General features: G+C 70.2%; 61 protein-coding genes, 1 pseudogene and 1 riboswitch (1 of these 63 only partly in view). Of the genes and pseudogenes, 30 read left to right on the plus strand and 32 right to left on the minus strand.

Annotation, left to right across the window (positions count from 1 at the left end):
• Positions 1-14 precede the first annotated feature (14 nt).
• Positions 15-175, minus strand: a riboswitch (cobalamin riboswitch).
• 110 nt (positions 176-285) lie between these two features.
• Together GC203_RS07465 and GC203_RS07470 are read right to left on the minus strand one after the other, a co-directional pair.
• Positions 286-1008, minus strand: coding sequence for a hypothetical protein (locus tag GC203_RS07465; protein ID WP_293452929.1), 723 nt, complete (start codon positions 1006-1008; stop codon positions 286-288).
• Positions 1005-1919, minus strand: coding sequence for an aminotransferase class IV (locus GC203_RS07470; protein ID WP_293452931.1), 915 nt, complete (start codon positions 1917-1919; stop codon positions 1005-1007). The genes GC203_RS07465 and GC203_RS07470 overlap by 4 nt, the downstream gene beginning before the upstream one ends.
• A gap of 162 nt (positions 1920-2081) precedes the next feature.
• Here GC203_RS07470 and GC203_RS07475 point away from each other — a divergent pair, with 162 nt between their 5' ends.
• Entirely contained in the window at positions 2082-3308 is a 1227-nt protein-coding gene (locus GC203_RS07475) for a Xaa-Pro peptidase family protein (RefSeq protein ID WP_366501548.1), read from the plus strand.
• A 3-nt stretch (positions 3309-3311) separates the two neighbouring features.
• Here the strand turns inward: GC203_RS07475 and GC203_RS07480 are convergent, their stop codons facing one another.
• Positions 3312-4178, minus strand: coding sequence for a bifunctional regulator KidO (locus GC203_RS07480; protein ID WP_293452933.1), 867 nt, complete (start codon positions 4176-4178; stop codon positions 3312-3314).
• A 154-nt stretch (positions 4179-4332) separates the two neighbouring features.
• On the opposite strand from GC203_RS07480, the pseudogene GC203_RS07485 reads away from it, so the two are divergent.
• Positions 4333-5178: pseudogene (locus GC203_RS07485) on the plus strand (XdhC family protein); the annotation flags it as partial.
• A 23-nt stretch (positions 5179-5201) separates the two neighbouring features.
• Here the strand turns inward: GC203_RS07485 and glp are convergent.
• From glp to moaA, 6 genes are read right to left on the minus strand one after another with little or no spacing between them, the layout of a single operon-like run.
• The gene (gene glp, locus GC203_RS07490; RefSeq protein ID WP_293452934.1) at positions 5202-6392 is read right to left on the minus strand and encodes a gephyrin-like molybdotransferase Glp; all 1191 of its coding nucleotides are present in this window, start codon (positions 6390-6392) and stop codon (positions 5202-5204) included.
• Positions 6389-6859, minus strand: coding sequence for a cyclic pyranopterin monophosphate synthase MoaC (gene moaC / locus GC203_RS07495; protein WP_293452936.1), 471 nt, complete (start codon positions 6857-6859; stop codon positions 6389-6391). The genes glp and moaC overlap by 4 nt, the downstream gene beginning before the upstream one ends.
• Entirely contained in the window at positions 6856-7401 is a 546-nt protein-coding gene (gene moaB, locus GC203_RS07500; RefSeq protein ID WP_293452938.1) for a molybdenum cofactor biosynthesis protein B, read from the minus strand. Before moaB ends, moaC begins: the two co-directional genes overlap by 4 nt.
• Complete coding sequence (locus tag GC203_RS07505) at positions 7398-7853, minus strand: molybdenum cofactor biosynthesis protein MoaE (protein WP_293452940.1); 456 nt, start codon at positions 7851-7853, stop codon at positions 7398-7400. The genes moaB and GC203_RS07505 overlap by 4 nt, the downstream gene beginning before the upstream one ends.
• Positions 7850-8089 (minus strand): MoaD/ThiS family protein, encoded by a 240-nt coding sequence (locus GC203_RS07510; RefSeq protein WP_293452942.1) that lies wholly within the window; start codon positions 8087-8089, stop codon positions 7850-7852. The genes GC203_RS07505 and GC203_RS07510 overlap by 4 nt, the downstream gene beginning before the upstream one ends.
• Before the next feature lie 3 nt (positions 8090-8092).
• Positions 8093-9112 (minus strand): GTP 3',8-cyclase MoaA, encoded by a 1020-nt coding sequence (moaA, locus tag GC203_RS07515; protein ID WP_293452944.1) that lies wholly within the window; start codon positions 9110-9112, stop codon positions 8093-8095.
• 29 nt (positions 9113-9141) lie between these two features.
• On the opposite strand from moaA, the gene GC203_RS07520 reads away from it, so the two are divergent.
• A complete protein-coding gene (locus GC203_RS07520) occupies positions 9142-9729 on the plus strand; it encodes a nucleotidyltransferase family protein (protein WP_293452946.1) in 588 nt (195 codons plus the stop codon).
• A 56-nt stretch (positions 9730-9785) separates the two neighbouring features.
• On the opposite strand, the gene GC203_RS07525 is transcribed toward GC203_RS07520, so the two are convergent.
• The 4 genes from GC203_RS07525 to GC203_RS07540 form a co-directional block, all read right to left on the minus strand.
• Positions 9786-9908, minus strand: coding sequence for a hypothetical protein (locus GC203_RS07525; RefSeq protein WP_293452948.1), 123 nt, complete (start codon positions 9906-9908; stop codon positions 9786-9788).
• A 192-nt stretch (positions 9909-10100) separates the two neighbouring features.
• The gene (locus GC203_RS07530; protein ID WP_293452950.1) at positions 10101-10577 is read right to left on the minus strand and encodes a cupin domain-containing protein; all 477 of its coding nucleotides are present in this window, start codon (positions 10575-10577) and stop codon (positions 10101-10103) included.
• 11 nt (positions 10578-10588) lie between these two features.
• A complete protein-coding gene (locus GC203_RS07535) occupies positions 10589-11170 on the minus strand; it encodes a TetR/AcrR family transcriptional regulator (protein ID WP_293452952.1) in 582 nt (193 codons plus the stop codon).
• A complete protein-coding gene (locus tag GC203_RS07540; RefSeq protein ID WP_293452954.1) occupies positions 11167-11586 on the minus strand; it encodes an ester cyclase in 420 nt (139 codons plus the stop codon). Before GC203_RS07540 ends, GC203_RS07535 begins: the two co-directional genes overlap by 4 nt.
• Before the next feature lie 230 nt (positions 11587-11816).
• Between GC203_RS07540 and GC203_RS07545 the strand changes: the two genes are divergently transcribed.
• On the plus strand, positions 11817-12656 hold the full coding sequence (locus GC203_RS07545) for a PEPxxWA-CTERM sorting domain-containing protein (protein ID WP_293452956.1): 840 nt from the start codon (positions 11817-11819) through the stop codon (positions 12654-12656).
• Here the strand turns inward: GC203_RS07545 and GC203_RS07550 are convergent.
• From GC203_RS07550 to GC203_RS07585, 8 genes are all read right to left on the minus strand, one after another.
• A complete protein-coding gene (locus GC203_RS07550) occupies positions 12653-13318 on the minus strand; it encodes a peptidylprolyl isomerase (RefSeq protein ID WP_293452958.1) in 666 nt (221 codons plus the stop codon). The two genes, GC203_RS07545 and GC203_RS07550, sit on opposite strands and share 4 nt — an antisense overlap.
• Before the next feature lie 32 nt (positions 13319-13350).
• The gene (locus GC203_RS07555; RefSeq protein ID WP_293452960.1) at positions 13351-13830 is read right to left on the minus strand and encodes a nuclear transport factor 2 family protein; all 480 of its coding nucleotides are present in this window, start codon (positions 13828-13830) and stop codon (positions 13351-13353) included.
• Positions 13831-13837: 7 nt separating this feature from the next.
• Positions 13838-14608, minus strand: a complete 771-nt coding sequence (locus GC203_RS07560) for an EcsC family protein (RefSeq protein WP_293453196.1) — start codon at positions 14606-14608, stop codon at positions 13838-13840.
• Complete coding sequence (locus tag GC203_RS07565; RefSeq protein ID WP_293453204.1) at positions 14578-14727, minus strand: hypothetical protein; 150 nt, start codon at positions 14725-14727, stop codon at positions 14578-14580. Before GC203_RS07565 ends, GC203_RS07560 begins: the two co-directional genes overlap by 31 nt.
• Positions 14728-14818: 91 nt before the next feature.
• Positions 14819-15298 (minus strand): SRPBCC family protein, encoded by a 480-nt coding sequence (locus GC203_RS07570; RefSeq protein WP_293452962.1) that lies wholly within the window; start codon positions 15296-15298, stop codon positions 14819-14821.
• A 58-nt stretch (positions 15299-15356) separates the two neighbouring features.
• Positions 15357-16052, minus strand: coding sequence for an MgtC/SapB family protein (locus GC203_RS07575; RefSeq protein WP_293452964.1), 696 nt, complete (start codon positions 16050-16052; stop codon positions 15357-15359).
• 54 nt (positions 16053-16106) lie between these two features.
• Complete coding sequence (locus tag GC203_RS07580) at positions 16107-16889, minus strand: DUF1365 family protein (RefSeq protein WP_293452965.1); 783 nt, start codon at positions 16887-16889, stop codon at positions 16107-16109.
• The gene (locus tag GC203_RS07585) at positions 16886-18232 is read right to left on the minus strand and encodes an FAD-dependent oxidoreductase (protein WP_293452966.1); all 1347 of its coding nucleotides are present in this window, start codon (positions 18230-18232) and stop codon (positions 16886-16888) included. The genes GC203_RS07580 and GC203_RS07585 overlap by 4 nt, the downstream gene beginning before the upstream one ends.
• A 133-nt stretch (positions 18233-18365) precedes the next feature.
• Between GC203_RS07585 and GC203_RS07590 the strand changes: the two genes are divergently transcribed.
• From GC203_RS07590 to GC203_RS07605, 4 genes are all read left to right on the plus strand, one after another.
• Positions 18366-19160: a DUF1295 domain-containing protein gene (locus tag GC203_RS07590; protein ID WP_293452967.1), complete on the plus strand. Its 795-nt coding sequence runs from the start codon at positions 18366-18368 to the stop codon at positions 19158-19160.
• Positions 19157-20182: a cyclopropane-fatty-acyl-phospholipid synthase family protein gene (locus GC203_RS07595; RefSeq protein WP_293452968.1), complete on the plus strand. Its 1026-nt coding sequence runs from the start codon at positions 19157-19159 to the stop codon at positions 20180-20182. The genes GC203_RS07590 and GC203_RS07595 overlap by 4 nt, the downstream gene beginning before the upstream one ends.
• Before the next feature lie 22 nt (positions 20183-20204).
• The gene (locus tag GC203_RS07600; RefSeq protein ID WP_293452970.1) at positions 20205-20606 is read left to right on the plus strand and encodes a DUF2177 family protein; all 402 of its coding nucleotides are present in this window, start codon (positions 20205-20207) and stop codon (positions 20604-20606) included.
• 113 nt (positions 20607-20719) lie between these two features.
• A complete protein-coding gene (locus tag GC203_RS07605) occupies positions 20720-22306 on the plus strand; it encodes an AMP-binding protein (protein WP_293452972.1) in 1587 nt (528 codons plus the stop codon).
• 9 nt (positions 22307-22315) lie between these two features.
• Here the strand turns inward: GC203_RS07605 and GC203_RS07610 are convergent, their stop codons facing one another.
• Positions 22316-23224, minus strand: coding sequence for a LysR family transcriptional regulator (locus tag GC203_RS07610; protein ID WP_293452996.1), 909 nt, complete (start codon positions 23222-23224; stop codon positions 22316-22318).
• A 49-nt stretch (positions 23225-23273) separates the two neighbouring features.
• Here GC203_RS07610 and GC203_RS07615 point away from each other — a divergent pair, with 49 nt between their 5' ends.
• From GC203_RS07615 to GC203_RS07630, 4 genes are all read left to right on the plus strand, one after another.
• Positions 23274-23996, plus strand: coding sequence for a TorF family putative porin (locus GC203_RS07615; RefSeq protein ID WP_293452998.1), 723 nt, complete (start codon positions 23274-23276; stop codon positions 23994-23996).
• Between the two features lie 80 nt (positions 23997-24076).
• Positions 24077-25237, plus strand: a complete 1161-nt coding sequence (locus tag GC203_RS07620) for a DegT/DnrJ/EryC1/StrS aminotransferase family protein (RefSeq protein ID WP_293453000.1) — start codon at positions 24077-24079, stop codon at positions 25235-25237.
• Between the two features lie 113 nt (positions 25238-25350).
• Positions 25351-26013: an immune inhibitor A domain-containing protein gene (locus tag GC203_RS07625; RefSeq protein WP_293453002.1), complete on the plus strand. Its 663-nt coding sequence runs from the start codon at positions 25351-25353 to the stop codon at positions 26011-26013.
• A 107-nt stretch (positions 26014-26120) separates the two neighbouring features.
• Positions 26121-26795, plus strand: a complete 675-nt coding sequence (locus tag GC203_RS07630) for an AAA family ATPase (RefSeq protein WP_293453004.1) — start codon at positions 26121-26123, stop codon at positions 26793-26795.
• Between the two features lie 10 nt (positions 26796-26805).
• Here GC203_RS07630 and GC203_RS07635 read toward each other — a convergent pair whose 3' ends face one another.
• Positions 26806-27378, minus strand: coding sequence for a histidine phosphatase family protein (locus GC203_RS07635; protein WP_293453006.1), 573 nt, complete (start codon positions 27376-27378; stop codon positions 26806-26808).
• 11 nt (positions 27379-27389) lie between these two features.
• Positions 27390-28067, minus strand: coding sequence for a VOC family protein (locus tag GC203_RS07640; RefSeq protein WP_293453008.1), 678 nt, complete (start codon positions 28065-28067; stop codon positions 27390-27392).
• A gap of 89 nt (positions 28068-28156) precedes the next feature.
• On the opposite strand from GC203_RS07640, the gene GC203_RS07645 reads away from it, so the two are divergent.
• From GC203_RS07645 to GC203_RS07710, 14 genes are all read left to right on the plus strand, one after another.
• Complete coding sequence (locus GC203_RS07645; RefSeq protein WP_293453010.1) at positions 28157-29122, plus strand: zinc-binding alcohol dehydrogenase family protein; 966 nt, start codon at positions 28157-28159, stop codon at positions 29120-29122.
• Between the two features lie 234 nt (positions 29123-29356).
• Positions 29357-30196, plus strand: coding sequence for an alpha/beta hydrolase (locus tag GC203_RS07650; RefSeq protein ID WP_293453012.1), 840 nt, complete (start codon positions 29357-29359; stop codon positions 30194-30196).
• Positions 30197-30217: 21 nt separating this feature from the next.
• The gene (locus GC203_RS07655; RefSeq protein ID WP_293453014.1) at positions 30218-31003 is read left to right on the plus strand and encodes an SDR family oxidoreductase; all 786 of its coding nucleotides are present in this window, start codon (positions 30218-30220) and stop codon (positions 31001-31003) included.
• A complete protein-coding gene (locus GC203_RS07660; protein ID WP_293453016.1) occupies positions 31000-31587 on the plus strand; it encodes a histidine phosphatase family protein in 588 nt (195 codons plus the stop codon). The genes GC203_RS07655 and GC203_RS07660 overlap by 4 nt, the downstream gene beginning before the upstream one ends.
• A gap of 34 nt (positions 31588-31621) precedes the next feature.
• Positions 31622-33322 carry a hypothetical protein gene (locus tag GC203_RS07665; RefSeq protein WP_293453018.1) on the plus strand — a complete coding sequence of 567 codons (1701 nt, stop codon included), beginning with the start codon at positions 31622-31624 and terminating at the stop codon, positions 33320-33322.
• 74 nt (positions 33323-33396) lie between these two features.
• The gene (locus GC203_RS07670) at positions 33397-34545 is read left to right on the plus strand and encodes a collagen-binding domain-containing protein (protein WP_293453020.1); all 1149 of its coding nucleotides are present in this window, start codon (positions 33397-33399) and stop codon (positions 34543-34545) included.
• 147 nt (positions 34546-34692) lie between these two features.
• Positions 34693-35694: a choice-of-anchor A family protein gene (locus tag GC203_RS07675; protein WP_293453022.1), complete on the plus strand. Its 1002-nt coding sequence runs from the start codon at positions 34693-34695 to the stop codon at positions 35692-35694.
• A gap of 83 nt (positions 35695-35777) precedes the next feature.
• Positions 35778-36524, plus strand: coding sequence for a YebC/PmpR family DNA-binding transcriptional regulator (locus GC203_RS07680; RefSeq protein ID WP_293453023.1), 747 nt, complete (start codon positions 35778-35780; stop codon positions 36522-36524).
• Complete coding sequence (locus tag GC203_RS07685) at positions 36524-36736, plus strand: hypothetical protein (RefSeq protein WP_293453025.1); 213 nt, start codon at positions 36524-36526, stop codon at positions 36734-36736. The genes GC203_RS07680 and GC203_RS07685 overlap by 1 nt, the downstream gene beginning before the upstream one ends.
• Positions 36737-36819: 83 nt before the next feature.
• Entirely contained in the window at positions 36820-37497 is a 678-nt protein-coding gene (locus GC203_RS07690) for a LemA family protein (protein WP_293453027.1), read from the plus strand.
• Positions 37494-38315 carry a TPM domain-containing protein gene (locus GC203_RS07695; RefSeq protein WP_293453028.1) on the plus strand — a complete coding sequence of 274 codons (822 nt, stop codon included), beginning with the start codon at positions 37494-37496 and terminating at the stop codon, positions 38313-38315. The genes GC203_RS07690 and GC203_RS07695 overlap by 4 nt, the downstream gene beginning before the upstream one ends.
• A 1-nt stretch (position 38316) precedes the next feature.
• Positions 38317-39030: a TPM domain-containing protein gene (locus GC203_RS07700; protein ID WP_293453030.1), complete on the plus strand. Its 714-nt coding sequence runs from the start codon at positions 38317-38319 to the stop codon at positions 39028-39030.
• Between the two features lie 102 nt (positions 39031-39132).
• Complete coding sequence (locus tag GC203_RS07705; protein WP_293453032.1) at positions 39133-39597, plus strand: (2Fe-2S)-binding protein; 465 nt, start codon at positions 39133-39135, stop codon at positions 39595-39597.
• A 3-nt stretch (positions 39598-39600) separates the two neighbouring features.
• A complete protein-coding gene (locus tag GC203_RS07710; RefSeq protein ID WP_293453034.1) occupies positions 39601-41805 on the plus strand; it encodes a xanthine dehydrogenase family protein molybdopterin-binding subunit in 2205 nt (734 codons plus the stop codon).
• Between the two features lie 49 nt (positions 41806-41854).
• Here the strand turns inward: GC203_RS07710 and GC203_RS07715 are convergent, their stop codons facing one another.
• Positions 41855-42667 carry an SDR family oxidoreductase gene (locus GC203_RS07715; protein WP_293453035.1) on the minus strand — a complete coding sequence of 271 codons (813 nt, stop codon included), beginning with the start codon at positions 42665-42667 and terminating at the stop codon, positions 41855-41857.
• Between the two features lie 52 nt (positions 42668-42719).
• On the minus strand, positions 42720-43286 hold the full coding sequence (locus GC203_RS07720; RefSeq protein ID WP_293453036.1) for a TetR/AcrR family transcriptional regulator: 567 nt from the start codon (positions 43284-43286) through the stop codon (positions 42720-42722).
• Positions 43287-43491: 205 nt separating this feature from the next.
• Between GC203_RS07720 and GC203_RS07725 the strand changes: the two genes are divergently transcribed.
• Positions 43492-44985 (plus strand): MFS transporter, encoded by a 1494-nt coding sequence (locus GC203_RS07725; RefSeq protein ID WP_293453037.1) that lies wholly within the window; start codon positions 43492-43494, stop codon positions 44983-44985.
• Positions 44986-44988: 3 nt separating this feature from the next.
• Here the strand turns inward: GC203_RS07725 and GC203_RS07730 are convergent, their stop codons facing one another.
• The 5 genes from GC203_RS07730 to GC203_RS07750 form a co-directional block, all read right to left on the minus strand.
• The gene (locus tag GC203_RS07730) at positions 44989-46350 is read right to left on the minus strand and encodes a VWA domain-containing protein (RefSeq protein ID WP_293453038.1); all 1362 of its coding nucleotides are present in this window, start codon (positions 46348-46350) and stop codon (positions 44989-44991) included.
• Between the two features lie 10 nt (positions 46351-46360).
• A complete protein-coding gene (locus GC203_RS07735; protein WP_293453040.1) occupies positions 46361-47317 on the minus strand; it encodes a MoxR family ATPase in 957 nt (318 codons plus the stop codon).
• A 104-nt stretch (positions 47318-47421) separates the two neighbouring features.
• Positions 47422-47694 (minus strand): Ada metal-binding domain-containing protein, encoded by a 273-nt coding sequence (locus GC203_RS07740; RefSeq protein WP_293453042.1) that lies wholly within the window; start codon positions 47692-47694, stop codon positions 47422-47424.
• Between the two features lie 206 nt (positions 47695-47900).
• Positions 47901-49427, minus strand: a complete 1527-nt coding sequence (locus GC203_RS07745) for an aldehyde dehydrogenase family protein (protein WP_293453044.1) — start codon at positions 49425-49427, stop codon at positions 47901-47903.
• A 12-nt stretch (positions 49428-49439) separates the two neighbouring features.
• The gene (locus GC203_RS07750) at positions 49440-50546 is read right to left on the minus strand and encodes a saccharopine dehydrogenase family protein (protein WP_293453046.1); all 1107 of its coding nucleotides are present in this window, start codon (positions 50544-50546) and stop codon (positions 49440-49442) included.
• Between the two features lie 135 nt (positions 50547-50681).
• Here GC203_RS07750 and GC203_RS07755 point away from each other — a divergent pair, with 135 nt between their 5' ends.
• Entirely contained in the window at positions 50682-51110 is a 429-nt protein-coding gene (locus tag GC203_RS07755; RefSeq protein ID WP_293453048.1) for an Lrp/AsnC family transcriptional regulator, read from the plus strand.
• Entirely contained in the window at positions 51107-51859 is a 753-nt protein-coding gene (locus GC203_RS07760) for a PIG-L family deacetylase (protein ID WP_293453050.1), read from the plus strand. The genes GC203_RS07755 and GC203_RS07760 overlap by 4 nt, the downstream gene beginning before the upstream one ends.
• Here GC203_RS07760 and GC203_RS07765 read toward each other — a convergent pair.
• Entirely contained in the window at positions 51833-53011 is a 1179-nt protein-coding gene (locus GC203_RS07765; RefSeq protein ID WP_293453052.1) for a Gfo/Idh/MocA family oxidoreductase, read from the minus strand. The two genes, GC203_RS07760 and GC203_RS07765, sit on opposite strands and share 27 nt — an antisense overlap.
• A 171-nt stretch (positions 53012-53182) precedes the next feature.
• Between GC203_RS07765 and GC203_RS07770 the strand changes: the two genes are divergently transcribed.
• On the plus strand, positions 53183-53526 hold the beginning of the coding sequence (locus GC203_RS07770; protein WP_293453054.1) for an ATP-binding protein. The gene runs 2152 nt beyond the window's last position; the window shows 344 of its 2496 coding nt (coding positions 1-344); its start codon is at positions 53183-53185; its stop codon lies beyond the right edge, outside the window.

Genomic DNA, 53526 nt, shown 5'->3' on the forward strand with positions numbered 1-53526 from the left:
CGACACGCACCGGTCGGTCTCCTGGCTCGCGGGTCGCCGCACGAAACGCGCCTTCCCAGGCCCGAGGGCCCAGTGGCCGGCGACCCTGAAGGTCGCCACGCATCTCGTGCTCGCCGCTTACAGTTGCAGGGACAGCCGCGGAATTGGGCCCGCAAGGACCCGCACCGCATTCCCGGACACCGGCGCGCATCGGCCCGCCCGACGAGACGCCGGCCGAACCTGGCGTTCAGATAGCCTCACCGGGAGTCGGGGGCAATCTGTCCCTGCGTCAGGGACGGCGCGGGTTCAGGCGGCGAGCCGGTGGGCGGCCAGGGCCTCGTAGTGGGGCCGGGCCGCCTCGGCGATGCGCTTGAGCGCGTCGGGCAGCGGGGGATAGGCGCGGCGCTGGGGCGTCTCGAAGCCGGTGGAGCGCTCGACCGAGTCGTACCAGGCCGGCGCCCAGACGCCGTCGCTGGCGCGCGGGCCCGGCGGCCAGGCCAGCATCTTCTCGGTGAACGGGATGTCGAGGGCCGCGCACAAGGCCTTCAGCATCCCCGCCGGATCGGCCAGCACGTCGGCGCCGCGCACGACGGGCGGCGCGCGGCCCAGCCGGTCGGCCTCGCGCTCGAACAGTTCGCGCTGCCTGACGGCGCCGATGTCGTCCAGCGTGACCTCGCCGCGCTTGGCGACATAGGAGGCCAGCACCTCGGCCGGGTCGCGGATCAGGAAGGCGTTGCGGCGCCCGGCGGCCCAATCGAGTCCGAAGCCCTCCAGCATGTGGTGGGCCATTTGCTTCTCGTAGACGACGGGGGCGTCGAGCTTCGCGAGGTCCGCGACCACCGCCTGCCAGTCGCGCGGCTGGGCGGCGAGCACCTCGTCGCGCATCGGATGGTCCAGCCCGGTCCGGGCGAGATAGGCGGCGTAGAAGGGCTCGTCGACGACCACGCAGTCGCCGCGGTTCTCGAAGCTGCGCATCATGGCCGTGGAGATGTTCCGCGGCCCCGACCACATGGCGATGCGGATGGTCATGCGGCGCCCGCGTCCTCGTCCTTGAGCGCCTCGTAGGCGGCCCGCAGCGTCCGGGTCATCGGGCCGGGCAGGGCTTCCGGCAGGTCATGCCCGTCGATGGAGCGCACCGGCGTCAGCCCGCCGAAGGTGCCGGTGACGAACGCCTCGTCGGCCGCCTGGACGTCGCCCAGTTCGAAGTCGCCCAGGGTGATCGGGATGTCGTGACGGCGGCAGAGCGCGATGACGTTGGCCCGGGTCACGCCGTTGAAGCAGTAGTCGCCGGTGGAGGTCATCACCCGGCCGCCCTTCACCCAGAAGAAGTTGGTGGCGTTGCAGCTCGACACATAGCCGTTCGGGTCCAGCATCAGGGCCTCGTCGCCGCCGCGCTCGATGGCGTCGATCAGGGCGCGGATCAGGGCCAGGCGGCTGTGCGAATTCAGCCGCATGTCGAACATCTCGGCCGGCGTGCAGCGGATGTCGGACGTGGCCAGAGCCAGCCCCCGGGTCACGATCTCGGGCGAGGGCTCCTTGTATTCGGCGGTGATGACGATGGTGGGCTTGCCCAGCCAGTTGCGCGGGTCCTGGTTGACCGCCTTCTTCTCGCCGCGCGTCACCATGAGGCGCAGGTGCGCGCCATGCTCCATGCCGTTGGCCTTCACGGTGCGCTCGATCTCGGCCACGAGCTCGGCCTGCGTCAGGCCGATGTCGAGCTGGATGGCCGCCAGCCCTTCGTAGAGCCGGTCGATGTGCGCCTCCAGGAACAGGAGCCGGCCCTTGTGGAGGCGGAGCCCTTCCCAGACGCCGTCGCCGAGCACGAAGCCGGCGTCGAACACCGACACCTTCGCCTCGCTGCGCGGCACGAGCGCGCCGTTGACGTAGATCTTGAGATCCGCATTGCGCGGATCGGGGGCAAAGTCCTGACTTCCGGCCATGGGCCTTCTTTAGCCGCGCCATCCGGCCCGCGTCATCCTCGCCCTTGTGGCGAGTATCCCTCTTTCGGCCGCCTGTGCGATTTCAGCCCTCCAGCGGAGGCGCGGCTTCGAGAGGGATCCCAGGCGCAAGGCCTGGGATGACGCCTTGCGAGGGACGCGTTCGTGCGCTTCTTCTGCGCCTCTACACGGGAGTTCGAGATGAACGGCATCGGCGGATCGACGGTCGAACGGGAACTCGCCGAGCTGGGGCGCTGGCCCGATCCCGCGCCGCCGATCTCACAGGCGGAGCGGCTCGCGCGGCTCGCCAGGGGCCAGGCGCTGATGACCACCGACGCCCTGATCATTGGGGCGGGCGCGTCGCTGCGCTACTTCGCGGGCGTCGCCTGGAACGCCACCGAGCGGCTGGTGGCGATGATCCTGCCCAAGACGGGCGCGCCGGTGATGATCTGCCCGCGCTTCGAGAAGGGCTCGCTGGAGGCCTCGCTGGCGATCGAGGCGCCGCTGCGCCTGTGGGAGGAGCACGAGAGCCCCTACGCGCTCTGCGCGACGGTGCTGTCGGAGCTGGGCGCCGGTTCGCTGGCGATCGACCCGGCGCTGGCGTTCTTCATGTTCGACGGCCTGCGGCAGGCCGCGCCCAAGGTGGCGATGACCAGCGGCGCGCCGGTGGTCGACGGCTGCCGGATGATCAAGTCGCCGGCCGAGCTGGCCCTGATGTCCCAGGCCAAGGCCATGACGCTGGACGTGCATCGCCGCGCCGCGCGGATCCTGCGGGAGGGGATCACCGCCAGCGAGGTCCGCCGGTTCATCGACCAGGCGCACCGGGCGCTGGGCGCGGACAACGGTTCGTCGTTCTGCGCCGTCCAGTTCGGGGAGGCCTCGGCCTATCCGCATGGCTTGCCCGGCGACCAGTCGCTGAAGGACGGCGACCTCGTGCTGATCGACACCGGCTGCCAGGTCCAGGGCTACAACTCCGACATCACCCGCACCTACGTGTTCGGAACCCCGACGCAGGAGCAGGCCCGGGTTTGGGAGGTGGAAAAGAAGGCCCAGGCCGCGGCCTTCGCCGCTGTGAAGCCGGGCGTGCCGTGCGAGGAGATCGATGCGGTGGCGCGGCGCGTGCTGGAGGCCGAGGGCTTCGGGCCCGACTACGAACTGCCCGGCCTGCCCCACCGCACCGGCCATGGCATCGGGCTTTCGATCCACGAGGCGCCCTACCTCGTGCGCGGAGACAGGACGCCGCTCCAGCCCGGCATGTGCTTCTCGAACGAGCCGATGATCGTCGTGCCCGGCGCCTTCGGCGTGCGCCTGGAGGACCACTTCCACGTGACCGAGGACGGCGCGGCCTGGTTCACCCCGCCGCAGCCCAGCCTGGAGAAGCCGTTCGGCTAGGCGTCAGGCCGCAACCCAGGCCAGGGTTTCGGGGTCGTCGATCGCCATCTCGTCCCAGTCGAGGTCGGGCGGCGGGCTCATGGCCGCAGCGACGACGGCGCTCATCTCGGCGGCCGAGGTCACGCCGACCAGCACGGCCGAGGCCTCGGGCCGCGTGAGCGCGAAGCCCAGCGCCGCCTGCAGCGGATCGGACCTGCCTTCGGCGATCAGGCGCCGCGCGCGGCTGATGCGACCCGCGGCGGCCTTCAGGTGGCTGGGCGCCCGATCGGGCGGCAGGAACAGGGCGCCGTTCAGGAAGATCGAGCGCAGATGCACCTCGACGCCCATCTCGGCGATCGTGGTGAGCGAGCCGTCGAGCAGCAGCCGCTGGTCGAGCAGGGAGGCCGGGGCCTGGACGAGATCGGGCTTGAAGCGCCGCGCCACGCCCACGGGATCGTCGGATGCGTAGACCGGCACGCCGACGCGCCGGCAGAGCCCCTGGTCCTTCAGCGCCTTCAGGCGCTCCCAGAGCTTGGGGCCGAGGGGCGAGAACAGGTCGGTGGCCGACGGCGCGACGATCGAATCGACCCGCTCGACGCCCAGGCGCAGCATCTGGGCGCGCAGCTCGGCCTCCACGGCGTCGGGGCCGCGGTCGGGGCGAATCGCCGTCAGGGTGATTCGGAAAGGGTTCGGCTGGGGCATGGCGCCCCGCAGGTGGGTGTCCGCCGTGGCCGATCCGCGGCCGACTTCGAGGACCGAAAGCCCCGAACGTCCTGCAATAGAAAGGATTTCCCGCGCCTCGGCTTCTCGAGGGCGACCCCGTCCGCCCGGCGGCTGATCGAGACCGAACTGCGCGGTCCCGAGCCCGAGCTTGGTGAGATTGGAGGTCATGCGGTCTGAAAAGCTTGTGGAATCGCGTTCGCCCGCCAATTTGTCGCATGAAAGCTAAGAAGCCGTATCCGAGCGCATCAGCGATGGTTCAGGCGTGATCGAATCTCTTCCCGACTGGCCGATGTTCGGCGTGGCCGAAGACGTGCGCCCCGCCATGCGCCGGGCGCGCGACGCGGGCGAGGCCCATATCCTCGCCACCCTGGTCTCGGTGGGCGGCGGCGGACCGCGTCCCGAAGGGACCCAGATGGTCTTCGCGCCGGGCGTCCTCGCCGGCTATTTCTCGGGCGGTTGCGTGGAAGGCGACGTGGCGGGCCACGCCTGGGCCTGTCTCGAGGATGGCGAGCCGCGCACGCTGGTCTATGGCGAGGGCAGTCCCTGGCCCGACATCCGGCTGCTGTGCGGGGCGCGGATCGAGATCGTTCTGGAGCGGATCACACCTGACGACGCGGCCCTGGCGGAAGTGCTCGCCGCCCAAACCGAACGACGTCCGGTCACCTATGTCAGCGACGGCCGGGCGCGCCTGTGCGCCGCCGATGTGTCGCCCTGGCCCGAGGCGTTGGTGCTGAAGCCCTACGCGCCCACGCCGCGGCTGGTGGTGGTGGGCGGCGATCCCACGGCGCTCGCCATCGCCGAGCTGGGCGTGAAGTCGGGTTTCGAGACGACGCTGGTGCGGCCCAAGGGCCCTGAGGCGCCGCCGCCGATCGCGGGCGTCGCCTATCGCCGCGACGAGCCGGGCGCGGCGCTGGAGGCCGTGGGTCTCGATCCCTGGACCGCCGTGGCCGTGGCGACCCACGACCTGGAGACCGACCGCGCCGCGCTCGCCGTCGCCCTGCCGTCGAAGGCGGGCTACGTCGGCCTCCTGGGCGCCCGCCGCCGCCTGGCCGGACGGGTGGAGGAGATGGCGGCGCTGGGCATGCCCGCGGGCGCGCTGGCGCGGTTGCATGCGCCGATCGGGCTCGACATCGGCGGCAAGGCGCCCTTCGAGGTGGCGGTCTCGGTGATCGGGGAGATCACCGCCCTGCGTCACGCCCGGGGAAGCGGCAGCACCTCGACGACGGCGCCGGCCTCGGCGGCGGATGCGCCGGCCGGCCGGCCAAGAAGCGCGTCGGCGGCGGCGAAGACGCTGACCAGCGAAGAGTCCTGATCGCGATAGGGGCGGACGGTGACGACGCCGTCCTCGACCGAGAGCCCCGCCCGCATCCAGTGCTCCCGCGATCCGTTGGCCGGCAGGGCCGCGGCCAGCCGCGCCGTGGTCGTCCGCGAGGCCGGATCGGCGCCCTGGAACGCGCGGACCAGGGGCCTGAGGAACAGTTCGGCGCAGACCAGGGCCGAGGCCGGATTGCCGGGCAGGCCGAGCAGCCGGCGTCCGTCGCCCAGGACCCCGAAGAAGGTGGGCTTGCCGGGGCGCACGTTCACGCTCGCCACCCTGAGTTCGAGGCCCAGGGCCTCGGCCGCGCCGCGCACCAGGTCGTGGTCGCCCACCGACGCGCCGCCGACGGTCACCACGAGGTCGCCCTCCGCGTCGCGCAGCGCCTGGATCGTGGCGTCCAGATCGTCGCGCACCGGCTTGGCGCGCGAGACCTGGGCGCCCCAGCCGGCGATCAGCGCCGCCAGCGCCCGCGAGCCCGAATCGTAGATCTGGAAGGGTCCGGGAACGGCCGGCGCCTCGACGATCTCCTCGCCGGTGGAGAACAGGGCCACCCGGGGCCGGCGCGCCACGGACAGCTCGGCGCGGCCCGCCGCGGCGGCCAGCGACAGCCGCCAAGGATCCATCGTCACGCCCTTGGCCAGCAGCGCGGCCCCGGCCTGGAAGTCGCCGCCGGCCGGGCGGACATGATGGCCGGTCGGCGTCTCGGGAACACGTACGGTCTCGCCGTCGCGCTGCGCGTCCTCCTGGATCACGACGGCGTCGCAGCCCGCCGGGACCGCCGCACCGGTGAAGATGCGCACCGCCTCGCCCGCGCCGACCTCGCCGTCGTGGCCGTGCCCCGCCGCGCTTTCACCGACGATCCGCAGGACGCCCGGCGTGTCGGCCGCGCGCACCGCCCAGCCGTCCATGGCCGAGGCGGGGAAGGGCGGCTGGTCGCGCACGGCGGTGACGTCCTCGGCCAGCACCCGGCCGATGCTGTCGGCGATCGCGACGGTTTCCGCGGGCAGCGCCGAAACCGCCGCGAGCATGCGCGCGCGGGCTTCCGCGACGGGCAGAAGCTTCATGGCGCGGTCCAGTCGCCGCTCTTGCCGCCGGTCTTGGAGACGAGGCGCACGGCCTCGATGACCATGCCCTTCTCGGCGGCCTTCAGCATGTCGTAGAGCGTCAGGCAGGCGACCGACGCGGCGGTCAGGGCCTCCATCTCCACCCCGGTCTGGCCGGTGGTCTTCACCCGCGCCGTCACCGCAAGTCCGCCCTCGGCCGGCTCGACGCGCACCTCGGCCTTGGCGATCGGCAGCGGGTGGCACATGGGGATCAGCTCGGCGGTCTTCTTGGCGGCCATGACGCCGGCGATCTCGGCCACGGCGCGCACGTCGCCCTTCTTCCCCTCGCCGGACAGCGCCAGCGCCAGGGTTTCCGGGCTCATGCGCACGAAGCCCTCCGCCACCGCCTCGCGGGCGGTCACGGCCTTGTCCGAGACGTCGACCATGCGGGCGCGGCCGGTCTCGTCGATATGGGTGAGCCTGCTCACGCCTCCATCAGCCGGGGCATCAGCTCGACCATGTTGCAGGGGCCGTGGCGGCTGTCGAGCTGGGCGGCGATCACCTTGTCCCAGCCGTCCTTCACCGCGCCGTTCGAGCCCGGCAGGCAGAAGACGAAACAGCCCGTCACGATGCCGGCCAGCGCCCGCGACTGGAGCGTCGAGAGCCCCACCGACTGGTAGCTCACGAGATGGAAGACCACCGAGAAGCCGTCGATCTCCTTGTCGAACAGCGGCCGAATGGCCTCGGGCGTCACGTCGCGGCCGGTGATGCCGGTGCCGCCGGTGGTGACGATCGCCTCCACGCCGTCCTTCACCCAGGCCAGAACCTGGCCCCGGATCTCCTCGACGTCGTCGCGGACGATGGCCTTGGCGGCCAGCTCGTGGCCGGCCCCCGTCACCCGCTCGGCCAAGAGGCGACCGGACGTGTCGCTCTCCTCGTCGCGCGTGTCAGAAATGGTCAGCACGGCGATCCGCACGGGCTTCAGGGTCTTGGCGGCGTCGATCTTGCCGCCGGGCGTGAGGGCGTTCATCCCGTCGTCTCCTTGTCCCAGCGTTCGCGGTCGGCGTGGTCCTGGGCGGTGGGCTCGATCCAGCGTTCGCCGCCCGGACCGTGCTCCTTCTTCCAGAAGGGCGCGCGGCTCTTCAAGTAGTCCATCAGGAAATCGCAGGCCTCGAAGGCCGCGCGGCGGTGGCCGGCGGCGGTGGCCACGAAGACGATGGGCTCGCCGGGGCCGATCCGGCCGATGCGATGGAGGATGGCGAGGTCGTGCAGGCCGAAGCGGGCCCTGGCCTGGTCGGCGATCCGGCCGATCTCGGCCTCGGTGAAGCCGGGGTAGGCCTCCAGCTCCAGGATCGCCGTCGCCCCGGCCTCGGCGCGGGCGATGCCGGTGAAGGTGGCGATGGCGCCCGTCTCGCTGCGGCCTTCGGCGAAGGCGGTGAGCAGCGCGCCGGGGTCGAACGGCTGGTCGGTGAGCCGGATCATCCGCCGCTCATCGGCGGCAGGAAGGCCACCTCGCTGCCGTCGCCGAGGGGCATGTCGCCACGGACCAGCGCCTGGTCGACCGCCACCTGGACGCCGGGGCCGTCGAGCGCCAGGCCCAGCGCCTCGTCCTCCTCGGCCAGCAGGCTGCGCAGGGCGGCGAGCGAGCCGCTTTCGATGTCGCGTTCGCGCCAGCCGGCGAGGTCGCGCAAGGGTCCGAAGAGCAGCACGCGGGCCATGGTTCAGCCGCCCGTGGTCGACATGTGCCGGGTCACGGCGGGCTGGGCGCGGGCGATCTCGAAGTCGTGGCCCTTGGGCTTCAGGTCGATCGCGCCGCGGATCGCGGCCACCAGCTCGGCGTCACTGGCGCCCGCGCGCAGCACGGCGCGCAGGTCGGTGGCGTCCTCCTGGCCCAGGCAGGTGTGCAGCACGCCCGTGCAGGTCAGGCGCACGCGGTTGCAGGCCTCGCAGAAATTGTGGCTGAGCGGGGTTATGAAGCCGAGGCGACCGCCGGTCTCGGCCACCCGCACATAGCGCGCCGGGCCGCCGGTGGAGAGCGGCAGGTCGTCGAGCGTCCAGAAACTCTCCAGTTCGCCGCGAACCTGGGCGAGCGAAAGGTACTGATCGGTGCGGTCGGCCTCGATTTCGCCCAGCGGCATGGTCTCGATCAGGGTGAGGTCCAGGCCCTCGCCGTGGGCCCAGGCGATCAGCTCGGGGAGCTCGGCGGCGTTGTCGTCCTTGAGCGCCACGGTGTTGATCTTCACCGACAGGCCGGCCGCCTTGGCCGCGGCGATCCCGGCCAGCACCTTGGAAAGGTCGCCGCCGCGGGTCAGGCGGCGGAAGAGGTCGGGCTTCTTGGTGTCCAGCGAGACGTTGATGCGTCGCACCCCCGCCGCCGCCAGCTCGGGCGCGAATTCAGCCAGCCGCGTGCCGTTGGTGGTGAGGGTCAGTTCGTCGAGCGCGCCCGAGGCGAGGTGGCGCGAAAGGTTGCGGACCAGGCCCATCATGCCCTTGCGCACCAGCGGCTCGCCGCCGGTCAGCCGGAGCTTGCGGGTTCCCAGGCTCACGAACGCCGAGGCGATGCGGTCCAGCTCTTCCAGGGTCAACACCTCTGCCTTCGGCAGGAAGGTCATGTGCTCGGCCATGCAGTAGACGCAGCGCAGGTCGCATCGGTCGGTGACCGACAGCCGCAGATAGGTCACCGTGCGGCCGAAACCGTCGACCAGTGGCGGTCGTGGCGCGATATCGTCGTAGGGCGTCATTCGCCGCACAAGATAGGGGGGAAGTTGGGTTGGCGACAGGGGAGAGCTTCGCGGCGCTGGTCCTGGCCGCCGGTTCGGGGTCGCGGTTCGGTGGCGGCAAGCTGCTGGCCGACTGGCGCGGCGCGCCGCTGCTGCACGGCGCCCTGGCCGCGGCGCGTGCGGCCCCCGTCGGGTCCGTCACGGTCGTGACCGGCGCCGACGCGGCGGCGGTGGAGGCCGCCGCCCGCGCCTTCGATCCGGAGGTCCGGGTCGTCCACGCGCCCGATCACGCCGAGGGCATGGCCGCCTCGCTGCGCGCCGGGGTCGCCGCCCTCCCCGGCGACGCCGCGGGCGTGTTCGTGTTTCTCGGCGACATGCCGCGGGTTCCGCACGCGGTGCTGGCGGCGCTGGCCCGGGCGGTGGCCGAGGGTGCGCCCGCGGCGGCGCCGGTGTTCGGCGGGGTGCGCGGCAATCCGGTGGTGTTGTCGCGCAGCCTCCTTCCGCAGGTCGCCGCCCTGAAGGGCGACGCCGGCGCGCGGCCCATCCTGAAGGCCCTGGGCGAGCGGCTCGCCCGGGTGGAAGCCCCGGACGACGGCATTCTGTTCGACGTGGATGCGCCGGCCGATCTGGGTCGCTAGACCGTCAGATCGACCGCATGCGCCGGTGCGAACCCCCGGCTGGGCTGAATCCGGACCTAGTCGGCCATGTTCAGACGACGCGCCGTCGCGGCGAGCGTCTGGGCCGCCTGCACCGATGTGGGCAGGGTCAGGGCTGTCCACAGCCCTTGTCCGGAATTTCTAAGCTGCACGCTGACCATAGCGTTCGCCTCGACATTCTCGCGGCCACCATAAGAGGCCAGGATTTAACGTCGGGTTAACCGCCGCGAGGGGTGCGCGTCGAAGCTTCCAAGTGTCGCAGGGTGCGCGCGGCCGTCCCTCGGGACGCGCTCGGAGGCTGCCGACCCGCGTTCGCGGGACGCGCTATCCGGCGCCATGGCTCGGCGGGTGATTCAGGCCTTGTGGATCGGGTCAATCCAGGCGACGCCCTCCGGCGGTTCGGCCGGATCGATCTCCAGGTTCACGACCACCGCCTCGGAGTCGCTGCGCACGAGAACGCACGAGAGGGTCTCGTCGCTCGAGGCGTTGATCTCCTGATGCGGCACGTAGGGCGGAACGTAGATGAAGTCGCCCGGTCCCGCCTCGGCCACGAACTCCAGATGTTCGCCCCAGCGCATCCGGGCGCGGCCGGAGACCACATAGATCACGCTCTCCAGCGGGCCGTGGTGGTGCGGGCCGGTCTTGGCGTTGGCGTGGATGTGAACTGTCCCGGCCCACAGCTTCTGGGCGCCGACACGCGCGCGGTCGATGGCGGTGGCGCGGTTCATCCCCGGCGTCTGGGCGGTGTTGGGGTCGAGCTGGTCGCCCGGGATGACCCGCACGCCCGTGCGCTTCCAGCCGTCTTCCGGAACTTCGGCGCCGTCGCTCATGGGCCGAAAGCCTAGTCCCTGCGCGCGGCCTCGACCAGCGCCTGGATCATCCAGCGGCGCACGCGGTCGGCGTCGGCTGGGGCGATGCGCAGCACATCGGCGAACACCACTTCGGCCTCGATCCCCAGCAGGACCGCCAGGGCCTTGGAGAGCAGGTCGAAGGCCTTGGGGTCGAACTGGTCCTTCACCGGCGTCAGCGCCGCGGCGATGAGCGGAGACCGCCGGTTCTGGCGCACGGGCGCGTCCGAGGCCGCGGGCTGCAGCGACTGGGCGAGCAGGGCGCGCATGGCCGGCGCGTTGGACCGGACCAGCCCCGCGAGCGCGCCGTCCAGCCGTTGCAGCCGCGCCAGGACGTCGACCGAGCGGTCGTCGCCGAACAGGTCCTCGGGCGTCGGTGTCTCCACGTCCAGCGCGGCCTCGCGAAGCAGAGCGTCGAGGCCGGGAAAATAGCGGTAGGCCGTGGCGCGGCTGACCATCGCCGCCTCGGCGATCTCCTCGAAGGTCGGGTTGGCGCCGTCGCGCAGCAGCCGGTTCGCCGCCTCAAGCAGATCCTTGCGCGTGCGCAGCCGCTGGTTCGCCCGGGCGCCGGTCATTGCGGGAGCTGCTGGAGGATGGCGGCCAGGTCGAGCCAGACGTTCTCGCGCTTCATCCGGCCGTCCGGCGCATATTCCACCACGTGCAGCAGGCGGAATTCGAGAGGCCGGTCGCGCCCCTCCAGCCCGAACGGACGGCCCGGCGCGCGGCCCGACCAGATGCTCTCATCGACCAGGAAGTCCTCGCCGTACAGCCGCCTGACGCTGCGAACCTCGCCATCGGCCAGGTCGGCGAAAAGCGTCTCATAGAAGCCGCGCGCGCCCTCGGGGCCGTGCGTCGGTCCGGTCGGCCAACCCACGATGTCGTGTTCGGCGTCGGGCGTCAGGGTGGCGAGCACGCCCTCGATGTCGTCGGCCTGCTCGTAGCGGAAGTGCTCGTCGATCTTGGCGTCCATCTGGGCGCGGGTCAGGGGCATGGGAAGCGTCTCCGTCGTCTCTCGAATGATCCTATAAATGAGATTTGCATCTCATTGCAAGATTGAAGTCTTGCAATTTGACTCGACATGGATCAAGTCCCCCACCGCCGGCGCCGTGAGGCCCGCTCCGCTGCAGACCCGGTCTGCGGAAATGCGGATCCCCTCGGTGCGTCCGGCCGTGTATTCACCTCCGCCCGGCTGAATGTCGGGTAATTTTCATAGGGAAAACAATGCGTAAGATTGCACTCGCGTTTGCGTGCGCGGTCGGCTGCGCGCTTGCTGGCGGCGCGTCCGCCCAGCAGTTCCAGGCGACCGGCGATATCAATGACGGCTACTCGACGGCCTCGGCCTACTACGGCACGGGCTATGAGGGCTCGAGCCTCGGGGCGGTCTATGACGGCGGCCGCGACGCCTTCGACACCTACGGCGTCTACACCGGCGACTTCGGCGGATTGATCCTGTTCCGCCAGACCGAACTGTTCTCCGATCAGAACCTGTTCCGCTTCTTCGACACCTTCGTGAACACGACCGGCTCGACGATCGACACCCTGCTCACGTTCGGCGGCGACCTCGGCTCGGACGGCGGGAGCCAGATCCTCGCCTCGGGCGGCGGTCTCTTCGTCACCTGCGCCGGCGTGGCGGGCAATTGCTTCGGCGACCCCGTCATCGCCCATGTCGGCGGATCCGCGGCCGCGCAGTCGCTGTCGTTCGACGACTACGCCGCGACCTTCCACATCACGGTCAATCCGGGCCAGAGCGTCAGCCTGCTGAACTTCGCGTTCCTCGCCAGCAGCCTGCCGGGCACCAGCGCGTCCGACATCAGCCTGGCGCTCTCCACGGGGCAGTCCCTGTTGGCCAATCCCTACCTGGATGGGCTCAGCGCGGAGCAGCGCGCGCAGATCGTGAACTTCACGGGTGGTCCGCCGACCCTGCCGCCGCCCGGCGGCGCCGGCGGTGGCGTGGGCGGCGTGCCCGAGCCGGCCACCTGGGCGCTCATGATCCTCGGCTTCGCCGGCGCCGGCGGGGCTCTGCGGGCGAACCGCCGCCGCGTCGCGACGGCCCGCGCCTAAGCCGGGTCCGGGGCGACCCGGGTGATCCGGATGATCTTCACGGGCTTGACCAGCATCTCGCCCTTCATGGCGCCTTCGCCCTTGTTGGGGTCGGTGGGCATCACGATGATCTTCCGGATCACGTCCAGGCCTTCAACCACCTGGCCGAACGCGGCGAAGCCCGGATTGCCCTTGGGATCCTTGGGGTCGGCGTCGAGGTAGCTCATGTCGCCCAGCATGATCGACCAGTCGGCCTGGGCCGTGCCGGGCGCATGGCGGCCCATGGAGATCACGCCGTCCTTGCCGTGGGTCAGGCCGGTCTTGATCGTGGATTCGTGCGGGATGGGCGGCAGCACCTTCTTGGGATCGTTCTGTAGTCCGCCCTGCACGAGGCCGTAGTCGTCGCCCGCATAGTCCTTGGGCTTGCTCGCCCGATAGAAGGTCGCCCCGTTGTAGAGGCCGCGGTCCACATACCTCAGATAGTTGCGCACGGTGATCGGCGCCTTGTCGGCGTAGAGCTCGATGACGATGTCGCCGAGCGCGGTCTCGAGCTTCACCTTGGGATTCGGCTTCGGCGGCGGGGCAGGCGCCGTCGCCTCGGACGGGGCTGGCGCGGGATCCTGGGCGAGCGCGGGCGCGGCGAAGAGCGTGGCGGCGAGGGCGATGAGCGTTCGGCGGAGCATGGCGCAAGGTTAGCCACGGCCGGGCCGCCGCGTCATCCTCCGCGGCATCTCACATAGGTGTCGGTCTGATCGCCGCCTTTGAGCGCACCGCCCTGCAACACGAGCTGTAGCGTACGAGCAGCGCAGAGCCGGCGGCGGCGCCCGCCACTTTCCACGATGGAGCCGACCGACAGGGTGACCTTCGCGGTCTGGCCGTCGGGGGCGATCTCGATGCGGGTGACCTTGGCGGCCTCGCGGCTCTTGCCTTCGGCGAGCGCCTTCCTGGCCTGGGCCTTGGCCTCGGCGCGGGTGCTCGTGCCGTAGGGCACCGGCGGCTTGTCGCCCACATAGGCCTGGTCGGTGAAGCGGGCCTGCGGCGTGAAGGCGGCGAAGTAGGCGTCGACCTGGCCGCCGTTCCAGGCGCGCTCCTGGCGCGCGACGAAGGCGCGGACGGCGTCGTCGGTGATGCGCGCGGCCGCAAGCGCCGGGCCGGCGAGCAGCACGAGGAGGAGGGTCAGGATCAGTCGGCGCATCGGGACCTCAACGCGCGAGCCAGCGCATCCGATAGCCGTTCATGGCGGTTTCGCCCAGCCGCTCGGTCAGCCGCCAGTTGACCACCGCACCCACGGGAGCGCCCACGAGCGGGATCATCTGGGCCAGCTTCGCCAGGTCGATGTGGTCGCGATATTCGATCTGGAACCGGCGCCAGTCGAAGTGGGCGAAGTCGTCGGGGTGGGGACGGGCGTCCCAGTCCTCGATCGCGGCCAGGAGGTCGGCGCGGCGTCCACCGCCCGAGAACGCGAGCTGGAAGAGCTGCAGGAGGTAGAGCCGCTCGGCGAAGGCCTCGGCGTCGTGGCCGTAGATCGCCGACAGATCGAACAGCAGCTTGAGCTTGATCACCATCAGCGCCGGGAAGTCCGCCAGCGCCATCCAGAAGCCGCCGGCGCCGGTGACGCCGCCTTCCACCGCGGCGGTCTTGCGATAGCCGTCGATGGCCGCCAGCGCGCGGCGGTCGCGTTCGGCCAGGTCCGCGCCCTGAAGGGGGGCGGCGGTGGTGAGATTGGCGCCGGTCAGGATCGTGCGCGTCATCCGTTCGACGACCGAGGTGACGGTCGCGTGGACCTGCTCGGGGATCAGGCGGTTGATTCGCCCCTGGACGCCGCGGGCAGCGCGGCCGAGCCCGCCTTCGGGCTTCAGGAGCCCGGCGCGCCAGTGACCGACCTCGGCCCGCGCCCAGGCTTCGTAGGCGGATGTGGAGGCTCCGAACGGCGGGGTGGCGGCTATCGGGACATCACCATTTGCAGAATCCAGGCGGCCAGCCCCGTCACGAGACTGCCGGTGAACAGGCCGCGCACGAACGCGCCGTGCCGTTCCCACCAGACGCGGCGCGCCCGCATTCGCTGGGCGCGGTCGATCCTTCGCCGCTGCATCCTGGCCGTTCCCCCACCTTCAGCCGACGTTCTAGCCCGGCCGGTCCGGAGGCGGAACCTCGCAGAGCCGGGATGGGACGATGGGGCGCGCCTATTTCGCCTCGGCGATGCCCTTCATCACCTGCATGACGTTGCCGAACATCTTGGTCCGGCCGGCCTTGTTGGCCTCGCGGGTCGCTTCCGGAATCGTCGTCTGATCGTAGAACAGGCTGTAGACCAGCTTGGAGGCCTTATCGCTCACCGGCCGGATCTCGACGGTGCCGTGGTAGAGGATCGGCTGGTTGGGGTCGGCATAGGTGTACGACAGGGGCGTGCGGGCCACGATGACCTCCTCGATACGGCCGGCGATCTTGCGGACCGCGCCCAGCTCGCCGTCGGTCCCCGAGGTGATCTCGCAGGTGGTGTTCAGCCACTTGCCGATGTCGCAATAGCCCTTGAGCTTGTCCCAGGCCGTCGCGGCCGGGACCGCCAGGTCGGTCTCCTGGACGATCGAGACGTAGTCGGCGGCGCGGGCGGCGCCCGCGAGGCTCGCGGCGGCGGCGCAGGCGGCCAGGAACGCTGTGGTCTTCAAGGCGGTCTCCCCTCTCTTTGCCGGGAGCTTAGCCGCCCTGCCGCCGCGGCGCCTATGTTCAATCGTCCCGGGGCTGGATCTCGAAGCTGACCACGCGGGCGTCCGCGCAGAATCGTTCCGCGAGTTCATGGGTCTGGCTGGCGTCCGGGCCGCGGAGGATGGCGCCGAACTCGACGGCGTCGCCGGCGGGGACCAGCCGGCGGCTCACCTTGCCCGGCTTCAGGTCCAACCCTTCCATGAGGCTGTGGAAGGCGGCTTCGGGAAGCTGGCCCTCGCGCCGGAAGCGCACCCTCACATCCACGACGCCGCTGTGCGGCAGATGCTGGTCCACCCAACGCAGCCCGACGAGGATGAGCATGGTCGCCGCCGTGCCGCCGACCGCCAGACCGTAGAAGCCGACGCCGTAGAGAATCCCGAGCGCTGACACCATCCACAGCGAAGCGGCGGTGGTGAGGCCATGCACCGACAGCCCCTGCCGGAAGATGACGCCGCCGCAGAGGAAACCTATGCCCGTCAGTATGCCGTGGGCCATGCGCACCGGATCGATGCGGATGACGTCGGTGGGAAGGTCCAGCGCGAGCCAGGCCAGCTGATGCGTCGCCGCCGACATCAGCAACGCCGAGGAAAGGCACACGAGGATGTGCGTCCGAAGCCCGGCGGGATGCCCGCGGTATTCGCGCTCCAGGCCGATCAGCCCCCCGGCGAGGGCCGCGCTGACGGCGGGAAGGATGAATTCGCTGGACCAGCCGGCCATCGCGACTCTCAGGATGTTGCGCCGCCACCATAGCAGGCGGCGCGCGGCCGGGAATCAGGCGGCGATCCTGGCCGTGGGCACGACGGTGACGGACCATTCGGGCTTGGGTGGGCGCGTGCGGATCTTCTCGCCCTTCATCCAGATGAACAGGGCTTCCCAGTGGATGGCGGCCAGCACGCCGACGGTCATCCACGGGTGGCCGAGCCAGGCCCGGATCAGCGCCTGGTCGGTGAGCTCGCGGCGCTCGCCCACGAAGCCGGCGGCGAGCACGCGGCCCTCGGCGTCGTCCACGTCGACCAGCACCTGAACCTCATCGGCCGGCGGGCGCAGGCGGAAGCTATAGGCGAGGTCCATGTCCATGAAGGGCGAGACGTAGAAGCCCTTGTCGCAGGCCTGGCGGACGATCGGCGCGGCCTCCTCCGCCGGGATGAGATAGCTGTGCCGCTCGCCGAAGGTGTTGTTCACCTCGTAGAGGATCGCGCTCAGCGCGCCGTCCTCGCGGTGGCAGTAGTAGACGGTGAGCGGATTGAACCCCATGCCCAGGATCCGCGGCATGGCGAGAATGCGGATCGGCCCGCCGTGGGCGATCCCGGCGGCGGCGAGCTGGCTCTCCACCTGCTGCTTCAGGGGCGTCGCCGAGCCGTCGCCGTGGCGGCGCGGGTCGAAGCCCACGAGGTTGAACCGGCCCAGCGAGAACAGCTTCAGGCCCTTGTCCAGCGCGGCCAGCTCGTCGAGGTCGAGCAGCAGCATGAAGATGCGGTAGCGCAGGGCGTGCCGGCGGGGCTTCGTCCGGGTGTGCGTCACCAGCCCGGGGTAGAGGCCCGAGCGGAACGTCAAGCCGCCGCCTCGGTGATCGGTTCCGGCGCGCGGATGTGAATCCGGCCGGATTCGTTCTCCACCGTCCAGGGGCGGCGAACGCCCCCGAGCTGCTCGGCCACGGCCAGGCCCGACTGCAGGGCGTCCTCGTGGAAGCCGTGACCGAAATAAGAGCCGCAGAACCAGGTGCGCCGCGCGCCCTGGAGGTCCCAGATCTCGCTCTGCGCCGCGATCGCGCCGGCGTCGAACAGCGGGTGCTCGTAGATGTCGGTCTTGATCACCGCCTCGGGGGCGATGGGCTTGGTGGGGTTGAGGGTGACGAAGAGGTCCGGCGCGTCCTTCAGGCTTTGCAGCCGGTTCATCCAGTAGGTCACGCAGCCCTCGCCGGGGGCGTTGCGGCGGCCGATGTGATTCCAGCTGGTCCAGGCGCGGCGGCGCTTGGGCATCAGGATGGGATCGGTGTGCAGGACGGCGAGGTTGCGGCTGTAGCGGAAGGCGCCCAGCAGCCGCTTCTCCTCAGCGCTCGGATCGTCGAGCAGCGAGAGCGCGGTGTCGCCGTGGGTGGCGATCACCACCTCGTCGAAGCGCTCACGCGCGCCCCCGGCCAGGCGGATTTCGACGCCCTGGGCCTCGCGCCGTACGCCGGTGACCCGCGCGCCCTTGCGCGCCTCGCCCCGGAACGCCTCTGTGAGCTTCTCGACATAGGCGCGGCTGCCGCCGGCCACCGTGCGCCACGCGCCGCGGCCGAAGATGCTCATCATGCCGTGGTTGAGGAAGAAGCGGATCAGGGCGGCGGCCGGGTACTGGCCGATCTCCTTCAGCGGCGTCGACCAGATGGCCGCCGCCTGCGGCAGCAGGTGATCGTCGCGGAACGCCTGGCAGTAGCCCTTGTCCTGCAGGTAGGTCTCCAGCGACGTGAGCGGCTGTTCCAGCGCCGCGAGGTCCTTGGGACCGTGCCGGTAGAAGCGGGTGACGTCGCGCAGCATGGCCCAGAAGCGGGCCGAGAACAGGTTGCGCCGCTGGGCGAAGATGCCGAGCGCGCCGTAGCTGGAATATTCGAACGCCCCGTCGTCGAGCGACACCGACAGCGCCATGTCGGCGTTGCGATGGGGCACGCCCAGGTGCTCCAGCAGGGCCGTGAAGTTGGGATAGTTGGGTTCGTTGTAGACGATGAAGCCGGTGTCGACCGGGACAGGGCCATTGAACCCGGGCGCCTCGGCGGTGTTGGCGTGGCCGCCAAGCCGCGGATCGGCCTCGAAGAGCGTTACGTCATGCCGTTCCGATAGAAGCCATGCCGCCGAAAGGCCCGCGATACCGCCGCCGACCACGGCCACCCTGAGCCGCCGCTCCTCGCTTCCGTCCACTCGTCACCCCTAGTTGCACGCGCATCTGCCGTGCGATCCCCACGCCAGTCTGCTTAGCAAACGCTACGACTTCATCACAGCACTGGATGCGTCTGTTCGCGATCCATGGTCGTATCGCCGGACGGAGGGGCTGATGCTTTTTCAGTGGGGGTTGGGCGTGCTGGCCGCCATGACCGTGGTCATGGTCGCGGCCTGGGCGTTCGGGCTTTGGCGGCGCAACGGCGGATGGACGGATGTCTTCTGGACCTGGGGCACGGGCGCGATTCTCACGGCGGCGGCGCTGTGGCCGCTCGCCGACGTCCAGCCGCGGCAATGGCTGGTGGCGGCCTTCATGGCGATCTGGGCGCTTCGGCTCGGCCTCTACCTCACGCCGCGCGTCTCCGGCCATCCCGAGGACGCGCGCTACGCCGCCTTCCGGGATCAGTTCGGCGCCCGATATCCGATCAACATGCTGTGGGTGACCCTGCCGCAGGCGCCGGCGACGGCGCTGCTGGGCCTCTCGGTGATTCTCGCCGCGCACCGGAGCCAGCCCGGCCTGGACGCGCGCGACGTCGCCGCCGCGGCGCTGTTCGGCCTGGCCCTGGTCGGCGAGGCGGCGGCCGACGGCCAGATGAAGCGCTTCCGAGGCGATCCCGCCAACCGTGGCCGGGTGATCGAGACCGGCCTCTGGGCCTGGTCGCGGCATCCAAACTACTTCTTCCAGTGGCTGGGCTGGTGCGCCTATCCCGTGATCGCCCTGGACCCGGCGCGGCCGGTCACCTGGCTCAGCCTCACGGCCCCCGTCGTCATGTTCGGCCTTCTCCGCTACGTCTCCGGCGTCCCGCCGCTGGAGGAGGCCATGCTCAAGTCCCGCGGCGACCTGTTCCGCGACTACCAGAAGCGCGTCAGCGTCTTCTTCCCCCTCCCCCCGAAACGAGCGCCTGAATGAGCCTGATCGCCGCCACCATCGACGCCTTCGAGGGCGCGCCGCTGCCCGACGTGGTGCGCAGGACCGCCATCACCCTGCTGGTCGCCAACGCGCGCCGCCAGCTGGGCGCGGCCGGCCCCGACGCCGATGCGGTCTTCGCCCGCGAAATGGCCGAGCGGCCGATCGCCGAACACACCGACGCGGCCAACGCCCAGCACTACGAAGTGCCGGCGGAGTTCTTTCTGAACTGCCTGGGCCCGCAGCTGAAGTATTCCTCGGCCCTCTATCTCAACCCCGGCGACACGCTGGCGGAGGCCGAGGAGCACGGCCTGAAGGAGACGGCCGAGCACGCCGGGCTGGAGGACGGCCAGCGGATCTTGGAGCTCGGCTGCGGCTGGGGCTCGCTGTCGCTGTGGATGGCCCGGACCTATCCGAACGCGCGGATCACCGCGGTGTCGAACTCGGCCAGCCAGCGGGCCTTCATCCTCGCCCGCGCGCAGGAACGCGGCCTCGGCAACCTCGAGGTCATCACCTGCGACATGAACGACTTCCAGGCCGACGGCGAGTTCGACCGGGTCGTGTCGGTGGAGATGTTCGAGCACATGGCCAACTGGCGCGCCCTGCTCGGCAAGGTGAAGACCTGGCTCAAGCCGGACGGCCGCCTCTTCATCCACATCTTCACGCACCGGACCACGCCCTACCGCTTCAACGTCGAGGACGAGGCCGACTGGATCGCCAAGCACTTCTTCTCGGGCGGGGTGATGCCCAGCCACGGCCTGATGCGCCAGTTCGCCGATCTGTTCGAGGTGGAGCAGGACTGGCGCTGGAGCGGGACCCACTACGAGAAGACGGCGCTCCACTGGCTCGAACTCTATGACCGCAATCTACCGAAGATCCGGCCTGTGCTGGAGGCGACCTATGGCGACCAGGCGACGCTGTGGCACCGCCGCTGGCGGCTCTTCTTCCTCGCCACGGCCGGGCTTTTCGGCCACCGTGGCGGCGCCGAGTGGGGGGTGAGCCACTACCGGCTGAAGCCCGCGTAACGGCCGGGCAGGGGGAGGGCCGATGCTTCGACTGATCGCGACCTATCTGGCGACCGCGTTTGCGGTGCTGGCGCTGGACATCGTCTGGCTGACCCAGTTCGGGCCGAAGGTCTATTTCCCGACGCTGGATCCGGTGGCCCTGCCTTCGGCCCGGATCGGTCCGGCGGCAGTCTTCTACTTCGCCTACATCGCCGGCATCCTGGTGCTGGCCATCTGGCCGACGCGCGGCAAGTCGCTGGCCCAGACCACGGCGACGGGCGCGATGCTCGGTGCGCTCTGCTACGCGACCTACGACCTGACGAACCAGGCGACGCTCAAGGTCTGGGCCACCCAGATCACCCTCATCGACATCTCCTGGGGGACTGTGCTGACGGCCGTGGGGGCGACTGTCGGCGGCTGGGTCCTGCGGCGCTTCAAGGCCTGACGGCGCGCGGGCGCCGCTCCTGCCGAGCGATTGTCCGCCCCCCTTGCGCATGGCATTGTCATTTTCGAACTTCGAGAATGATATACAAAGTAAAGTGATGTGCGGAGGATGGGATGGAAGCGGTCAAGGAACGTGAGGACCTGAGCGCGCGGCTGGAGGCGGCCGCGCTGACGGGCATGACGACGTCGGTCTGGGCCGACGCGCAGCCCGACAAGGCCTGCGTCATCGACCCCGACGGCCGCACGCGGTCTTTCGCCGAGGTGAACCGCAACGCCAACCGCATCGTGCGCCTGCTGCGGGGCGCGGGCCTCAAGGCCGGCGACGCCGTGGCGCTGGTGATGTCCAACCGCGGAGAGTTCGTCGAGGTGCTCGCCGCCACCCTGCGCGGCGGCTTCCGCATCACCCCGGTCAACTGGCACCTCACCGTCGACGAGATCGCCTACATCCTCAACGACTGCGAGGCCCGGGCCCTGTTCGGCGAGGCGCGCATCGGCGCCTGCGGCCCGGCGTCGACCCAGGCGCCGAACCTGCGCCTCAGGGTCGCCGTGGGCGGCGAGATCGACGGCTTCACCGACTACGACGAAGCCCTGGCCACGCTGGATGGCCACGACATCGCCGATCCGGTGCTGGGCAACCAGATGCTCTACACCTCGGGCACCACGGGCCGGCCGAAGGGCGTGTATCGGGCCAACCCGCCGCCACCCGCGCCCCAGGCCATGTTCGCCCTGCGCGGCTACGACGCCCAGTCGGTGCAGCTGTGCGCCGGGCCGGCCTATCACGCCGCGCCGCTGGCGTTCGACGTCCGCTTCTCCATGGGCGCCGGCGCGACCCTGGTGTTCCTCGACAAATGGGACTCGGAACACACCCTGCGCACGATCGCCGAGCGGCGCGTGACGCACATGCACCTCGTGCCGATCATGTTCCAGCGGCTGCTGGCGCTGCCGGCCGAGGTGAAGGCGAAGTACGATCTTTCGTCGGTCAAGTTCATCATCCACGGCGCGGCCCCGTGCCCGCCCGAGGTGAAGCTGGCCATGATCGAGTGGTTCGGCCCGGTGCTGAACGAGTACTACGCCGGCTCCGAAGGCGGCGCGGGCTTCATGATCGACAGCCACGAGTGGCTGAAGAAGCCGGGTTCGGTCGGCAAGAAGCCTGAGCTGCTGGGCTCGAAGATCCTCGACGAGAACGGGAACGAGTGCCCGCGGAACGTCGCCGGGACGATCTATCACCAGCTCCCGCCCGGCGGCGGCTTCACCTACTACAAGGACGAGAAGAAGACCCAGGCCAGCCGCGTCGGCGACTACTTCACCATGGGCGACATGGGCTACTTCGACGATGACGGCTACCTGTTCCTCACGGGCCGTAGCGCCGAGACGATCATCTCCGGCGGGGTCAACATCTACCCGCAGGAAGTCGACAACATCCTGATCCAGCACGAGGCCGTGGCCGACTCCTCCACCGTGGGCGTTCCGCACGACGAATGGGGCGAGCAGGTGAAGGCGGTGATCCTGCTGAAGCCGGGCTACCAGCCCTCGGACCTGCTGGCCGACGAGATCCTGGCCTTCGCCCGCGACAGCCTGCCCAGCTTCAAGGCGCCGCGCAGCCTCGACTTCGTCACCGAGCTGCCGCGCTCCGAGGCCGGCAAGATCCAGCGGGGCAAGGTGCGCGCGCCCTACTGGGAAGGCCGCGCCCGACAGATCTAGTCCGTAGATCTACGCCGCCGCGGCGCGGACCTGATCGAGGAACCACGCGGCGCCTTCGTCGTTCACGCCGGCCCGGCGCATCACCGAGACGGTGACCGGGCTCGGCGGGAAGGGCAGGTCCAGCACCTGCAGGCCCAGCCGGTCGGCATGGCGTTCGGCCAGGATGCGCGGAACGGTGCCGATGGCGTCGGTTCCGGCCACCAGCATCAGCACCGTCAGCCAGTTCGGCGCGGAGGCGATCATCCGCACCTTCTCCGGGCCATCGGTCGCCGAGCCGTCCTGGCCGGTCTCGCTGGGGTTCCACGCGAACACGTGTCCCGTGTCGCGCCAGGCGGCCGCGTCGATCGCGCCGCGGATCGTCGGGTGGTCCTGGCGGGCGATGGCGCAGTAGGCGTCTTCCAGGAAGGGCTCGACGACATAGCCGGCGCGGGCCGCGCCGAACCGTCCGAGGGCGAAGTCGATCTCGCCCTGGCGCAGCGCGCGGAACGCGTCTTCCTCGGCGACGTGGGTGACGGCGAAGGTCACCGCGGGCGCGGCGGCGCGCAGCCGCCGGATCAGGGCGGCCCCGATCACGGCGGTCACGAACTCCGGCGCGCCGATGTGGAAGCGTCGCGCGCTTCGCGCCGGGTCGAACCTCGCGTCGGGGTCCAGCGCCTCGCCCGCCAGCGCGATCAGCGCCTCGATCCGAGGTCCCAGTTCCAGCGCCCGGCGGGTGGGCTCGAAGCCGTGCGGGCGGCGGACGAAGAGCGCGTCGCCGAACAGGTCGCGCAGGCGGGAGAGCGCGTGGCTGATCGCCGGCTGCGACAGGCCCAGGATCTCCGCCACCCGGCTGGCCCGGCGGGTGCGCAGCAACTCGCGGAACACCAGCAGCAGGCCGCCGTCCAGCCGCCGAAGTTTATTCAGATCGATATCACTCATTCTGCGAATTCAGTACGCCGGAAGCTGGCCGGCCGCTAGCCCTGCGGCCATGGATATGCGCTTCGCCATCATCGCCGCCGCCGCGCTGGCCTTCGCGGGTGCGGCCCGCGCCGCCGACGGGCCGAGCGGGATCTATTCATCCGTCACGCTCACCTCGGACTACCGCTACCAGGGGGTCTCGAATTCCGACCAGCACGCCGTGGTCCAGGCCAACGTCCACTACTTCCGACCCGATGGCTGGTACGCCGGCGTCTTCGCCACCGGCGTCGACTTCAACGACTACGGCACTTCATACGAACTCGATTTCTACGGCGGGAAGACCTTCAGGCTGGACGCCGCCACCGAGCTGAAGCTGAGCGGCCTCTACACGGCCTTCCCTGACAACCGCACGCCCGGCCCGACCTACGACTTCGTGCAGGCCGGCGCCGCCCTGAGCCGCAAGTCGGGGCCGCTCACCCTGACTGGGACCACCACCTATGTGCCCAGGGCCTCCTACGGCTCGGGCGAGGCCTGGCGGGTCGAGGGCGAGGCCGACTATGCGCTGGGCCCGGCCGCCGTCGTGAAGGCGCAGGCCGGTCGCCGCTGGATCGGCCGCGGGGCCGACCGCACCTACTGGAGCCTGGGCGCGGCGATCACCTGGCGGAACCTCACCTTCGAAGCGCGGTACACCGACACCAACCTCTCCAGAGCGCGCTGCGGCTACAATCCCGACATCTGCGGGCCAGGGCTCTCGGCCCAGGTGACAGCCGCCTTCCCGCTGATCCTGTTCTGATATCCCGCGCGCCGCGCGCAACAGAGCGTCACCAAGCGTGTTTTGGCGGCCCCGCCCGGCGCATGGCATGAGCGCGCGCCATGATCCCCTTCATCGATCTTCAGGCTCAACGCCAGCGCCTCGGCCAGGCCCTGGAGGACGCCATCCTCAAGGTGGTGCGTTCGGGCGCCTACGTCATGGGCCCCGAGATCGGCGAGCTCGAGGCGGCGCTGGCGGCGTTCGGCCGCGCGCCCCATGCGCTGTCGTGCGGCTCCGGCACCGAGGCGCTCGTGCTGCCGCTGATGGCGATGGGCGTCGGGCCGGGCGACGCGGTCTTCTGCCCCTCATTCACCTTCGCGGCCACGGCCGAGGCGATGCCGCTGGTCGGCGCCTCCCCGGTGTTCGTCGACGTGCGCCCCGACACCTACAACCTCGACGCCGCGAAGCTGGACGCCGCCATCGCCGCGGTGAAGGCGGAGGGCAAGCTCACGGCGCGCGCGGTCATCGCCGTGGACCTGTTCGGCCAGCCGGCCGACTATCCGGCGATCGCCTCGGTCGCGCGCAAGCACGGCCTGGCCCTCATCGCCGATTCCGCCCAGGGGTTCGGCTGCACGCTGGACGGCGAGCATCCGCTGCACTGGGCCGACGTGGCCACGACGTCGTTCTTTCCCGCCAAGCCGCTCGGCGCCTACGGAGACGGCGGCGCCGTGCTCTGCAAGGATGCGCGCCTGCACGACCTGCTGGTCTCGCTGCGGGTCCACGGCCAGGCCGTCGCGTCGGACCTCGAGGGGCGCACCTTCGACCACGACCCCAAGTACCTGAACATGCGCATCGGGATGAACGCCCGGATGGACACCATCCAGGCCGCGGTCCTGCTGCAGAAGCTGACCATCTTCGCTGACGAGATCGAGGCCCGGAACCGCGTGGCCGCTCGCTACGCCGCGGGGCTCGGCGACGTCGTGCGCGTCCCCCGGGTGATCGACGGCGGCGTCTCGGTGTGGGCCCAGTACGTGATCGAGACCGACGACCGCGACGGCCTGGCCGGCCATCTGCGCGCCGAGGGAATCCCGACGGCCGTCTACTATCCCGTGCCGCTCCACCGGCAGGCGCCCTATGCGGGCTTTCCCCAACCCGGCGGCCTCCCGGTCACCGAGGCGGCCGCCCAGCGCGTGCTGGCGCTGCCCATGCACCCCTACCTCGACGTCCCGACCCAGGACAGGATCGTCTCGGCGATCCGCAACTACGTGAAACGCAACGGATAACGACTCCCGCGAGTCCGCAGCTCGCGCCACAGGGGAATGTCGTTGTCCGAGACTCCTAACAGGCGAATCCCAGGTGAAGCTGCTTTGGAGCTGATTCGCTTCAGGAGGCGGGGGTGAGGCCGAGGATTGCGCTGATCGGAGCGGCGGTGGGGGCGTTCGCGTCGCTCGCAGCCAGCGGCGCGCTGGCCGCCGAGTTCTTCTCGCAGGATTTCTCTGGGGCGCTCGGCGCGAACGAGTCCGTGTTTGGACGCTTCGTCGTCCACGACGGCGTCGTCGGCCACCAGACCAGCTATTTCAACAACGAGTACTCATACTACCAGTTCACCGTCGACCTCACGAACGCCACCTCGGCCCTCCTGTCGTTCGACTATTCGATCGTCCTGGAGCGCGACTACGACCGCTTCAACGTGCTGGCCAGCACCGGGGGCTTCAGTCCGCCGGGCGGGCTCATCTATCCGCTGAGCGGCATGACCTATTCGACGTCCAACATCACCTACGCGCCCCATCTGGGCGTCGTCGCCCTGGCCGACTCGGCGACCGGCACGGCGGTGTTCGACCTCGGCGCGTTCGTGGGGGGCGCGGTGAACCTGCGCCTGCAGTTCGGCAGCGACTCCAGCGGCACCCGGCAAGGGGTGTCGATCGACAACGTCGAGGTCGCCGGCGACGCCGTGGTCACGACCTCGTCAGCGCCGGAGCCGCAGGTCTGGGCGCTGATGCTGGCCGGGTTTTTCGCCGCCGGCTCAGCGTTGCGCCGACGCGGATCGATCCCGGTCTGACAACCGCCGCCTCGACGGACGATGCGGGCGCGCGCGTCGCGCCTCTGTCACACGCCTGGGGCTAACTAGCTTCACCTTGAGTTTTCCAGGACAGCGTCGCCGACCGTATGCGCACCATCGCCGTCATCGCGCGCAAAGGCGGATCGGGTAAGAGCACCGTCGCGGTTCACCTGGCGCTCGCCGCCCATCGGCGGGGACGCCGCGTGATACTGGCCGACACCGACGCCCAGCGCTCGTCGAGCCACGCCCTGAAGGGCCGCGAGGGCGGCGGCCCGGAAGTCGTCGCCACCTCGGGCGCCAAGCTGTTCGCCCTCCAGCTCAGCGCCGTGCGAGAGGGCGTCGACCTGCTGGTGATCGATACCCCGGCGGTGGTGGAAGAGGAGCTCAGCCACGCGATCGTGGCGGCGGACCTCTGCCTCCTGGTGATCCGCCCGACCTTCCTGGATCTGGCCGCAGCGGCCCAGACCACCGACATCGTGCGCCGCCTGCGCAAGCCGCTGGTGGCCGTGGTCAACCAGGCGGCTTCGGCCCGGGCCGGAACCGAGCCGCCGCTGGTGAAGCGCGCGCTGAAGGTGTTGGAGATGCTGCGGCTGCCGGTGGCGCCGGCCCTGTTGCGCTCCCGCACCGGCTACCAGACCGCCCTCGATCTCGGGCGCTCGGTCGAGGAGATGGACGGCCAGCCCGAGGCGGCGAGCGAGGTCGCCGCGCTGTGGAGCTTCGTCAGCGGCCTGACGTTCGGGCGAGAGCGGCGCGAGGCGGCGGTCGCCCAGCCCCAGGCCTGAGCGGCCGGCCTCAGGCGTCGCGCAGGTGGGCGACGTCGTTCAGACTGACCAGGTTCCGCTCGCCTGAGCCCGCGCAGAGATAGCGGTGGACGCTGGCGTAGCGCGGCTCGAAGAACAGGCGCGGCGCCATGCCCAGGATGTGCGCGGTCCAGACGTTGATCACCCCGCCGTGGCAGAAGACGGCGATGGTCTTTCCGCGATGGGCTCCGATCAGGTCCTCCAGCGTCTCGACCACCGTCGCCTGGAAGGCCTTGATGTTGGCGTCGCCGTCCCCGCGGACGAACGCCTTCCAGGCCTCGTAGTCCTCGGCCTTCAGCACCTCCAGCGGCGTGTAGCTGCCGGAATCGCGATCGAACTCGACGATGCCCTCGTGGGTGACGATCTCGTGGCCGGCGAGGGCGGCGTAGGGCTCGGCGGTCTGGATCGCGCGCCGCATGGTGCTGGCGAAGACCGCGTCGATCCGCTCGCGCGCCAGCGCCGCGCCGACCCGCCGGGCTTGGTCGTGGCCGACGTCCGAGAGCGGTGGGTCCGAGGTCTCGGCGCTGCGTTCGGGCAGGCCGTGGCGGATGAGGATCAACTCCATGACGCGGCGCTCTACTCCAGGCTTCCGACGATCGAGGCGCGCTGCGACAGCTCGATCCAATTGCCATCGGGATCGCGCACCATGGAGATGCGCGCGGTGGTCCCGAGCGTCACCGGGGCGAGGGCCTCGCGCCCGCCCTTGGCCAGCACGCCGGCGTGTTCCTCGTCGACCTTGAACACCTGGAAGGTGATGTAGCGCCAGCCGGGCCCCTGCATCTGGGCGTCGGACGGGGCGTCGGGGCTCTCTTCCAGCAGAATCAGGCTCTCGCCGGCCCGGAAGGCGCCCGGCCGCTCCTCGGGCAGGCCCAGCGCCTCGCCGTAGAAGCGGCGGTGGGCGGCCAGGTCGCGCACGGCGATCCGCACGCCGATCTGGGTGACGCCCTCATGCCCCGGCGGAACGAGGCTGACCCGGTTGCCTTCAGGGTCGGCGAGCGCCTGCGGCGCGCCCAGGCCCTCGCGGGCGATGAGGAGTTCGCGATAGCCGCTGGGCGGGTTGGCGGGCAGGGGCGCCTGGTGGGCGTTGATCTTCAGCACGCTGCCCAAGACGTCGTGGCGGTGCTGGTCCTGGCCGCGCCGGATCGGCAGCACGTGGTCGAACCGCGCGCCCGCCTCGCCCTGCCAGAACGCCAGCAGGGGTTCGACCGCGTTGGTCGAGAGGCCGATGTCGATCCGCGGCTTGGCCAGTCGCATGGGGTTCCTCCTTGCGCCGCCAGCTTGCCCATGAAAAGGGTGACGTCAAACAGTCGTTTGACCCATTGGGCGACGCGAGGGAGGAGCCGATGAAAGCCGCGGTCTACTACGAGAACGGCGCGCCCGATGTCCTGAAGTACGAGGACGTTCCCGATCCCCAGTGCCATCCCAAGGGCATCGTGATCCGCGTCGAAGCGGTCTCGATCGAAGGCGGCGACACGCTCAACCGCTTCCGCGGGCCGCTGATGACCCATCCGCACGTCGTGGGCTACCAGGCCGCCGGCGAGGTGATCGAGGTCGGCGAGCAGGTCGCCGACTTCAAGGTGGGCGACAAGGTCTGCACGACCGGCGCCTTCGGCAGCCACGCCGAGCTGCGCGCCGTGCCGGCCGCCACGGCATGGAAGGTCCCGGCCGGGCTTAGCACGCAGGAAGCGGCTGTGATCCCCGTCACGTTCGGCACGGCCGACGACTGTCTGTTCGAGTTCGGCCGCATGAAGAAGGGCGAGGTGGTCCTCGTGCAGGCCGGCGCCAGCGGCGTCGGTGTGGCGGCCATCCAGCTCGCCGCCCGCGCCGGGGCCTCGATGGTCTTGGCCACGGCGTCCTCGGACGAGCGGCTGGAGCAGCTCAAGCCGCTCGGGCTGACCCACGGCATCAACTACAAGACCCACGACGTCGTGCAGGAGGTGATGCGCCTCACCGACAAGAAGGGCGCCGACGTGATCGTCGATTCCGTCGGCGGGCCGACGTTGCAGGGTTCGATCCTGTCACTGGCCTACCGCGGCCGCGTCTCGATGGTGGGCCAGGCCGGCCGCGAGCCGATGAAGGTGGACGTGGGCTCGATGATGGGCGGCAACCGCAGCCTGTCGGGCGTCTTCCTGGGCGCCGAGATCACCACGCCGCGGGTGCGCCAGAACATCGCCCGGCTGATCGACGACGTGGCCAAGGGCGACCTGAAGGTGGTGATCGACCGCACCTTCCCGTTGTCGGAGGCCGCCGCCGCGCACCGCTACATCGAAAGCCGTCAGGCGGTCGGGCGGGTGCTGCTCATCCCCTAGCCGAAGATCTTCAGCCAGAGCCCCGCCAGTCCGAGGAGGATGAACGCCCACATCGCCAGGGACAGCAACAGGGGGACGATCACGCGCATGCCTTCGCTTGGCCCCTCCCCCACAGGCGACTCTTTGAGTCAATGATTGGCATTCAGGCCGTGGAAACGCCAGCCGTTTCACGCGCCGAAAGGTCGCAGGGGAGCGCCCCGCAACCTCTTGGATACGTGCGAAGGAGAACCCGCGATGCCCCGAACCCGCAACGGCGCCGTCGAGCTGGAGTACGAGGCCTTCGGCGAGGGCCGGCCTGAAACCATCCTGCTGGTCAACGGCCTGGGGTCGCAGATGACGCGCTGGCCGGAAGCCTTCTGCCAGGCGCTGGCTGCGCGAGGCTATCAGGTCGTCCGCTATGACAACCGCGACACCGGCCTCTCGTCGTGGCCGAAGGACGCCTATTCCCTGGCCGACATGGCGCGCGACGGCATGGCGATCCTCGACGACCTGGGGGTGGAGCGCGCCCACATCGCCGGGGTCTCGATGGGCGGGATGATCGTCCAGCGCATGGCGATCGACCATCCGGGGCGAGTGCTGTCGATGACCTCGATCATGTCGGCGCCGGGCGCGCCCGGGACGCTGAGCTCCACGCCCGAGGCGATGGCGGTGCTCAACGATCCGCCGCCCGATCCGAAGGCCGATTTCGAGGCTTTCCTCGACAACGCCGTGCGGAACGCGGTGACCATCGGCAGCCCCGGCTATCCCTGGCCTGAGGGCGCGCTACGCGAGCGCGCCGCGGCGGAGCACAGCCGCGCCTTCAATCCGCCCGGTGTGGCCCGGCAGCGCGCCGCGATCATGGCCGACGGCGACCGGACGCCGGGCCTCGCGGGGCTCGCGATCCCCGTGGTGGTCCTGCACGGAACCGACGATCCGCTGGTCCAGCCGGTGGGCGGCGAGGCCACGGCGGCGGCCGTCCCCGGCGCGGAACTGCGGATGATCCCCGGCATGGGCCACGACCTGCCGCCGGCTCTCTACGACATCTTCGTCGACGCCATCTGCGCCGCCGCCAGCCGCGCCAAGACCACAGCCTGACAGAGTAGCAACGAGGACAACATGGGACGTCTTTCCGGCCGCTCGGCCGTCATCACCGGCGCGGCCAGCGGCATCGGCCGCGCCGCCGCCAAGCTCTTCGCCGCCGAGGGCGCGAACATGGTCGTCGCCGACCGGGCCGAAGCCGTCGAGGAGACCGCCGAGGCCATCCGCGCGGCTGGCGGCAAGGCCGTCGCCGTCACTGGAGATGCGGGCGACGACGCCTTCGTGAAATCGCTGGTCGATCGCGCGATCGCCGACCACGGCGGCCTGGACGTCTTCTGGGCCAACGCCGGCATCTCGGGGGGCTTCACGCCCCTGGCCGAACAGACCGCCGACTACTGGGCCGAAGTCCTGCGCGTGAACCTGATCGGGCCGTTCCTGGCCGTGAAGCACGCCTCGGCTGCGATGATTCCCAACGGGAAGGGCGCGATCATCTGCACGGCCTCGGTGGCGGGTATCCGCTCGGGCGCCGGCGGGCCCGCCTATTCCGCCTCCAAGGCCGGGGTGATCAGCCTGGTGAAGACCGCCTGCAACGAGCTCTACGGCACGGGGATCCGCATCAACGCCATCGCGCCCGGCCTGATCGAGACCGGCATGACCAAGCCGATCTTCGACGGGGCGCGGGCCCGCGGCAACGAGGACCGGATCGGCCAGCTCAACCCCACCACGCGCTATGGCCATCCCGAGGAGATCGCTGCGGCCGGCCTGTTCCTGGCGTCGGACGAGGCCTCCTACGTCAACGGCCAGACGCTGGCGGTGGACGGCGGGCTTTCGACCTCGCACCCGGTGGTGCGCCGCAAGCGATGATCCTGCTGCTCCGACATGGCGAGACCTTCTGGAACCGCGAACGGCGCATCCAGGGCCATGCCGAATCCGACCTCACGCCGCTGGGCGAGCGCCAGGCCCAGGCCATGGCGCGCCTGGCGGCGGAGCTGGTCGCCCGCGAGCCGGGCGACGACTGGCGCCTCGTCTCCAGCCCCATCGGCCGGGCGCGGCGCACCGCCGAGGCGGTCGCGGCCGCCACGGGCCTGACGATCGAGCTCGACCCGCGCCTCGCCGAGATCTGCTGCGGCCAGTGGGAGGGGCGGCTCCGCGCCGAACTGACCGACGTCGATCCGGCCCAGCCCATGGGCGAGTGGATCTTCTCGGCGCCCGGCGGCGAGACCTTCGAGGACGTCATGGCCCGGGCCCGAGGGTGGCTGGACGACCTGCCCGCCGAGCCCGGTCGCCGCGTGCTGGCGGTCAGCCACGGCGTCTGGGGACGGCTGTTGCGCGGCGCATACGCGGGCCTCGACCGTGAGGCCACGGTGAGCCAGGACGTGCCCCAGGACGCGGTCTTCCGCCTTCAAAACGGCCAGATCGATCGGTTCGACTGCGAACCTGTCGACTAGCTTCGGGCGCCGAAGCGCCCCCAATAGGGCTCCGATGATCCGCGTCTCCGCCCTCGTCGCCGCCGCGGCCCTGCTGATGGGCGCCAGCCGTCCGCCCACGGTGGACTACCGGCTGGGCGCCGACCTGCAGGGCGATTCACCGCCGATCCTGACCGTGGAGATGCGCTTCCAGGGCGACGACGACGGTGAGACGACGCTGGACCTTCCCGACCGCTTCCGGGGGAGCCAGGCGGCCTGGCGCTACATCTTCGACCTCCAGGTCCGTGGCGCCCAGGCGGCGACGCCCGACCCGGCCCATCGGGTCCTGACCCACAAGCCGGGCGCGAAGATCGATGTGCGCTACCGTGTCCAGAGCGCCTATCCGCAGGATCCGGCGGCCGAGGCGGGCAATCCCTTGAAGGGCCCGCTTCTGCGGCCGTCGGGCGTGGCGGCGCTGGGGCCGCTGGTCTTCGCGATCCCCGAAGGCCGCGATCTCGAGGGCGCCACCTTCCGGTGGGGGCGGCTGCCGAAGGGCTGGTCGGGGGCTTCCGACCTCGAGCACGCCGAGATGGGACGCTGGATCAGCGTCGCCGACATCGTCGATTCCGTAAGCCTCGCGGGACCGGAGCTGGAGGTTTCCGAACAGGACCTCGACGGCGGGCGGCTCCGCATCGCCCGGCTCGGCGGGCCGCCGGCCGAGGCCGTGGCCAAGGCGGCCGCGCCGGTGCTGGCCGCCGAGAACGCCTATTGGAACGAGCCGCCCGGTCCCCAACTGCTCGCGGTGGTGGGGCTGGCCGGGCCGGCGGTCGGGGCCGGCGGCGACGGCTTCCTGGACGCCTTCGCGCTCTATGCGAGCCCCGATGCGCTCGACCGCGTCGCCGAGACTACCGCGCTGCGCAATCTGGAAAGCTGGATCCCGGCGCGCATCGGCAGGGTGGAAGGGCCGCCCGCCGCCACGGCCTGGCTGCGCGAAGGGATTTCCGATTTCCTGGCGGCGCGCATCCTGCTGCGGGCGGGGGCCGAGACGCCGGCCCAGGCGGTCGAGCGGCTGGGCGGGGCGCTCTACGTCTACGATCACTCGCCCGTCCGCACGGCCACGGGCCAGCAGGCCGCCGCCGGATGGGCCGCCAACGCCGATCTCCGCCAGATCGTGCGCCAGCGCGGCGTGCTGCTGGCCCTGATGTGGGACGACGCCATCCGCCAGAGGACCGGCGGCAAGGCCGACCTCGACGACGTGCTGGTCCGCATGCGCGACCACTACCGCCAGTTCCGCCCCGGCGAGGGCCCCGACCTCGTGACCGGGCTGCTTTCGGCGGCCTGGGTGGCCGCCGGCGTCGACCTGCGCCCCGATATCGCGCGCTACATCGAGCGCGGGGAAGTGATCGAACTGCCGGCCGAGATGTTCGGCGGTTGCCTGCAGGCCCGGGTCACCACCTCGCCTGCCTACGACATCGGCTTCGACGCCGATCGCTCGATTGCGGCGCACGTGGTCAGCGGCGTGAGGCGTCGGGGTCCGGCGTGGAACAGCGGCCTGCGCGACGGCATGGCGCTGGTCTCCGGCCGCTACCAGGCCGGAGACACGGCCCGGCAGGTCGAGTTCACGGTGCGCACCGGCAAGGGCCGGCGCGCCAGGACCCGGACCATCGCCTACTGGCCGTACGGCGACGACGATGCGGTGACGCGCAAGCTTCAGCTGACCCCGGGCCTTTCGGCCGACGAGATCGTCGCCTGCGGCCGCCGGTTCGCGGGCCTCTGAGCCGCCCCCAAAATGGGTAAGCGCGACAATTTCGCAGAGCGTCCGTTAACCGGCGCCGTGCGTATTTCCTGGCGATGCGTGTGGGACGCCTCATATCCGCCCTGGCCGCGAGCTTCGTGCTCGCCGGCGCCGCCGTGGCCCAGGCCGAGCCTGCGCCGGGGAGCGCCGACGCGGCGACCGTCAACGCCGGCCTCCAGGCCATGCGCGACTACAACCTCATCGTGCTCAAGGACTTGAAGTCGTCGTCGGAAGTCGAGGGCCGCACCTTCGTGGGCGGCAATCTTTCGGGCGGCTCGTCCAACTACTTCATCAAGCCCGGCGGCCAGACGGGCGTCGGCCTGACGGTGGGCGGCAACGTCACGGGCGGGACCAAGCAGGTCAACAACGGCGGCGCCCTGCAGGTAGGCGGCAACCTCGACTCCGGCGCCAACATGAACGGCGGCGGCTCGGTCTACGTCGACGGCAACGTCAAGAACGTCAACGCCAACAACGGCGCCGTCTATGTCGACGGCAATGTGAAGAACACCAACGCCAAGGACATCTACTACGGCGGCTCCAAGAGCGGCTACGCCAACGGGACCTTGCACGCGGGCGATCATACCGCCGCGGGCCTCCAGGACTCGATCGAGGCCCAGGCCGACGCCTTCGCCGCCGACCTCCTCGGCCTGTCGGACTATCTGTCGACGCTCACGCCCACCAACGCGATCGGCTACTCGGCCGACGGCCAGGCCGCGATCTTCGACGCCGGTTCGGGCTCGGGCGTGGCGGTGTTCTCGATCGACGACCTCTACGCCGCGCTCAACCATCACAGCCAGCTGCAGTTCGTCGCGCCGACCGGCTACGATGCGGTGATCGTCAACGTGGCGGGCTCCAGCGTCTCCCTCCCCGGCGGCATCAACTTCAATGGCCCGACCGGACTGGGCGTGAACGTCATCTGGAACTTCTACGAGGCGACCAGCGTCAACTTCGGCTCCAAGAGCTGGTACGGCTCGGTGCTGGCGCCGAACGCCAACGTGAAGATCGGCAACTTCGTCGAGGGTTCGCTGGTGGCCAAGAACCTCGACCAGAACGGCGAAGTCCACATGAACAACTTCGGCGGCGGCCTCGTCGTCGGCGGGCTCGCCGCCGCCGCCGTTCCGGAACCCTCCGTCTGGCTGATGTTGATCCTCGGCTTCGGCGGCGTCGGCGCCGCGCTGCGTCGCCGGCGCGCCGCGGCCGCCTGATCGGCCTCGCCGCGCCTCTCTCGGCTGCAACCAATCCGCAACAATTCCCGCTTGCGGTGAATCCTGTTGCAGGCGCGGCCTTTCGCCGTCACCACCGCCCCAGTTGTCGGGGATTTGCGTCCCGGCCTCCTACAAGGAAGCCGTGTAATGTCTTTGAAGTCGCTGGCCGCCGCTGCGGCCCTATTCGCTTTTGCGGGCGCCGCCACGAGCGCCAGCGCCGGTACGGACGAGGTCAACGCCGGCCTCGGGTACATGCGGGACTACAACCTCATCGTACTGGGTGATCTCACCACCAACAGCGAGGTGGAAGGCCGCACGTTCGTGAGCGGCTCGGTCTTCGGCAACGCCAGCAACTACAACAAGAACCAGCTCGCGGGCGTGGGCCTGACGGTCGTCGGCGACGTCGAGGGCGGCAAGAAGAACGTCTGGGGCGACATCGCCATCGGCGGCAATGTCGACAGCGGCGTCGAGTTCCAGTCGTCGGGCGCTCAGGAGCTCCAGTACGGCGGCGCTCTCTCCAGCACCAACGTCAATTCGCCGGACACGGCCAACCATGTCGCGGGCCTCGGCGCGACGCTCGGCGCGCAGGCCGCGACGATGGCGACGGACCTCGGCGAGCTGTCCACCTATCTTTCGACGCTGACGACGACGGAAGCGTACACCGTCAACGCGAACAATATCGGCTTCGACGCCAACGCGAGCTCGGACGCCGTCGCGGTGTTCTCGCTGTCGGACCTGAGCGTCTTCACCAACAAGTATCCCGACTTCACCTACCCGACCGGCTACGACCTCGTCGTCGTCAACGTCTCCGGAACCAACCTCTCGTTCCCGGGCGGCTTCAACTTCAACGGGCCCAGCGGGCTCGGCACGAAGGTGATCTGGAATTTCTACGAAGCCACGACGCTGAACTTCAACACCAGCTTCTACGGCTCGGTCCTCGCGCCGAACGCGGTGGTGAGCACCAACAACTTCGTCGAGGGCACGCTGGTCGCCAAGACGCTGAACGCCGGCGGCGAAGTCCACATGTCGAACCTGGGTGGGACCTACACCGTGCCGGGCGTGCCGGAGCCGGCGACCTGGGCGCTGATGATCCTGGGTTTCGGCGGCGCGGGCGCCATGCTCCGCCGCCGTCGCGCGCTCTTCGCCTGAGCCGTCCGCGCCCAGTAGGGGTTTCGCGCGGCCGCCGTCGCGAGTAGAAGCGCCGTCCTGCACTCCAAGACCCGCTTCGGACCATGGCCGGACACTCAAAGTTCAAGAACATCATGCACCGCAAGGGCCGCGCCGACGCGGCCCGCTCGAAGCTGTTCTCCAAGCTCTCGCGCGAGATCACGGTGGCGGCCAAGGCCGGCATGCCCGATCCGGCGATGAACGCGCGCCTGAGGCTGGCCGTGGCCAACGCCAAGGCCGAGTCCATGCCCAAGGACAACATCGATCGCGCGATCAAGAAGGCTGCCGGCGGCGACGCCGAGACCTATGAGGAAATCCGCTACGAAGGCTTCGGCCCCGGCGGCGTGGGCGTGATCGTCGAGGCCCTGACCGACAATCGCAATCGCGCCGCGTCGAACGTGCGCTCGATCTTCGCCAAGAACGGCGGCAACCTGGGCGAGACCGGCTCGGTGTCGTTCATGTGGGACCGGGTCGGCCGGATCGTCTACAGCGCCGAGGCCGGCTCCGAGGACAAGATCATGGAGGCCGCGATCGAAGCCGGGGCCGACGACGTCGAGTCCGACGAGGACGGCCACACGATCTACACCGCCTACGACCAGCTCTCCGATGTGGCCGCGGCGCTGGAAGCCGTGCTCGGCGAAGCCCAGTCCACCCAGGTCGCCTGGCGGCCGAAGGCCCTGACACCGCTCTCCGGAGACGGCGCGGCCACGCTCCTCAAGCTGATCGAGGCGTTGGAAGACGACGACGACGTGCAGAACGTCTATTCCAACGAGGACATCCCGGCCGACGAGCTGGAGAAGCTGGCGGGCTGATGGCGCGGGGTCCCGAGGACGACCCGCAGGTCACCGACCTGCAGCGTTATCGCAAGGCGCGCGAGCAGGCCGAGCGTCGCCGTCGCGCCGCCTCGCCGCCGAAGCGGCCGCCCGGCCAGTCGTTCCTCGGCTCCAATCCTCGCGCCGGCCTGATCCTGGCGGCCATCGCCGCCGTTCTGGCCGCCCTCTATCTGATCCCGCGCTTCCTCTAGCCATCGCGCGTGGTTGCGCGGGATCAAGGCTCGCGCCACAGTCCCGCGCGATCGGTGTTCCGCACCATGCCGAGGGAGGCCTCATGACCCGCCTGATCCGTCGCCTGTCGCGCCTTGCGATCCTGGCCATCGCGCCGCTGGCGCTTGCGGCCTGCGGAATCAACACCATCCCGACCAAGGAGGAGAAGGCCAAGGCCCAGTGGGCCGAGGTCCAGAACCAGTACCAGCGCCGGGCCGACCTGATCCCCAATCTCGTGGCGACGGTGAAGGGCTATGCGGCCCAGGAAAGCAATGTGCTGGTGGCCGTCACCCAGGCGCGGGCCAATGCGCTGCAGGTGCGCGCCGACGCCGGGGTCACGACCGATCCGGCCGCCTTCCAGCGCTACGCCGCCGCCCAGAACAACCTTTCCCTGGCGCTGGCGCCCCTGCGGGTGCTGCAGGAGAACTATCCCGACCTGAAGTCGAACGAGAACTTCATGGCCCTCCAGTCGCAGCTCGAGGGCACCGAGAACCGCATCGCCATCGCCCGGCGCGACTACAACGAGGCGGTCCGCGACTTCAACACGACGCTGCGCACCTTCCCGCAGGTCTTCTGGGCCAAGACCATGTACTCGTCGTCCAAGCCCATGCAGCTCTTCGAGGCGACCGCGGCGGCGCAGTCGGCGCCTTCGGTCTCGTTCGACCCGGCGGTCAATGCGGTGCAGCCGCCGCCCGGCGCCGCGCCAGGTTCCGCGCCGCCCGAACCTGCGCCGGCCCAGTGAGCCCCCTCGCCGCGCTTCGCGGCCTGGTCCTGGCGTTCGCGCTTCTGCTGACGCCGGCGCTGGCGCTGGCGGCGCCCAAGTTCCCGCCGCTCACCGGCCGGGTGGTCGATGACGCCCAGCTGCTGTCGCCGCAGGCCAAGGCGCGCCTGACCGACGAACTGGCGGCGCTCGAACAGCAGACCGGCCATCAGGTGGTGGTCGCCACCCTGCCGAGCCTCCAGGGCTACGAGATCGAGGACTACGGCTACCAGCTGCTGCGGGCCTGGGGGATCGGCCGCAAGGAGCAGGACGACGGGATCATCCTCATCGTCGCGCCCACCGAGCGGAAGGTGCGGATCGAGGTCGGCTACGGTCTCGAGCCGGTCATGACCGACGCGCTCTCCAGCCTGATCATCCAGCGCAAGATTCTGCCGGCGTTCAAGGCCGGCGACTACGAGAAGGGCGTCGTCGACGGGGCCGAGGCCATCATCCAGCAGATCGGCCTGCCGCCCGAGGAAGCCCAGGCCGCGGTGGCGCAGGCCGAGGCCCAGCGCGCGTCTTCGAGCAGCGGCGGCGGCGGATTCGGAATTTCGACCTTCTTCGTGATCCTCGTGGTCTTCTGGGTGCTGAGCGGCGTCATGCGCGTGTTCGGCGCGCGCCGCCGCTATCGCGGCAGCGGGCTCTGGTGGATCCTGCCGCTGCTGTTCTCCGGCGGGGGCGGACGACGCGGCGGCGGCGGCTGGGGGGGCGGCGGCGGCTGGAGCAGCGGCGGTGGCGGTGGCGGCTTCTCGGGCGGCGGCGGATCGGGCGGGGGCGGCGGCGCCTCGGGGAGCTGGTGAGATGAAGCAACCCCTGCTGACGCCTACCGAGCTGCTGGCCATCGAGGCGGCCGTGCGCGAGGCCGAGGCGCGCACGACCGGCGAGATCTACTGCGTCCTCGCCGAGGAGAGCTCGGACTACCACGCCACCCCGCTCGCCTGGGCCGCGGGCGTCGCCCTGCTGGCCCCGTCGCTGCTGCTGGCCGGGGGCGTACACGTCACCGCGCCGGACCTCGGGGTGTTCGGCGGCTGGAGCGTGGCCCAGGTGGAGGATATCGGCGAGGCCACGGCGCGGGCCGCGCTGGAAGGCACCCTGCTCCTGCAGGCCGTGCTGTTCATCGCGACCGCCCTGCTGGTGAACATCCGATCCGTCCGCCATGCGCTCACCCCGCGCGGGATGAAACGGGACCGCGTGCTGCAGCGGGCGGAGGAACAGTTCATCGGCAAGAACCTCAGCGCCACGCGCGAGCGGACCGGCGTCCTCATCTACGTCTCCGCCGCGGAGCGCATGGCCGAGCTGATCGCCGACGAGAGCATCCACGCCGAGGTCGACGTGAGCGTCTGGGAGAAGGCCATGGCGACGCTCACCGCGGGGCTGAAACGGGGCGACGCGGCGGCCGGCTTCATCGACGCCATCGGCCTTTGCGCCAACGTCCTGGCCGAGAAATTTCCTGCGCATCCCGGCGACAATCCGAACGAGCTTCCCGACGCCGTCGTGGTGCTGCCTCGCGTTTGATGCGGTCGACGCCACGGGGTCGAGTCCCCGGGATCGAGCAGTCGCGCTTTGCCCATCGCGGCCGGGCGAAGTAGCATTCCCCAAACGGGCGGAGATGCGGCGATGGCCTACACCCTGAATGTGAACGGCAAGGCGCTCAGCGCCGACGTGGACGGCGACACGCCGCTGCTCTGGACGCTGCGAGACAGCCTCGGAATCCTCGGGCCGAAGTACGGCTGCGGCGTCGCCGCCTGTGGCGCCTGCACGGTCCACATCGACGGACAGCCGGTGCGCTCGTGCCAGGTCCCGACCGAGGCGGTCGGCGGCGCGAAGATCACCACCATCGAGGGCATGGCCGCCCACCCCGTGGGCCAGAAGGTGCAGGCCGCCTGGATGGACCTGGACGTGGCCCAGTGCGGCTACTGCCAGCCCGGCCAGATCATGTCGGCCACCGCGCTGCTGGCCGCCAACCCCAAGCCGACCGACGCCGACATCGACGCCGCCATGGCCGGGAACCTCTGCCGTTGCGCGACCTACACGCGGATCCGCGCGGCCATCAAGCGCGCCTCCGGCCAGAAGGAGGCCTGAGCCATGACCTATCACCAGATCGGCGCCAATCGCCGCCAGGTGCTCGCCTCGGTCTCGGCCGCGGGCCTGACCCTTTCGTTCGCCGTCGCGCCGAAGGCGGGGGCCGCGGACGCCGGCGCCACGCCGTTGAACGCCTACGTCCGCGTGGCGCCCGACGGGGCGGTCACCATCGTTGCCAAGAACCCGGAGATCGGCCAGGGCATCAAGACCTCGCTGCCCATGATGATCGCCGAGGAGCTGGACGTGGACTGGGCCAATGTCCGCATCGAGCAGGCCGACAACGATCCCAAGCTCTATGGCCGCCAGTTCGCCGGCGGCAGCATGGCCACGCCGCTGCACTGGGACGAGCTGCGCCGGGTGGGCGCCGTCGCCCGCCTGATGCTGATCCAGGCGGCGGCCCAGGCGTGGAACTGCGCGCCGGGCGAGTGCTCCACCACGCCGGGCGTCGTGCTGCACAAGGCCTCGGGCCGCAGCCGCACCTACGGCTCGCTGGCGCTCGCCTGCGCCGACGTCCCGACCCCCGATCCCAAGAGCGTCACGCTCAAGGACCCGAAGAGCTACCGCATCGTCGGCAAGGCGACGCCCCAGTACGACGTGGCCGGCATCGTCACCGGCGCCCCGCTGTTCGGCATCGACGTGACCCGGCCGGGGATGGTCTACGCCACCTACGCCAAGGCCCCGGTGCCGGGCGCCCGGGTGGCCAGCGCCGACCTGGAGGCCGCCAAGTCGGTCAAGGGCGTGCGCAAGGCGTTCGTGGTCGAGGGCGATCCCGACGCGGTGCTGGTCCGGGGCATGGTGGGCGGCGGGCTGACGCCCGGCGTGGCCGTGGTGGCCGACACCTGGTGGGCGGCGCGCAAGGGCCGTGACAAGCTGAACCTCGCCTGGGCCGACCATCCGACCTCGAAGCAGTCCACCGCCGCCTTCGCCGAACAGGCCAAGGCGCTGGGCGCCGGCAAGCCGCAGCGCACCGCCCGCAACGACGGCGACGTCGAGGCGGCGCTGAAGGGCGCGGCCAAGACGGTGAAGGCGGCCTACGCCTATCCGTTCATCAGCCACTCGCCGCTGGAGCCGATGAACTGCACGGCCGAGTACAAGGACGGCAAGCTGGAGATCTGGGCTCCCACCCAGAACCCCGAGCCGGGCCGCCAGCTCTGCGCCAAGACGCTGGGCATCAAGCCTGAGGACATCACCGTCCACATGACCCGCTGCGGCGGCGGCTTCGGCCGCCGGCTGGGCAACGAGTACATGGTGGAGGCCGCCTGGATCGCCCGCGAGGCCGGCGCGCCGGTCAAGCTGCTGTGGACCCGCGAGGACGACATGCAGCACGACTTCTACCGGCCGGGCGGCTTCCACTTCTTCGAGGGTGGCGTCGACGGCTCGGGCAAGGTGGTCGCCTGGCGCGACCACTTCGTGAGCTACGGCGAGGGCAGCGGCTTCGCGCCCAGCGCCGGCATGTCGCCCAACGAGTTCCCAGCGCGCTTCGTGGCCAACTACCGCCAGGACGTCTCTGTGATGCCCCTCGGCGTGCCCACCGGGCCGTTGCGGGCGCCCGGCTCCAACGCCCTGGCCTTCGTCCACCAGTCGTTCATCGACGAGCTGGCCCACGCCGCGGGCGCCGACCCGCTGGCGTTCCAGATCGCGCTGCTGGGCGACAGCGACACCGTCGGCGACCCGCCCTCGCAGTACAACGCCGCCCGCATGAAGGGCGTGCTGAAGGCCGTGGGCGAGATGTCGGGGTGGGCCAAGCGCGGCAAGCTGCCCAAGGGCGAGGGAATGGGCGTCGCCTGCTACTTCAGCCACATGGGCTACTTCGCCGAGGTGTGCCACGTCGCGGTGTCGCCGGCCGGCGACGTGAAGGTGAAGAAGGTATGGGTCGCCGCCGACGTCGGCCGCCAGATCGTCAACCCCTCCGGCGCGATGAACCAGGTGCAGGGCTCGGTGCTGGACGGCCTCTCCGAGGCGCTCCACCAGGAGATCACCTTCGCCGACGGCAAGATCGAGCAGTCGAACTTCCCGGACTATCCGCTGATGCGGATCAATGAGGCGCCGCCGGTCGAGGTGAAGTTCGTCATGACCGACTACAGCCCCACGGGCCTCGGCGAACCGGCCCTGCCGCCGGCGATCCCGGCCTTGACCAACGCGATCTTCGCGGCGACCGGCAAGCGGGTGCGCTCGCTGCCGGTGCGGCCCGAGATGCTCAAGGCCTGAGAAGGGCGGAAGCTCCGCCGCCGCGGGGAGCTTCCGTATCCTCCCAGGCTCAGGCGCCCAGGAACTGGCTGCGGATGGCGGCGCGGAACGCTTCGATGCCCGCCTGCAGCCGCTGGGCGTAGAGGCCGCGAGCGTCGTTCCCCGCGACGTGGGTGACCGCGCCGCTGGGCTCGGTGACCGCCTGCCACACCTCCTCGGCGATCTGTTCGGCCGTGGAGCCGTTGGCGCGGCGCTCGGGGTTCGCGAAGGCGGCCATCACCTTGCCGACCTGCTCGGCGTAGGCCGGATGCTGGGTGACGACCAGCGAGCGGCTGCCGAAATCGGTGGAGATGCCGCCGGGCGCGATGGTGCGGACGCGCAGGCCGAACGGCTCGAGCTCGAAGGCCAGGCTCTCGCTCCAGCCTTCCAGGCCCCACTTGGTGGCGTGGTAGACCGAGTTGAACGGGAAGGTGACCAGTCCGCCGATCGAGGTGGTGGTCAGGATCATGCCCTGGCCGCGGTCGCGCATGGCCGGCAGGAACGCCTGGGTCACCCGCATGACGCCCAGCAGGTTGGTGTCGATCTCGGCGGCGAGCTGTTCGTCGCTGGCGCCCTCGAAGGGGCCGGCGAGGCCGTAGCCGGCGTTGTTGAACAGCACGTCCACCGGGCCGAGGGCCAGCGCCGCCTTGGCGGCCTCGGCGATCTCGGCGGGCTTGGTGACGTCGAGCCGCATGACCGTGACGCCCGGCGTCGCCTTGAGCTCGGCCTCCTTGTCGGGATTGCGCATGGTGGCGATCACCTTCCAGCCCCGCTTGGCGAACAGCAGAGCCGCGGCGCGGCCGAGGCCGGTGGAGGCGCCGGTGATGAAGATGGTCTGGGTCATGGAGTGGTCTCCCTTTGAATCTTGATTCATTTTTACGGCAAATCGAAACGCGTCAGGCCTTCAGCGCATCCCAGCAGAGGAGGGCGGCTGCGTCCTGGAATTCGGCCTGCTGATCGGCCGGCAGGCCCGCGGCCAGCGGCGCCAGGGCGCCCATCGCCCCGCTCAGGAAGGCCAGCATCCAGGCGGTGTCGAGAGGTTTCAGGAGTTGTTCGGCCTTGCCCCGCTCCAGCAGGGCGGTCGCAGGGCGCACGCCCAGCGCCACGGTCGCCCGCGTCTCGTCGGTGACGTAGGGCGAGTTGGCCATCTGAGTCATGAAGACCATTTCGTCCTTATTTTCAATCATATAGGAAACATACGCCTTGGCCATCTGGGTGAAGGCGGCGCGCAGGGGCAGGCCTTCGTCGGAGAAGACGAAGGCGGCGAACTTCTGCTTGGTGTGCAGATAGAGCGCGTCCAGCAGCGCGTCCTTGTTGCGGAAGTAGGTGTAGATCGTGCCGGTCGCCACGCCGGCCCGGCGAGCTACGGCCTCGATTGACAGGCCCGCCAGGCCCACGACCTGGACTTCGTCCAGGGTGGCCCGCAGGATGTGCTGGGCCTTGGTTTCGTCCTTCTGGCGCATGTCTTATACTGAATTTGAATTCAAAAATCTGCAAGGCCTGTGCCTCGCGCGGGCAGTGCGGCCGGCAGCGCCCGACCGTGACTGCGAAGTCGATGGCCACGCCGAGCTCGTGCGCGAATTCCTCGCTGATTAACGTGACGTAACTATTGCCAGCACGCCACGTGAGGATACCGTTCCTTCAAACATGAACCGTCGGGAGGAACCTGTGGCGGTCGTAGAGAACTATGTCGAAGGGCCGGATCTCGAAAAGCTGGCCCTCGAACCCGCGCCCGAGCTGAACCCCAGCGTGCCGGTCAAGCTGGCCTATTCGTTCGGCCAGGCGATCGAGTCCGGCTACCTCATCGTCGCAGGGTTCGTGTTCTTCTACTACACCGCCGTGCTCGGCCTGTCGGGCAGCGCGGTGGGCGTGGCGCTGGCGATCAGCATGTGCGTCGACGCGGTGATGGACCCTCTGATCGGGTCGATCTCGGACAATGTGCGCTCGAAGTGGGGCCGCCGCTTGCCGCTCATGCTGCTCGGCGCGCCGGCGACCGGCCTGGCGGTCTGGATGCTGTTCGCGCCGCCGGCGATGCTCTCGCCCTTCCTGCTGTTCGGCTGGCTCGTCGCCTCGAAGCTGCTGCTGCGAGGGTTCGCATCGGTCTACAATCTGCCCTACGCGGCGCTCGGGGCCGAGATGGCCAGCGGCTACGTGGAGCGCGCCAGCGTGGCCGCCTACCGCGGCGTCTTCGGAATCGTCATCAGCCTGGTGATCACAGCGGTCGCCATGACGGGCTTCTTCGCCGGGGGCGCGGGGTTGCAGAACGGGGCGGCCTATCCCGCTTTCGGCGCCGCCATAGGGCTTCTGCTCTTCGCCTGCGCCGCCCTGGCGATGGTCGGGGTCTGGCGCTACGCCGTGCGCCTGCCCCAGCCCCGGACGCAGCCGGCGCCGATGTTCCTCGGGCTGTTCCGCGAACTGCCGGAGGTGTTCCGCAACAAGTCCTTCCGCGCCCTGTTCCTCACGGCCCTGCTGTTCTGGGTGGCCGCCGGCGTCAACGGCGCGCTCAACAACCATGCCTATGTCTTCGTCTGGAAGATCCCGCCCGAGCGGATCCAGTTCATCAGCTACTCCTACTTCCTCTCGATGTTCCTCGGCATTCCGCTGGCCCGGCTGCTGCTGGCGCGTTTCGAGAAGAACACCATCATCATCCAGGGCCTGATCCTGGTGCTGCTGGCCATGACAGTGCTCCACAGCCTGCGGGCGCTGGGCCTGTTCGCGCCGACCGGCGCCGAAGCCCAGCCATGGCTGATGACGAGCGCCGGGGTGGCGGGCATCGGCATCGGGCTGATCATCGTCGCGCTTCCGGCGATGATGGCCGACGCGGCCGACGAGCACGAACTGCTCTTCGGGCACCGGCGCGAGGGGCTCTATTTCGCGGGGCTGGGGTTCGCGGGCAAGGCGGCCGCCGGGCTTGGCCAGATGGCCGCGGGGTTCGCGCTCGATGCGCTCCATTTCCCCAAGACCGCGGGCGTCGGCGCGGCCGTCGAGATCCCCGAGCACGTCCAGCGGCTGCTGATCCTGGCCTGGGGACCGCTGGCCGCCTTCTTCGGCCTGCTCGGCCTTCTCGCCCTGCTGCCCTATGGCGTCACGCGCGCCCGCCACGCCGAGATCGCCGCGGCGCTGAAGATCAAGCGCGCGGAGGAGGCCGCGGCGGCCGAATAGCGGTCAGTGGGGGACGTAGCTGCGCAGCACGTCCTCGATGATCCGCTCCAGCTGCTCCAGCGTCGCGCACTGCTTGGCCACGTGGCAGAAGCGGGCGTAGCGGTACATGACGCTGTCGCCCTGGGCCCAGTAGCTTTCGGGCTCGGGGTTCAGCCAGATCACCGCGCGCGACCGGTCGTGGATCTGGCGCATCAGGTCCAGCCGCGGATCGGCGAAGTTCGAGCGGCCGTCGCCCAGGAAGATCACGGTCGTCCGCCGGTCCAGCCGGTCGAGGTGCTGGTCGCAGAAGTCCTGTAGCGCCGTGCCGTAGTCGGTCTGCTGGAAGCCGATCTGCTGCAGCACCTTGAAGATCGCCTGTTCGACCCCGTGGTCGTCGAGGATGTCGTTGACGCTGATCAGCCGGCCCGAGAAGGCGAAGGCGTCCATCCGCTCCACCACCTCGTTCAGCGAATAGAGGAAGGTCAGGAGGAACTGGGCGGCCGCGGCCACCGACTTCGACACATCGCAGATCGCGACGATCGACGGCTTGTCGACCTTCTTGACCTTCCAGGCGATGTCGAAGGGCACGCCGTCGTAGGCCATCGAGCGGCGCAGCGTCCTGCGGACGTCGAGATGGCCGCGCAGCGACGTGCGCCGCCGGCGCGAGTACTTGGCCGCCAGCCGCTTGGCCATCTTGCGGACCAGGCCCTGCATCAGCTGGTAGTCGACCGGGTCGACGCCGCCGTCGGCGTTGAGCTGCTTGCGGATCAGCCGCTCTTCCCGCAGCCCCTGGGCCGAGGCGGCGGCATAGAGGTCGTGCTGGCGGGCCACATAGGTCTGGGCTTCGGCGAAGAGCGCGCGGCGGGCCTCGTCCAGGCGGTTGGCCAGCCCCTCGCCCTCGCCGTTGGGGATGCGGCGCGCGTTGGCGATGATCCGCTCGATCTCCTCGACGCCCATCTCCTCCATCAGCCGCCGGGTGAGCCGGCTGCGCTGGGTGGTCAGGCGGATCTCGGCGACGCCGGCCCGGCGGGCGGCCTCTTCCATCGCCTGCTGCACGGCCGTGGAGTCGCCCTGCAGGATCGCCTGGGCCAGCGGCGAGTCGGCGACCTGGGCCATGTCGGCTTCGGACGGCTCGCCCTGTTCCGACGCGGAGGGCGGCGGCAGGCTCACCGTGTCGCGGGCGAAGAACGTCTCGAACACGGCGTCGAACCGGTCGACCTCCTCGGACGACTTGGCCAGCGTGGCGCAGAGCGAGTCCTTGAAGAGCGTCCGGTCGGCGAAGCCGGTCACCGACACGGCGCGGCTGGCGTCGATCGCCTCGGCCGGGGAGACGCGCACGTCGGCGGCCCGGAGCGCGCGGAAGAACTGTTCCAGGGTGTGCTGCATGGCCCGCGCCCTATCGGTGGTGCAGCAGCTCCACGACCTGGGGCTCGATCGCGGCGATGTCCTGCTCGAACTTCAGGATCACGTTCAGCGTGTCGCGCACCAGATCCGCGCTGAGGCTGTCGGCGTTCAGGAGGACGAGGGCGCGGGCCCAGTCCACCGTCTCCGAGATCGAGGGCGACTTGCGCAGGTCGAGGTTGCGAAGGGACTGGACGAAGCCGACGAGCTCGCGGGTCAGCTTGGCGTCGATGCCCGGCACCCGGCTGGCGACGATCTTCTCCTCCAGCGACGCCTCGGGAAGCGGGATGTGCAGGTGCAGGCAGCGGCGCTTCAGGGCGTCGCCCAGGTCGCGCACGTTGTTCGAGGTGAGGAACACGAGCGGCGGGGTCTTGGCCTTCAGCACGCCGAGTTCGGGCACCGAGACCTGATAGGCCGAGAGCACCTCCAGCAGGAACGCCTCGAAGGCCTCGTCCGACTTGTCGATCTCGTCGATCAGCAGCACGCAGCCATCGTCCTCGCGCAGCGCCCGCATCAGCGGCCTGGGCTCCAGGAAGGGCTCGGAGAAGAACATGTCGCCCATGCCGTGGAGCCGCTCCATGGCGGCCTCCATGTCGGGGGCGTCGGCCAGCGCGCCGCCCATCCGGTCCTTCAGGATCTGGGTGTAGAGCAGCTGCTTGCCGTACTTCCACTCGTAGAGGGCCTTGGACTCGTCGAGGCCCTCGTAGCACTGCATCCGGATCAGCGGCAGGCCGAGCAGCTTGGCGGTGGAAAGCGCCAGTTCGGTCTTGCCCACCCCGGCGGTGCCTTCCACCAGGACCGGCTTCTCGAGATTGACCGACATGTAGAGCGCGGTGGCGATGCGGCGCGAGGCGATATAGCCCACCGATCCCAGCCCCTCGATCAGGGCGTCGACGGACGAAAGGGGGTCAGCGTTGGCCGCGGAGCCGGCGGCCGGCGAGGAAATAGTCAAAGTCTGGGTCTTTCGAAATATCGGAACGATGTGAAAGCCCAATTGTGCCAAGCCCGCGCGGTCGAGGCAAACGGGTGTTTGGATGTGTGGCCGGGGTCCGGCGCTCAGGCGCGCGCGGCCCGGAAGCCCGCCGGGTCGCGCTTCCACTCGGCGTAGCGGTCCGGCAGGCACCGGGCGCACGGCCGGTAGCCGGCGGCGATGGCTGTGGATTCGTCGGCGAAGAAAACGCGGTGACGCACATAGTGGCCGGCCGCGATCCAGCGGAGCGCGCTGGGGCAGTCCAGCCGGCCGTAGCCCTTCAGGCGGCGATGGCCGCCCAGCGCGCCGGCCGTCTCGCTTTCATGGGGGCGGCCGTCGGGTCCGATCAGGCGGTACATGCCCGATCATCGCCGCGCGAATTTCAAGAGGCTCGCGGAATCCGGCCTTGCTCTCCTCTCCCCCGAGGCGAAGCCCGAGGGGAGAGGAAGCCTAGAGCCTTCCCGGATCAGGTGGGATCACCTGATCCGGACGAGAAGGCTCGATCTTCAAGCATATGGAGCCCGTCCGGGCGGGTGAACCGGTATCCACTTCACCCTGACGGGCTCTAGACGTCGAAGGTGACGCCCTGGGCCAGCGGGAGGGTCTTGCCGTAGTTCAGGGTGTTGGTGGCCCGGCGCATGTAGGCCTTCCAGGAGTCCGAGCCCGCCTCGCGGCCGCCGCCCGTCTCCTTCTCGCCGCCGAACGCCCCGCCGATCTCGGCCCCCGAGGGGCCGATGTTGACGTTGGCGATGCCGCAGTCCGAGCCGCGCGCCGAGATGAACTGCTCGGCCTCGCGCATGTCGTTGGTGAAGATCGACGACGACAGACCCTGGGGCACGTCGTTCTGGAGCGCGATCGCCTCGTCCAGGTCGCGGTACTTCATGACATAGAGGATCGGGGCGAAGGTCTCGCGCTTCACCACGTCGGTCTGGGCGGCCATCTCGACCACCGCGGGCCGGGCGTAGAAGGCCTCGCCCATCGGGACGCGCTCGCCGCCCTGGACCTGGCCGCCGGCCGCCTTGGCGTCGGCAAGCGCGGTCTGCATCAGGCCGAAGGCCGCTTCATCGATCAGCGGGCCGACCAGCGTGCCGGCCTCGCGCGGATCGCCCACCTTCACCGAGGCGTAGGCCGCCTTCAGGCGCGGGACGAACGCGTCGTAGACGCTCTCGTGGACGAACAGGCGGCGCAGCGTGGTGCAGCGCTGGCCCGCCGTGCCCATGGCGGCGAAGGCCACGCCGCGCAGGGCGAGGTCCAGGTCGGCCGAGGGCGCGACGATGGCGGCGTTGTTGCCGCCCAACTCCAGCAGCGCGCGGGCGAACCGTTGGGCCAGGCGCGGACCGACCGCGCGGCCCATGGCCGTCGAGCCGGTGGCCGAGACCAGCGGAACCTTCGGGTGATCGACCAGAGTCTCGCCCACGTCGCGGCCGCCGATCACCACGGCCGAGAGGCCGGCCGGCGCGTCGCCGAACTTGGCGCAGGCGCGCTCGAACAGCGCCTGGGTCGCCAGCGCCGTCAGCGGCGTCTTCTCGCTGGGCTTCCAGACGCAGGCGTCGCCGCAGACGAAGGCCAGGGCCGAGTTCCACGACCAGACGGCCACCGGGAAGTTGAAGGCGGAGATGATCCCGACCACGCCCAGGGGGTGCCAGGTCTCCATCATGCGGTGGTCGGGCCGCTCGGTGGCGAGCGTGAGGCCGAAGAGCTGGCGCGACAGGCCGACGGCATAGTCGCAGATGTCGATCATCTCCTGAACCTCGCCCAGGGCCTCCGAGGTCACCTTGCCGGCCTCGAGCGTGACCAGCGCGCCCAGGTCGGCCTTGGCCGCCCGCAGCTCCTCGCCAAACAGGCGCACCAGTTCACCGCGGCGCGGGGCGGGCACGTTGCGCCACGCGAGGAAGGCGCCGTGCGCCCGCTCGATCGCTCCGGCCGTCTGGGCGGCCGAGGCGTCGTGGACGTGGGCGATCACCTCTCCGGTCACCGGCGAGCGGACGGGACGGTTCCCGCCGGTGGTGAGCGCCTCGGAGACGCCCAGGCGGGCGAGGACTTGGGCGGCGTCCGCGGCGGCGGAGCCGATCTTGGTCTGTACGGTCATCATCAGGCCCTGAAGCTACTCGGCGGCGGCGCGAAAGGACACGTCTTCCGGCGCGTAGTAGCGCCCGAAGCGGTTGGCCAGGAAGGCCGGGAGCGGGATGTCCTCCTGGCGGATGAAGCCCTGCTGCGGCAGGTCGCCCTCGGCCAGCATGTCCAGCACGGCGCACACCGAACCGGCGGTGGTGATCTGGATGGCGCTGGTCATGACGCCGGCGACCGGCTGGGCGTAGACCTTGTTGACGTAGGTCTCTTGCATCAGACGCCCGTCCTTCATCCCCGAGACGGTGACGAAGACGATGACCACGTCCTGCATGGTCGCGGGCACCGAATTCTCCAGGATGTCCTTCAGGACGTCGCGGCGGTTGCGCAGGTTCAGGTCGTTCAGCAGCGCCTTCATGATCGCCGCGTGACCCGGATAGCGGATGGTCTTGTAGTTGAGGTTGCGCACCTTGCCGTCGAGCGTGTGGCACAGCGTGCCCAGGCCGCCCGAGGTGTTGAAGGCCTCGTAGGTCACGCCGTCGAGGGCGAATTCCTCGCGCTCCTCGAGCGCCGGGGTCTCGCGCAGGCCGCCGTTGACGATGGCCTCACAGGGTTCGCAGTACTCGTTGATCACCCCATCGGTCGACCAGGTGAGGTTGTAGTTCAGGGCGTTCGACGGATAGCGCGGCAGGGCGCCGACCCGCAGGCGCACGTCATGCAGCTGGTCGAAGTGCTTGATCAGGTCCCAGGCGGCGATGGTGATGAAGCCGGGCGCCAGCCCGCATTGCGGGATGAAGGCGGTCTTCGAATCGGCCGCCAGCTCGCGGACGATCCGGCTGGCGGCGACATCCTCGGTGAGGTCGAGATAGTGGGCGCCGGCGGCCTTGGCGGCGCGGGCCACGGCCGTGGTGAGCTGGTAGGGCGCGCAGTTGACCACGGCGAACGCTCCGGCGAGCTTCGCGGCCAGGGCGTCGGGATCGTCGATGGCCAGCGCGGCGGTCTCCACGCCCGGGCGCTCGGCAAAGGCTTTCAGGGCTTCGGGCGACTGGTCGATCAGGATCACCTCGTAGGCGCCTGAGCCGACGAGAAGGTTGACGACGGTGGAGCCGATCTTTCCGGCGCCTACGACGGCGGCTTTGCGCATGGGAATCCTCCTCTGGCGTGTCACTTGGCGTGTCACCTCGAAGATTCGGCCGGGGCCGGGCCGCTTTCAATTGGCGCTCCGGCGATCTGAGGGGCTAGATTGAGCGGATCGCCGAACTGATTGTGCGGAACGCCGATGGACGATCTCGACGAACATCTTCTGGGCCGGCTGCGCGACAACGCCCGCGCCCCGGTGGCCGAACTGGCCCGCGGGTTGGGCCTATCCCGCACCACGGTGCAGAGCCGCCTGGCCAAGCTGGAGCGCAACGGCGTGATCGCCGGCTACGCCGTGAAGCTGGCCCCGGCCTACGAGGCCAGCCGCGTCCACGCCTTCATCATGCTGACGGTCGAGCCCAAGCAGGCGGCCGCCGTCACCATGGCGCTCAAGCGGATGAGCGGCGTACGCCGGCTGCAATCGGTGAGCGGCCCGTTCGACATGATCGCCACGGTCGAAGCCGGCAGCGTTGGCGACATCGACGCCCTGATCGACGAGATCGGGGCGCTCAAGGGCGTGGAGCGCACCAATTCCTCCATCGTGCTTTCGACCAAGTTCGACCGCGCATGAGTCGCGTCCTCGCAATCCACGCCCACCCGGACGACATCGAATGGCTGGCCGCGGGCACGCTGGCGCTGCTTGCGAAGGCCGGCCACCAGCTCGCCATCGTGACAGCGACGGCCGGCGAAGGCGGATCGGCCGAATATGGGCGCGAAGAAACCAGCCGCATTCGCCGGTTCGAGGCCGCCGAGGCCGCGGCGCTCATCGGCGCCGAGTACCGGTGCCTGGGATTTCCGGACCTTGGCGTCTTCAACGACGACCCGTCGCGCCGGCGCGTGACCGAACTGATCCGCGCGATCGCGCCCGACGTCGTGATCACCGCCTCGCCGATCGACTACCACCCCGACCACGAGGCGATCAGCCTGCTGGTCCGCGACGCCTGCTTCGCCGCCCCGGTGGCGAACTACCGGACAGGCGCTGCGGAGCCTCTGGCGGCGATCCCGCATCTCTATTTCACCGACGGGGCGGGCGGACGCGACCGTGAGGGCCGGCCCCAGCCGCGCGACTTCGCCATCGACGTCGGCGCCGTCTTTGCCGTCCGCCGCCAGATGCTGGACCGCCACGCCAGCCAGGCCGCCTGGGTTCGGAAGCACCATGCGATCGACGACCACCTGGCCTCAATGGAGGCCTGGGCGCGACGGGTCGGGCGCGACTACGGCGTCGAATTCGCCGAGGGCTTTCGCCAGTACCGGCACGAGCCCTATCCGAAAACGCCGCGACTGCAGGATCTTCTAGCCGACGCCCTGCTCGGCGCCTGATCTGGCGGTGTCGTAGCGGGCCCACATCGGCCCGCATTCCACGACCTGACGCTGGTCCATGGCCTGGTCGATGGCCATCACCGTCAGGCCGGCTTCCATCGACTCGTATGGCGTGACCGGGAAAGCGGCCCCGCCCTCCAGCGCGGCCAGTAGATCCTTGGCCATCTCCTGGTCGGCGCCGTTGTGGGCGTCGGCGGTGACGCCGCCATAGTCGATCCGCTCGGGCTTGCCGCGGAACAGCGCCTTGCGAACCATCAGCTTGTTGCGCGCCAGGTCGGCGATCAGGGTGCCTTCGGTCCCGGCCACGTACCACCGGCGCTCGGTCAGCGCCGTGTGGCTGTTGGCGTGGAACGACAGCCGCACCTGGTTGGCGTACTCCACCATCGCCACCTGATGATCGGTGACGTCCATGTCCGAGGCGAAGGCGTCGGCGGCGCCGGACCAGCCCGCGTCGCGCAGGTCATAGGCGACCGAGCCGTCCTCGTAGGTCCGGGGCGGGTCGGTCCGGTCCGGCGTGAAGATCCGGCGGCCGCCGAAGCTGGCGACGCGCGCCGCCCTCGCCCCGGCCAGCACGCCGAAGATGTCGAAGTCGTGGACCACCTTGTCCAGCAGGTACGAGCCGCCCCATTCCCGGCGCCGCCGCCAGTTGCGGGCCAGGTACCCGCCGTGCTCGGGGGGCAGGTGTTCGGTGGCGTCGATCGACACCAGTTCGCCCAGTTCGCCGGACTTCAACCTCGCGATGGTATCGCGGACGATCGGCAGGGAGCGCATCACCAGGCCGATGTAGAGGGGCGGCGCGCCGCGCTCGGCCAGCCGCCCCGCCAGCGCCTCGGTCTCGGCTTCCGTCCGCACGATCGGCTTCTCGGCGAAGGTGGGAATTCCCGATTCCAAAGCGAGCAGGAGATGCTGCAGGTGCAGGTGGTTGGGGGCGCCCAGCATCAGCAGATCGTACGGGCCATCGGCCAGCAGGGCGGCCGGGTCGGCGAAGGCGCGGCCGGCCCCGATCCCGGCCGCCGCCAGGATCGGCGCGCCCACCGGCGCCGGATCGACGTAGCCTGTCACGTCGAGCGCCCAGCCCACTTCCTGCATGGCGGCCAGGACATGGGCGATGCGCTGGCCAAGGCCGATCACGCCGATGCGGTAGTTGGTCATCCCGACGCCTCCCGCCAGCCATCAAGCCAGCAACCGCCCGCCGACGCCAGGGGGGGCCGGCCGCACCTCGGCCGCGGGGCGCTTCGCCACAGAAAAATAACGCTTTTGTATACCGGCGCGAAACTTCCGGCGTGCGAGTGTGATCCCCATTTTTGGGGCCAGCAGTTCCGGATGCGATCACTTTCGCGCAGCTTCCTGGTCAGCGTCGGGGCGATGTCGCTCGCCCTGACGGTCCTGGCGACGCTGGGGGCGTTCGTCGTCTTCCAGCGCGAGCTGTCGAACCGTCAGATCGCCTTCCTGCACGACTATGTCCACGAGCGGTCCAGCAACGTGGATCGCCGCTTCTCCAATCTGACCGCCCTGCACCAGGCCGCCAGCGAGGAGCTGGAGCGGCGGATGAACCATCTGAGCCCCGCCGAGGTCGACCGGTTGGCCGATGTCTACTTCCCCCGGCGTCCCGACGGCACCCGCCGCAGCCGCGACGCCTATTTCGAGGGGACGTCGGAGGGCGGAGC

It is taken from the genome of Phenylobacterium sp. (genome assembly GCF_016124325.1).
GTDB lineage: Bacteria > Pseudomonadota > Alphaproteobacteria > Caulobacterales > Caulobacteraceae > Phenylobacterium.

What these genes read in the sequence shown, in the direction of transcription:
- GC203_RS07575 (WP_293452964.1), bottom strand. Translation starts at nt 16,052, where the DNA reads ATGGCCGGCTGGTCCAGCGAATTCATCCTTCCCGCCGTCAGCGCGGCC.
- GC203_RS07750 (WP_293453046.1), bottom strand. Translation starts at nt 50,546, where the DNA reads ATGCGCAAAGCCGCCGTCGTAGGCGCCGGAAAGATCGGCTCCACCGTC.
- GC203_RS07680 (WP_293453023.1), top strand. Translation starts at nt 35,778, where the DNA reads ATGGCCGGACACTCAAAGTTCAAGAACATCATGCACCGCAAGGGCCGC.
- GC203_RS07620 (WP_293453000.1), top strand. Translation starts at nt 24,077, where the DNA reads ATGATCCCCTTCATCGATCTTCAGGCTCAACGCCAGCGCCTCGGCCAG.
- GC203_RS07510 (WP_293452942.1), bottom strand. Translation starts at nt 8,089, where the DNA reads ATGGCCCGCGTGCTGCTCTTCGGACCCTTGCGCGACCTCGCCGGCTGG.
- GC203_RS07660 (WP_293453016.1), top strand. Translation starts at nt 31,000, where the DNA reads ATGATCCTGCTGCTCCGACATGGCGAGACCTTCTGGAACCGCGAACGG.
- GC203_RS07640 (WP_293453008.1), bottom strand. Translation starts at nt 28,067, where the DNA reads ATGCGACTGGCCAAGCCGCGGATCGACATCGGCCTCTCGACCAACGCG.
- moaB (WP_293452938.1), bottom strand. Translation starts at nt 7,401, where the DNA reads ATGAACGCCCTCACGCCCGGCGGCAAGATCGACGCCGCCAAGACCCTG.
- glp (WP_293452934.1), bottom strand. Translation starts at nt 6,392, where the DNA reads ATGAAGCTTCTGCCCGTCGCGGAAGCCCGCGCGCGCATGCTCGCGGCG.
- GC203_RS07760 (WP_293453050.1), top strand. Translation starts at nt 51,107, where the DNA reads ATGAGTCGCGTCCTCGCAATCCACGCCCACCCGGACGACATCGAATGG.
- GC203_RS07545 (WP_293452956.1), top strand. Translation starts at nt 11,817, where the DNA reads ATGCGTAAGATTGCACTCGCGTTTGCGTGCGCGGTCGGCTGCGCGCTT.
- GC203_RS07605 (WP_293452972.1), top strand. Translation starts at nt 20,720, where the DNA reads ATGGAAGCGGTCAAGGAACGTGAGGACCTGAGCGCGCGGCTGGAGGCG.
- GC203_RS07535 (WP_293452952.1), bottom strand. Translation starts at nt 11,170, where the DNA reads ATGACCGGCGCCCGGGCGAACCAGCGGCTGCGCACGCGCAAGGATCTG.
- GC203_RS07465 (WP_293452929.1), bottom strand. Translation starts at nt 1,008, where the DNA reads ATGACCATCCGCATCGCCATGTGGTCGGGGCCGCGGAACATCTCCACG.
- GC203_RS07720 (WP_293453036.1), bottom strand. Translation starts at nt 43,286, where the DNA reads ATGCGCCAGAAGGACGAAACCAAGGCCCAGCACATCCTGCGGGCCACC.
- GC203_RS07700 (WP_293453030.1), top strand. Translation starts at nt 38,317, where the DNA reads ATGAAGCAACCCCTGCTGACGCCTACCGAGCTGCTGGCCATCGAGGCG.
- GC203_RS07505 (WP_293452940.1), bottom strand. Translation starts at nt 7,853, where the DNA reads ATGATCCGGCTCACCGACCAGCCGTTCGACCCCGGCGCGCTGCTCACC.
- GC203_RS07745 (WP_293453044.1), bottom strand. Translation starts at nt 49,427, where the DNA reads ATGATGACCGTACAGACCAAGATCGGCTCCGCCGCCGCGGACGCCGCC.
- moaA (WP_293452944.1), bottom strand. Translation starts at nt 9,112, where the DNA reads ATGACGCCCTACGACGATATCGCGCCACGACCGCCACTGGTCGACGGT.
- GC203_RS07590 (WP_293452967.1), top strand. Translation starts at nt 18,366, where the DNA reads ATGCTTTTTCAGTGGGGGTTGGGCGTGCTGGCCGCCATGACCGTGGTC.
- GC203_RS07670 (WP_293453020.1), top strand. Translation starts at nt 33,397, where the DNA reads ATGCGTGTGGGACGCCTCATATCCGCCCTGGCCGCGAGCTTCGTGCTC.
- GC203_RS07595 (WP_293452968.1), top strand. Translation starts at nt 19,157, where the DNA reads ATGAGCCTGATCGCCGCCACCATCGACGCCTTCGAGGGCGCGCCGCTG.
- GC203_RS07675 (WP_293453022.1), top strand. Translation starts at nt 34,693, where the DNA reads ATGTCTTTGAAGTCGCTGGCCGCCGCTGCGGCCCTATTCGCTTTTGCG.
- GC203_RS07685 (WP_293453025.1), top strand. Translation starts at nt 36,524, where the DNA reads ATGGCGCGGGGTCCCGAGGACGACCCGCAGGTCACCGACCTGCAGCGT.
- GC203_RS07730 (WP_293453038.1), bottom strand. Translation starts at nt 46,350, where the DNA reads ATGCAGCACACCCTGGAACAGTTCTTCCGCGCGCTCCGGGCCGCCGAC.
- GC203_RS07550 (WP_293452958.1), bottom strand. Translation starts at nt 13,318, where the DNA reads ATGCTCCGCCGAACGCTCATCGCCCTCGCCGCCACGCTCTTCGCCGCG.
- GC203_RS07740 (WP_293453042.1), bottom strand. Translation starts at nt 47,694, where the DNA reads ATGTACCGCCTGATCGGACCCGACGGCCGCCCCCATGAAAGCGAGACG.
- GC203_RS07615 (WP_293452998.1), top strand. Translation starts at nt 23,274, where the DNA reads ATGGATATGCGCTTCGCCATCATCGCCGCCGCCGCGCTGGCCTTCGCG.
- GC203_RS07600 (WP_293452970.1), top strand. Translation starts at nt 20,205, where the DNA reads ATGCTTCGACTGATCGCGACCTATCTGGCGACCGCGTTTGCGGTGCTG.
- GC203_RS07610 (WP_293452996.1), bottom strand. Translation starts at nt 23,224, where the DNA reads ATGAGTGATATCGATCTGAATAAACTTCGGCGGCTGGACGGCGGCCTG.
- GC203_RS07480 (WP_293452933.1), bottom strand. Translation starts at nt 4,178, where the DNA reads ATGACCTCCAATCTCACCAAGCTCGGGCTCGGGACCGCGCAGTTCGGT.
- GC203_RS07710 (WP_293453034.1), top strand. Translation starts at nt 39,601, where the DNA reads ATGACCTATCACCAGATCGGCGCCAATCGCCGCCAGGTGCTCGCCTCG.
- GC203_RS07650 (WP_293453012.1), top strand. Translation starts at nt 29,357, where the DNA reads ATGCCCCGAACCCGCAACGGCGCCGTCGAGCTGGAGTACGAGGCCTTC.
- GC203_RS07655 (WP_293453014.1), top strand. Translation starts at nt 30,218, where the DNA reads ATGGGACGTCTTTCCGGCCGCTCGGCCGTCATCACCGGCGCGGCCAGC.
- GC203_RS07765 (WP_293453052.1), bottom strand. Translation starts at nt 53,011, where the DNA reads ATGACCAACTACCGCATCGGCGTGATCGGCCTTGGCCAGCGCATCGCC.
- GC203_RS07530 (WP_293452950.1), bottom strand. Translation starts at nt 10,577, where the DNA reads ATGAGCGACGGCGCCGAAGTTCCGGAAGACGGCTGGAAGCGCACGGGC.
- GC203_RS07635 (WP_293453006.1), bottom strand. Translation starts at nt 27,378, where the DNA reads ATGGAGTTGATCCTCATCCGCCACGGCCTGCCCGAACGCAGCGCCGAG.
- GC203_RS07715 (WP_293453035.1), bottom strand. Translation starts at nt 42,667, where the DNA reads ATGACCCAGACCATCTTCATCACCGGCGCCTCCACCGGCCTCGGCCGC.
- GC203_RS07565 (WP_293453204.1), bottom strand. Translation starts at nt 14,727, where the DNA reads ATGCAGCGGCGAAGGATCGACCGCGCCCAGCGAATGCGGGCGCGCCGC.
- GC203_RS07705 (WP_293453032.1), top strand. Translation starts at nt 39,133, where the DNA reads ATGGCCTACACCCTGAATGTGAACGGCAAGGCGCTCAGCGCCGACGTG.
- GC203_RS07470 (WP_293452931.1), bottom strand. Translation starts at nt 1,919, where the DNA reads ATGGCCGGAAGTCAGGACTTTGCCCCCGATCCGCGCAATGCGGATCTC.
- GC203_RS07690 (WP_293453027.1), top strand. Translation starts at nt 36,820, where the DNA reads ATGACCCGCCTGATCCGTCGCCTGTCGCGCCTTGCGATCCTGGCCATC.
- GC203_RS07555 (WP_293452960.1), bottom strand. Translation starts at nt 13,830, where the DNA reads ATGCGCCGACTGATCCTGACCCTCCTCCTCGTGCTGCTCGCCGGCCCG.
- GC203_RS07525 (WP_293452948.1), bottom strand. Translation starts at nt 9,908, where the DNA reads ATGGTCAGCGTGCAGCTTAGAAATTCCGGACAAGGGCTGTGGACAGCC.
- GC203_RS07630 (WP_293453004.1), top strand. Translation starts at nt 26,121, where the DNA reads ATGCGCACCATCGCCGTCATCGCGCGCAAAGGCGGATCGGGTAAGAGC.
- GC203_RS07540 (WP_293452954.1), bottom strand. Translation starts at nt 11,586, where the DNA reads ATGCCCCTGACCCGCGCCCAGATGGACGCCAAGATCGACGAGCACTTC.
- GC203_RS07665 (WP_293453018.1), top strand. Translation starts at nt 31,622, where the DNA reads ATGATCCGCGTCTCCGCCCTCGTCGCCGCCGCGGCCCTGCTGATGGGC.
- GC203_RS07755 (WP_293453048.1), top strand. Translation starts at nt 50,682, where the DNA reads ATGGACGATCTCGACGAACATCTTCTGGGCCGGCTGCGCGACAACGCC.
- GC203_RS07645 (WP_293453010.1), top strand. Translation starts at nt 28,157, where the DNA reads ATGAAAGCCGCGGTCTACTACGAGAACGGCGCGCCCGATGTCCTGAAG.